Origin of the sequence: Bacillus silvicola, from assembly GCF_050524305.1 — a bacterium.
GTDB classification, from domain to species: domain Bacteria; phylum Bacillota; class Bacilli; order Bacillales; family Bacillaceae_G; genus Bacillus_A; species Bacillus_A cereus_AT.
On record NZ_JBNGVC010000001.1, the window covers coordinates 403701 to 461371 of the forward strand.

A 57671-nucleotide genomic window follows, 5' to 3' on the forward strand; every position below is an offset into this window, starting at 1 on the left:
CCCCCGCACGTAATCATATTAACGTTTTGCTTATCTACAAAATTATTATTTTGTATAGCAGGGCAAACGAACGGTCCATATGCAGCAGGTGTTAAGTCAATTACTATTTTTCCAAGTTCTCCTAATACTTTTGCATGATAACTATGTGCTTTAGCTGAAGTTGCATCAAATACAATATCAGCTAAACTTGGATTATCAATAATTGCTTGTATTCCATTATCAAAAACCTCGTATCCCGCTTCTTTTGCTCGCTTTAAACCATCCGATTCCGAATCTATTCCGATCATGGCATTCAGCTCTATGACTTCACTTTTTCTTAATTTATACATTAAATCCGTGCCAATATTACCTGATCCAATAATAGCTACCTTTACTTTCTCCACATCTATCCCTCCTTTTTCAATCCTTTAATCTATATGAAGGTAACAGAAACCGATCCGAGTGAACCGAAATCAGCTTGAATACTATCTTTACTATTTACTGAGACTGCACCAGATAACGCACCTGGTAAAATTAACTCCCCTGCTTTTAATCCAATATTAAACTCATGAAGTTTATTAGCTAGCCAAGCAACAGCTTGCGCAGGATGCCCTAATGCAGCCGCACCAGCACCCGTTGCAATTAAACTCTTATTTTTATAAAGTGTCATTCCGGTTGTACGTAAATCTACTTTATCAACACTAGAGAATGTATCACCAATTACAACTTTTGCCGACGATCCATTATCCGCCACTGTATCAGCAAGCCGAATTTTCCAATCAGCAATTCGACTATCAATAATTTCAAGTGTAGGCACTACATATTTCGTCGCCATTAGTACGTCAACATATGTAATATTAGGCCCATTTAAGTCTTCTGCTAAAACAAACCCTATTTCTGCCTCTATTTTGGGAGATACAAAGGAACTTATTGAAATTTCACTACCATTTTCTATCTTCATATCATCTAGTAAATGTCCATAATCTGGTTCATTTACCCCAAGCATCTGCTGCATCGCAACACTCGTAAGTCCAACTTTCTTTCCAATTACACAACGCCCATTCTCCAACTTTCTTTCTACTACTTCAAGCTGAATATTATAAGCATCCTCAACAGATAAATTAGCATATCTCTCAGTAAAAGGAGGTATCCCTACTCGTGAATTTTCAGCTTGTAATAGTTCATCAGCTAATTCTTTAATTAACAATTGCTTTCACCTCATTTTTTAAATTTATATATCCCCAATCAATGACATGATAACTAGCCCCCACCTAACTATTTTATTTCCATAAATGTCAGATGGGAGCTTTGAACTTTAAGTTAAAACATCACCTTTATAATTTCATCGTAACCGTCTTAGCTTCCGTATAAAATTCGAAACTATGACGTCCACCTTCTCTACCAATCCCACTCGCCTTCGAACCGCCAAATGGAGTACGTAAATCTCGAACATACCAACAATTAATCCAAAGTAAGCCTGAATCGATTTGTGAAACCACTCGTTGCGCTCGTCTAAGATTATTTGTCCAAACAACTCCAGCTAGTCCATAAATGGAATCATTCGCAATGCGAATTGCATCCTCTTCCGTTTTAAATGGAATAACAACTAGAACTGGGCCAAATATCTCTTCTTGCGCTACACGCATACTATTATCGACATCATATAGAATAGTAGGTTCATAAAAGTTTCCTTCTACTAGACTCTCCACTCTTTTTCCACCATAGGCTAATTTTGCCCCTTCTGAAATTCCTATTTCTACATAACGATCAACTGTTTCTAAATGAGATTTTGATACAAGCGCTCCCATATCTGTATCTTCAGAAAGAGGATCTCCCACTTTTATTCTTTTTACAGCCGCTACAAATTTCTCTAAAAACTGTTCATATACACTTTCTTGCACAAGTAATCTTGAACCAGCTAAACAAATTTCTCCTTGGTTCCGATAAATAGCTTCAATCGATCCTTGTACCGCTTCATCTAAATCTGCATCTTCAAATACGATATTTGCTGATTTACCCCCTAATTCTAACGAAACAGGTATTAAGTTTTCTGATGCATTACGCATAATTGTTTTTCCTGTATTACTTTCTCCAACAAATGAAATTCTTCTTACAGCTGGATGTGTTGTCATTTTTGTCCCGACAGTATTCCCTGGACCTGTAATAATATTAAGTACACCTGGAGGTAGTCCTGCATCATTTGCAATTTCACCGAGCATAACTGCACTTAATGGAGTATAGGAGGCTGGTTTGACAACAACAGTATTACCAGAAGCAAGTGCAGCTGATGCTTTCCACGTCATTTGCATAAATGGCAAATTCCAAGGAATGATTAAACTGGTCACTCCCGCGGGAGCATACTTTGCATATGACATAAAGTTATGTTTGTCATAATGCTCATGCACCATATATTTAGCCATTTCAGCAAAGAAGCGAAAATTATGAGCCGAACGTGGTATATCGAATCCTTTACTTTCTTTAATCGGTTTCCCAACATCAAGAGTTTCTATATACGCTAGTTCATCCACTCTTTCCATAATCAAATCTGACATTTTACATAAAATATTCGACCGCTCTTCCACAGGAATTTTACTCCAAATGCCGCTTTTAAATGTACGTTCTGCCACATCAATTGCTCTTTTTGTATCCTCTTCATTTGCCTTTGCAATAGAAGCAAGCTTTCTATTCGTCGCTGGATTGAACGTATCAAATGTTTCGCCAGATATGGAATCCACATATTGTCCATCAATAAACAATTTCGCATCTTTTACTTTCATTTTGTCAGCTAATAATTCTTTGTTCACCTTCCTTACCTCCTATTCCTCAATTTCTAAAACCATCTCAATTTCAATTGTTGTGTTATTAGGTAATTGAGCCATACCGACTGCAGATCGGGCGTGTTTTCCCTTTTCCCCAAAAATATCTACTAATACATCAGATGCCCCGTTCATTACTTTTGGCTGATTAATAAAATCTTCCGTACTATTTACAAAACCAAGCAGCTTTACAACTTGTTTCACCTTATTTAAATCACCTAGTTCGTTTCTCACAACACTCAATAAATTCAACATTGATTGTCTTGCTGCTTTATATCCTTCATCAATTGAAATATCCTTTCCTAATTTCCCATGATACTCATCTACCCCTTGTCCAGCAGTAAACAATAAGTTACCTACTTTTACACAACTCACATAATTTCCAACTGCTGGGCGGATAGCTGGTAGTGTGATTCCTAACTCACTTAATTTGCTCTCAGGTGTTTGTAATCTCTGCATATGCTACACCTCGTTTCTTTATATCAATATTTAAAAATCCCGCAGCATTCCCCCCAAGCATCGCTGCTTTTTGTTCCTCCGATAAACCGACTGTTTCATCAATCACTTTTCCCGGATCAACTTCTCGCAATAAAAATGGATAATCTGAACCCATGAAAATCTTTTCATGTCCAAATCTTTCAATCATATATTTCAAATTAATAGGATCATAATTTAAAGAATCAAAATAAAATTTCTTTGCATAATAACTAGGAGGGTATGTAGTCAGCCGTAAATGTGGCCATACTTTCCATCCTTGATCTAATCTTGGCAAAATATATGGGAAAGACCCTCCCCCATGTGCAAAACAAACCTTTAACCGTGGAAATTTCTCCATTATCCCACTACATATTAGTGTAGCTGCCGCAAGTGCTGTTTCACTTGGCATCCCAACTGTATACATAAAATTATGATGTGGCATTCTATCGCGCCCTAATGTTTCCCATGGATGAATAAAAATCGGAACTTGCCATTTTTCAGCCATTCGAAAGAATTCAATAAACGATGGATCATCTAAATTTTTACCATTTACGTTTGTGCCAATTTCAATACCATGTAAATTTAATTCCGTTATACAACGCTCCATTTCACGAATTGCAGTTTCTCCATCTTGCATCGGAACTGTTCCTAACCCTACAAAACGATCTGGATGTGCTGAAACTGTTTCTGCAATAAAATCATTTTGAATACGTGCCATACTTTCGGCTTCCTCTGGTTTTGCCCAATACGAAAATGTAACAGGGATTGGCGATAAAACTTGAATATCTACACCTTCACGGTCCATATCTTCAATTCTTTTCTTAGGGCACCAGACTTGGTCTGTAACGTCACGAAAGTTTTTACCTCCAACCATAATACTTGCACCACATGTACAAGTCCGATTTAATATCGGCCAACGACCGCCACCAAACTTCTCTTCAAAATCCGGAAAAGTTTCAGGAATAATATGTGTATGAAAATCTATTCGCACTTCCATTCCTCCACTTCTTCTGGCATAATGTGACCGCAGTTCTTACACGCTCGAATTTCCTTATTTGAATTAAAACTATGAATTGCTTCTTTTACTTGTTTTTCGATATCATTTAATTGAACACGTACACGATGCATTTCATGATTACACTCGTCACAGAACCAAACGAAATCCTCAAGTTCTCCTTGGCTACGTTTTCTTTCAATTACTAGCCCAAATGTATTAGCAACACGATGTGGTGAATGTGGTACCATTGCTGGCAGCATAAATACATCCCCTTCTTTTACTGTGACGACTTCCCGCTTACCTTCCTCTGTAATACACTCCACATAACATTCACCTTTAATTTGATAGAAAAATTCATCTGAAGGATCTACGTGGAAATCACGTCTTCTATTTGGACCACCTAATATCATGGCGATAAATTCCGAATCTTGCCAAATAACTTTATTATTTACTGGCGGCTTCAATAACTCCTTATTCTCATCAATCCATTTTAGTAAATTAAAAGATTGCAATGTTTTAGACATATTATTTCCTCCTCTTTATTCCTTCTATTTATATCGTTTTAAAAGACTAACCGAGTAAAGAGCTAGACTTTTGCAACTCTCCATGACATACATAATTTCTAATTCTTGTTGAAGATATTCGCTCACCTTCTCTTCAATGGCTGTTAATATTTGCGCCCCTTGAAAATAAAAACGTGGTGGTGGATCAAATGTATACACAACATTTGTTATCTTTAATTCCTTTGCCTTCTCAACAGCATTTTTAATAACAGTTTGATGGCCTTTATGTACACCATCAAAAGCACCAATTGTAACAATTGATTTCGTTAATTCAGGTATACACTGCTCATGTATATAAATGATTCTCATCTCTCTTCTTCTAGAGTTAGATTTCTAAATAACCAAATTCCTTTGAAATCAAATTTGCTGTATTCATCACACTTTGAATTATGATTTCACGTTTACTTCCCTGCATATATGATATGGGACCAACAATATTAAGCGCCGCAATAGTTCTGCCAGTATAAGATCGAATTGGAGCAGCAATTCCATATAGTCCATGTTCATTTTCATTATCACTAATTGAATATCCTTGTTTACGAATCTTCTGTAACTCCACTTGAAATTGTTTCACGCAAGTAATTGTATTAGGGGCTCGTCGTAAAAGTTCTTTTTCTGACGTACATTCTAATGAAGATGAATGAAACGAAAGCAACACTTTCCCTGTACTTGTACAATATGCAGGCTCTCTTGATCCAACATGTGTTGAAATTTGAACTGATTCCCTTGATGAAACTTTCAAAATAAATACGACATCACCACGATCATACATACCAATATGCACAGTCCCATTAAAATTTCTAACCAGCTCTTCTACAAGTGGAATTGCTCCGCTATAAATCTCTTGCTGAAACATAACCTGGTTTCCCCACTCTAACAATTTCCAGCCTAATCTATATTTTCTTTGCTCATCTTGAATGAGCATTCCTTCTGCACACAACGTACGAACAAGGTGATGAACCGTACTTGCATTCATATTTAGTTTTTCCGCTATTTCAGAATTACCTAGTACAGGCTCATCACTCGTAAAACAATTTAGAATTTTACAAATTTTACCGATAGAAGCGATCAAATCATTTACCTCCCCTATTCCAGTTACAGTTCTCTAGTTTTAGATGTTGTTAAAAATATAAGAAGATTTACATCCTAACAGTAAAATTCTTGTTATCATCTGTTGCTCCTTCCTTTTCCAAATAAAAATGTAAGCGCAAACATTTTTATTTAACTTAAAGCACCTTCAGATGAACTTGATTGCAAAGCATTGTTTACTAGGGAAAACGTTTGTTGTTTTTTGTACGCATTATAAAACATTCCCATTTTACGCACCGGATCTCCAGAATAATAACGCTCATATTGTAATAACCGTTGTCCAAAAGCTTCTCCACATATATCCCATGCTAATTTAAATAAACGAACTCGTTCCTCAGAAGATACTCCTTCACGCCCGATATAGTATTTTTCCATATCGTCTTGAATTTCTGGATTCATAAAATCTGCACCTGTGGGTGACATTAATAATCCACCAGCACCAATAGTTTGAATAATCTCAATTGCACGTGGATACATTTTAGGTAATAAACTGCGTATCGTATCAAGTGGCAACCTTGCAGGAATAACTTCTCCATATGGATTCGTTTCATATTCATACTCAGCTACTTGTAAGAGCGCACGTATCGTTTCTACATCTTGCATAAGCTCTGCTAACTGGTTTTGTACATTCAAAAATCCATCTACTCCTATCGAATCTGCTAATTTCATAGCTACTTCAGCAGCGAAAGAAAGCTTTACTAATCCTCTTACTCCAGATTGATGCGCTGGTTGATGACCAATTCCCGTTTTAGGATACAATTGATTCCCAGCTTCTATATTTTGATAAATAAATACTTTATCCCATGGGATAAACACATTATGAAATACTAGTAATGCATCCATTTCCTCAAACCTTGATGCAAGAGGATGATCAAATAAAGAACGTTTTCCATCTTGCATTGGCTCACGACAAAGAACTCTTAGTCCTGGTGCATCAATTGGTACTGCAAAAGAGATTGCATGACGTTCATCACCTGGCTTAAAACTTGGATAGGAATATATAATTACCTCGTCTGTAATTGGAGCAAGTGTCGCTAACATTTTAGCACCACTAACATACATCCCTTCTGCTGTTTCACTTACTACACCTAAATGCATCGTTTCATCTTCTTGTTGATGAGAAGCCTTACTACGATCATTTTGCGGATTAATAATCGCATGTGTTAAAAATAAATCATTATCCCGTATATGTTTATAATAATTCTTTATATTCGTTCCCCATTCTGGATTGAACTTCTCAAAAAACCAAGAATTACTTGCCATTGAAGTCACTGTTACATTTAAAAAATCTGGTGTTCTTCCCATTAAACCGAAGGTAGCTTTTGCCCATACTTCAAATAATTCACGACGTGCTTTTAAATCCTCATAATTTTTTGGCACTAAAAAGGCATTTGAGACCCTTTCGCCTGTCTCTTCGCATATATGAGTAATCTTATCTTGATATTCTGGATTGTGCTGCATATCATATAAGTTAGCAATTTGTAAAATAGGTTCGCGAAAAACATCTTCATTTACTACATCCGTTATTTTTCTTCCACCAATCCAAATTTCAGGATTTCTTTTTCGCAATCCTTCAATATACTGTTCCCCTGTTCTAATTGCCATTCTTTCCCCTCCAATTTCCCATAATAATATACTAAAAAGTTTAGAAACTCTATTAGATGACTGAATTTTCAATTATTATATCAATTTTAATAGGTACAATCCCTCTCTTATTTCACATTATGAAATCCTAATAATTTTTTAAGTAACACAAAAAAGGAACAGTTTCCCGTTCCTCACCCATTCACTTTCTCCGCATTGTTCCAATAATACTTACTAAACGCTTCCGTTAACACATCAATGGTATTATATAGTTCATCTAACGTATTATCCACACCACCAACTTCAATTAATATTGCGTTTTTAGATAAATCTTGGTTATAAATCCCATTTCCATCTTTTTTATACTTCGGAAAAATCCCTCTACTTAATCCGTAATAGTTTTCATCTAAATAGCTATTGATCGCCCTTGCGATTTTTTCATTTTCAGCACGCCCTTCGTTTTCCATCCCAATAATAAAATATAATCTTGCATACGATTTCCCGTTAATGACTTTTGTTGTTACTTTCTTTCGCTGATCATCACGATGTATATCAATCGGAAACGCAATTTTATTATTTTGTGCTAATGCTTCTTTTACATATTCATGAGATGCTGTATACGACTGATACCATTTCCATTTTTTACTTGCTAGTAAATCACCCATATTCGTTTTATCATGAATTACTGGAATTCCTTGTCCTTCAAGTTGCTCCTTAAAACGGTTCCCTAATAAGGACACATTTACATCTGGACTCGATGGATCGGTAGCCCCTGGTAATAACGGAAAGAAGGATTCCCAGCTATGTGTATGGTAAATATATACCGCGCTTTCTCCCTTTTTTGTCCCGTTCTTTTTTTGCACTGGATTCTTCTTTTCCGCTTCTGTAACTTTGTCTTTTGCTACTTCTCGTTCTTTCGTTACTTCTTCAATTGGTACACTAGATTCATTAGGAATATTCGTATAGTTCGTCCCTTCACCAGCTACGATAATGTTAGAATAATATTTTGACATACCGGGTACTTCTTTACCAACAAACGTTCTTAAATCTTTAATTTTTAAATCCGTCGCGATAGAGAATAGTAAACTTCCAACTGAGTCCCGTTTATATTTTTTAAAATAATCATATCCATAGTAATGATTCTCACTTTCTATCATTTGAACAAAACCTTGCATCGATACTTTTCCAAACCACTGATTCGCATAATAAGATTTCATTGTATGTAAAAGTGACGTCACAATCGACGCAATAATAATTACTACTAGTGCATATAAAAAGAGTAATGAAATTAGTTTCTTTCCATGTATACGAGTTGCATACTTTTTCACTGTATCACCTTCTTTATACATGAATATGTACAAGCTTTATGTAATATACGCACAAAAAAAGAGAAATGGCATCCCATTTCTCTTTCTCATTCTTATTGTTCTTTACCTGTATCATTTGAAGGTAGTTTCTTCGCTTGTTTTTCTTTAAAGATTTCTCCGATTGCCCCAAGTGTACCAAGTGTTTCAATTGCATTAGATGGAATAAAGACTTTATTTGCTGGCCCTTTCGCAACCTCAATCAATGATTCAAATGATTTATAAGCAAGTACGCGCTCATCTAAATCTGCTGCACGAAGTAACTCAATTCGATTTTGTTCTGCTTTTGCAATTTCATCAATCGCTCTTGCTTCCCCTTGCGCTTCTAATTCTTTTGCTTCTTTTATACCTTCAGCTTCACGAATACGTGCTTCTTTATCCCCTTCAGCCATCAAGATTTTACTTTGTTTTTCACCTTCAGCACGAAGAACCTTATCTTGTTTTGCAGCTTCCGCTTCTAAAATGATCGCACGTTTATTACGTTCTGCTTTCATTTGTTTTTCCATCGATGCTTGCACATCTTTTGGCGGGTTAATATCTACTACTTCAACACGTTCAATACGAACGCCCCATTTTTCTGTTGCTTCGTCAAGCGCTAAGCGAATTTCTGTTGAAATTTTCTCACGACCTGATAATGTTTCATCAAGTTCCATTTTACCAATAATTTGACGCATAGTTGCAGAAGTAATATTGCGAACACCATATTCATAATTAGAAATACCGTATGTCGCAAGTTCTGGTTCAACAATTTGATAGAAAATAATTGTATCAATTTCTACTTGTACATTATCTTTCGTTATTACCTTTTGCGGTGGTACATTCGTTTGTTGAATACGTAGATCATGATATACACGAACGCGATCTACAATCGGGATTAAAATATTTAATCCTGGGTGCATAATGCGCTGAAATTTACCAAACCTTTCAATAACCCCAACTTTTTGCTGTGGGATAATTTTAATCGTCAATGCAACAAATACAACGACAATCAATGCGAAAATAATCGTTAACGTTAATGCTACTACCATATTTATTCACTCTCCTTTTTTACTTGTAAAATAGTACTATGCCTCTTTATAACAACGACTTTTTCTCCAGCATCAATAGGAGTATCCGAAATAGCTGTCCAAGTATCTCCATCCACTTTCACAATACCGTTCACTTCACTTGTAATCGCTTGCATAACAATTCCCTTTTTACCAACAAGTTTATCTACTGTATCAGTAAAACCTTTTGCTTCTCGAAAGTTTTTTGAAATTCTTTTCGTAAAGAAGGTCAATGTTAAACTGACAATCGCACCAGCAACAACTTGTAAAAATAGTGCATCAGGAGCAAACAAAGCAATAAGACCTCCGACAACAGCCCCAATCCCAAGCCAAAGCATGTAAAACGTAATCGACAACATTTCTGCGATAAATAAAATACCTGCTATTATGAACCAAATCACCCATCCGGCCATATGCAACCCTCACTTTCTTTCTCATTTTCTATATGTATATGAAGAAAAGAATGGTTTATCCGCCCTTTCTCATAGAGGGGCGTTTGCTACAAGCTATTATATATATTCGCTGTTACAACAAGCATTAATAAAATACTATATTAATATATTCTTCATTATACATGAAAATCCCTTTCAAAAAATGACAAAAAATTTAATTCTTCCAAAATTATATTTTTAAAATTATAATTATTCTAACTGAAAAACCATTATTTTTTGGAAGGTGGTATTCTTATTGCCGAAACGCTCACTAGCTTTCTATTTAGGCTCCAAAATGTGTATTACCCTTGCTGACATTGTATACATAATGATTATTACAACTCACATCTATATCACAACTAAATCAGCTACAATTACCGCTCTTTTTCCATTATTACAAGTAATCACAAATCTTATCGCGAACACATCTGCACCACTTATAATGAATCGTTTTCCATCTTATGCATTGCTATATACTCTGCAATGGCTGAAAACAGCTCTTTTGCTATTATTAATGATTTTATTCCCGGTCTTATCCACAAACATTTTAGCTCTATTAACTTTCATTTTTTTCATTTCATTATGTAGTGGGTGGAGTGCTCCATTACTATACAGCATCCTTCCACGCCTAACACCAAAAGAAAAATTGGTAAAAGTAAATAGTATCTTTTCATTTTCAACACAAATTGCACAAGCGACGGCTTATTCATTTACAAGTATTATAGTTCTTCTCATTGGCGCTACTTCTACACTCATGATTAATAACATTCTGATGATTTTTGGATGTGTTGCATTACACTTTTCATTACGTTCCATACATACTGAACGAGTAACAGAGCCTTCCTCTTCAAAAAGCGCCGCTTTATTAGAAGGCTGGAAACTATTATTTCATCACCCTTCTTTGCGCACAGTTACACTAATGGACATAATTGAAACTTTCGCAGGAACAATATGGATTGGTGCTATTACGATGGCATATGTAACGACTATTCTACATAAAGGTGAAGAATGGTGGGGATATATTAATACAAGTTACTATGTCGGTACATTAATTGGTGGTCTAATAGCGTGGAGAATGAGTTCATACATTCAAAATAATTTAATACGCTCCATGGCATTAGGCTCTCTTATGTTTAGCATCCTTACGTTTCTATATGGTGTTACAAGCAACGCATTTATCGCTCTATTTCTTTGCATTTTAATGGGACCATGTTATCAAATTAGAGATATTTCTCAAACAACAGTTCTTCAATCAAGTGTCTCTCCTTCATTATTATCAAAGATGTATACAGCCCATGGTGCACTTATCTCGACAACTTCCGGCCTTTCTATGCTTAGCGTTGGAATTATTACTGACATTTTCGGTGTTCGTACTATTTATATCATCGCTTCTTTTCTTATTTTATGTTCTGCTTGTTTGTCTTTTAGCTTATTAAAATATCATAAGACGGAGCAGAAAGATATTTCACTTTAATCAATAAAACAAAGAGGACAGGAATTCCTGTCCTCTTTGTTTTATTCTATTCATGACAATTGAGGAATTTCCCTATGTTTTGTCGCTTGTTCAAAAGCATATGCTAGTTTAATTAATATTCCTTCACTAAAAGCAGTACTTGCAATCGTAATTCCAAAAGGCCTTCCGCTTTTCATATATCCAGCCGGTATTGCTATAGACGGATAACCTGCTTTCGCACATATAGTAGATCCTATATAAGAAGGGAACAGTATCGCATCCAGATTATATTTTTCCAATGCAAAATCAATACCTTGTTCTTGCGAAAAGTATATATCTTCTAATCTTGCCTTTAAATATTCAGGATTTCTTAACGTATTAGGAAAATCTTTTTTTCTTTCTAACTTAGTTTGTCCATATTTCAAAGCTCTTTCTGCTATGTTTTTATTAAACTCCATTAGCTCCGAAATAGAATGTACTGGAATAGTAGAAGGTAGTTTAGAAAAATAGTTATCCAGGCTATGCTTCAGCTCATAAAGTGGAACTCCCCAACTCCATTCTCTGTGAAAAGAAGGAATATCAATATTTTCTACTACTGTCGCTCCCTCACTACGTAATACTTGGATCGTTTCCTTAAACAATTTTTCATCGTACTCACCAGATTCGTAATATTCTTTTGGTGCATTGCTAAACACACCAATCTTCGCCCCCTTTAAACCGTTAGCATCGAGGTAAGTTGTATAATCTTGATATGCCATTCCTTCACTTTTATGAGTAGCTACATCCTTCTCATCCACCCCAGTTAGACTCCCTAGCAAAATAGCAGCATCTGTTACTGTTCTAGCAAATGGCCCAGCTGTATCTTGTGAATAAGTGAAAGGAATAATTCCACTACGACTAATTAACCCAACAGTCGGCTTAATACCTACAACTGAGTTTTGAACAGCTGGGCTCAAAATAGAAGCATCTGTCTCTGTTCCAACGGATAATACAGTAAAGTTAGCAGCAACTGCTATAGCAGACCCTGTACTTGATCCTCCAACAAACATATCATCCTTGCCTGTTCCATATGGATTGATTGTTTGACCACCTCTCGCACTATATCCAGCCCACATTTCAAAAGACATTCCATTTGCTAACTCTGTCATATTTGCTTTTCCTATTATCACTGCTCCTGCTTCTCGCAGTTTTTTTACGAGAAATGCATCTTCACTACTTATATTTTGTTCTAAGGCAATTGTACCTGCACTTGTATGCATTGAGTCATTCGTTTCAATATTATCCTTAAGTAAAACCGGTATACCATGTAATAGACCCCTTACACCTTTTGTCTTTCTTTCATGATCTAATGCTTCTGCAATAAAGATGGCATCTGGATTAATTTCTAAAATTGAATTAATTTCCGGGCCGTCTTGGTCATACTTTGCGATTCTATAAAGATAATACATGACTAGTTCTTTTGAAGTTAACTGCCCAGCTTCCATTTCCTTTTGAATATCATGAATTGTTAATTCTTTTTGCAATAATGTATTAAACTGGATTTCCATATTCATTCTCCTTTTATTGATGACGCGTATCTATTATCTTTTCATTTTCTCCGCTCCTCACATAAATAACTACAATCCCTTTAAAGGACTTCAACTTACCAGTTAAAAAACCTTTAATTTCCAGAGAAATAAAAAGAGTCTGAAACGAACACATTGTCGCCCCAGACTCTTTTTATTATTTTACGTATACCTCTTCTAGCAAATGTAAAAACTCTCCTTGTTTACCTGCTAATTCAGGGCATTTGTTAATATCAACCCACTCATAACAAAATACTAAACCTTTGTCTTCCTCACCAGCACTCACTATATGCTCCCACGTATCTTTCACATCTGTTAATAATGAAATATGGAAAAAATGACGTTTTTGATATTCCTTTTTTTCTTTCACAAAAATAATGTAATCGGAAAGAAAGCCCTCGATACAAAAATGGCGTAGTCCTGACTCTTCTTGTACTTCACGTAAAATTGCTGCCTCTAACGTTTCCCCTTCATCTACTGTCCCACCTGGCACTTGGATACCAGCCTCTCGTATATCACGATGTTTAAAAACGAGTAGTTGCATAACCCCTTCTTTTTCTCTCGTAATATATGCATGTACCTTTTTCTTATATAACATCGCCATCTTAGCCCTCTCCCCTCAATTCATTACTGTGTTACTTCTTCAAGCGTCATTTGGTTTTCATATAAATATGTAGCTTGCGGATTCCCAACATACCGTACATGCCACGGTTCATAACGATAACCAGTAATCCCTTCTTTCGCTTTCGTATATCGAATAACAAAACCAAACTTATGGGCATTTTCAGAAAGCCACTTTCCTTCTTTCGTCTCCCCAAAAGCAGTTTCTAACTGAAACTTAGCTGATTGAGATGTAATATCCATAGCTAATCCTGTTTGATGTTCACTCGTACCAGGGACTGCACTAGACATCGCTGTCTTTGCTTCTCCATCTTGCCTTTTATACATCGTATTTAATGCTTTTTGTCGATCAAAAGATCTAAATCCAGAGACTGCAAAAAGGAAAATCCGCTCATTATTAGCTTGCTGAAACATTTCTTCAAGTGCCAACGCTGCCTCTTTCCTCATCTTTTTCTTCTCTTGATCACCTTCACTAGAGTAACGTACTTTCGGGATAACTAAATCTGGCGGTCTATACCCATCTGGTAATCGCCTATTTTTATTCACAAGTACAAGCATCGAATTTGGATTACTAATGACCGCGATATCTCCATCCATATTAGCAATCGTTTCTGTTGCTTTTGGGAATATATTATTTACATTTACTTCCCGCGCCTCTTGATCCTTGTACATCTTATAATTTATTCCTGCTACTCCAACAATCAGTATCATCGCTACGATACCAAGTAGTGCCCATCTTTTTTTCATATAACGACCTCTTATTTTAATAATTTGGCCATTTCATACTCATCGACACCTTTTCCATCGATGATAAGAGCAGATTTTTTGACACCTTCTTGTTCAAATCCAATTTTGCTATATAGTGCCTGAGCTCTTGTATTGTGGGCCATTACCGTTAATTCTAAACGCCATACATCATGTAATCTTGCCCACTTTTCTACTTCTATAAACAAACTCGTTCCAATACCTCGGCCACTATACTCTTGCAAAATACCAATTACAATGCCTGCCACATGTCTCTTTCTCTGAACATCATTACCATTGGCTAAAATAAATCCAACTACTCTATCATCTTCAACTGCTACAAATATTGTTGCATATTCATTTTCTATAAAACGGTGGACCATCTTTTCTTGTTGCTCTACTGTAGTTTTTCGTTCTCCTGGTTCGTATAACATAAATTTCGTTTCTTCATCTAATTGCTTACTTAATTGCAAAAAAGACGCTGCATCTTCTACTCTAATCTCACGTATCACCTTGATCCCCTACCCATTCTGTTAGTTAAAAATTTTCCTTGTAAAAATATTTTCTCCACTATTCCGAAAATTCCTTTCTAAATTTCTTACTATAAATAGACAAATTTCGATATCACTATAATAATAGGGAATTTTGTCTATAATGTGACATTTCTTTCTACCTATAGATTATGAACAAACAAATAAACGTAATCTTGCTTACGTTTATCCCGCATTAACAGGTATCCTGATTGGTAAGGGCTACTAATCAGTAGGATGAGCACTCACCAATTAAATTTTCACTTTATCCATTTACTTTTTCAGCTTGCCAAAAATATTCTCCAAATGCTTTAGCAAGAGCATCTATCGATCTATTTAATTCTTCCTCTGTATTGTCTACGCCACCAACTTCAATTAATATGGCTTGTCCTGATAAGTCTTGATTATAGACTCCATTTCCTGTTTGGAATCCTTTTTGAATTACACCACGGCTCACTCCTGGATATTTCTTATTAATCGTCTCATGTAAAGCCGTTGCTAATTGTAAGTTTTTTTCATAGTTTTTGTTACCTTTCCCTATTACAAAAGCAAGCTTTGCATATGATTTATCTCCAATTGTTTTTGTCGTGACATTTTTCCGTGCACTATCACGGTGCAAATCGAAAAAATATTGGAGTTCTTTATTACTAGTCATCGCTTCTTGTACAATTTCTCGTGACAGTTTATAAGAACTATTACTGTTTAATCCTTTACTTATTAACTTTTGGCCGACATCAGTCTTATCGTTATTAGCACCTATACCTTCACTTTCCAGTTGTTCCCGAAAACGATCTCCAACTATTGAAATATTCGTTACAGAACTCGTTGCTTTATTCGGATCTGGGTCATTCGTTAAGTTCAGTAACGGCAAATAAGATTCCCAACTATGTGTATGATAAATGAATGCAACTTGTCTTTTCCCCGTTGTTTGAGCTGGCTGTTTCTTCTCTTTATTCGGATCAGGCTTAGGAACTTGTCCAGCTTCTCCAGTCCGTTCCTTCACTACTTCTTCAAGAGGAACACTCGATTCTATCGGTAAGTTGGAGTAATTTGTTCCTTCACCTGCTATAACGATTTCCGTATCATATTTCCCAAATCCCGGAAGTTCTTTCCCAACAAAACTACGTACATCATCAAAACGAATATTCGTAGCCATCGAAAAGAGGAATGAAGAAATAGAAAAGTCTTGATTCAAATTCCGGTACTCCTGTGTAAAATAATGATTCTCTTTCCCAATAACGTACATGTAACCATTCATTGATAACTCATTCAACCAATTATATAAATACGTTGACTTCGTCTCTTTCATGGAAGTTACCATTACACTAATAAGAAAAAAAGTCGCTAATACCGTAGTAATAACAAATAAAATTAATTTGCGTACACTTGTTAATTTCACGTAAAAAAAGCCTCGATTCATACTATCACCCTCTCTATTTCAAGTTATGTACAAGCTCTAGAGAATAGACCGTTTAAATTTCGGCTATATTGTTAATGAGGTGAAATGAATTGAAGCTATTAATAGGTGCATTACCAATCGCTCTATCAATTACTTTTTATTTACTTGCTTTACATCCTAAAATTCGTATTGTGCTCCATATTTCTGCGTACCTAGCATTGTATGTACTTGGGACTATAATTTCTATTACTATATATGATGTTTTAATACAAAATCTAGTTTTCATGACAAGCATTCATGGAATTTTACTAAATCCATTTTTTCTACTCTCAGGAGCATATATAGGTGTATACACGTTGTACTTAATTTTGTCTCAACTTATTATGAAACTAATGAATTCCCAAAATGGAGTGTAACTAAATGCATCCACCATTCATCTGTCATAAATGTAAAAAAAGAATAACAAGAAAGAAAGATCTTATTACCTCTATACGGTATTTCCGCTTTTATTTATTTCACAACACTTGTTTCAAAAATCAGCAATTATTTGTCTCGCGTTTTATTCCTATAAATACACTCTTTGGTTTCTTTCTTATTACATACGGGCTTATCGCTGGCAGCATTCTAATGTTCACAGAGCCCTCTATCATTTGGCTTATTTTTTTGCTTCCTATTTTATATCGGTTTTTTTCATATTATTATGTTGAACGTTTTTTCTCTAAATAACGGGTAGACTGACCTCTAGGAATACTTAAACATTCCCAATCATTTTCTTTTAACATTTTACCAATGTAAATGATTTGTCCAATATGTAAAGCATAATGAGAAATTTGCCTTTCGATCGCTTGCATGACAGTGTGCTCTTCTCCGCGAATGTATACTTTCTGCAAAATCTGCTCTGGCGTTACATTATCCAAAGCTTCAAAAACATATTCCCACCCTTCTTGCCACGCAGCAAGAGCTTCTTGTTTTGAATTGTAGCCACCTTCAAATTCACCATCTCGATTACGGTCTGTTTTTTCGCCATCAGATATTAAAAATTCCGTCCATCTTGAACGCATATTACCATGTAAATGCTTAATAATAATTGCAATACTATTTGTCTCCTCATGAAGAGACCACATTATCTGTTCATAAGTTAATTGAGAAAGTACTCGTTCTCCTTGATTTTGTGTTGCTTTAAAATTCGAAATTGCACATTTTAAATATTCTTGTCCGATATCCAAATTAACACCCACTTTCACACTAACTAATTTTCGTTCCATTCGGTAGTTCCATATTAGGCTGAAGTAAAATAACATCGCCAGCCTCAGGAACCCCCCCCAATACAAGCACTTCCGATTTAAATCCTGCCACACGCTTTGGTGGGAAATTCACAACAGCAACCACTTGTTGACCGATTAAATCTTCTGGGCTATATCTTTTCGTAATTTGAGCACTGGACTGCTTAACCCCTAGCTCTCCAAAATCAATTTCTAACTTAATTGCAGGAACCCTTGCTTCTTTAAATTCCTCCGCCTTCCTTACAGTCCCAATACGCAAATCCAAATTTAAAAAATCTTCAAAACTAGCCATTTTATCAAACCTCCCAATTACTACTTAGACAAAATATAAAAATCCCCTTCAAAAAAGAAAGGTGCCTAGGCACCTTTCTTTTGTAACTCACTTGATTCATTTGATTTATAGAAGAAGAAACCGAGAACCCCGCCAATACATGCTGGGATTAACCATCCTATTCCTTCTTTATATAATGGTAGCATTTGTAGTACATTTGAAATTGCGTCAATTTTGATATTCGCACTTTCTAAACCATTAAATAAGCTAATTGACAAGGCGCCTAATATTGCTCCAATATAAATTGTATTACGCTTTCCAATCCATTTATGGAAATACGAAAGTACAATTAATACAATTGCAACTGGATAAATGATCATTAACACTGGTAAAGTTACTGCGATTAATTGTGTTAATCCTAGGTTAGATACAATTAAACTAAACACACATACCATCGTTACAATCGTTCTATGCGAAAGTTTTGGGAATAAGTTTGTAAAGAAGCCCGCACAGGCAGATGTTAATCCAACAGAAGTTGTTAAACAAGCGAGTATAATAACAAGACCTAATAAAATTTTACCACTTGTTCCATATAACTCATTTACAACATTCGTTAAAATAAGACCACCGTTCTCCGATACACCAAGTGATGTACTTGTTGAACCAAGATAAGCAAGTGATAAATAGATTAACGTTAAACCAAGTACAGCAATAATACCTGATACAACTGTTGTTTTTGCAATTTGACTACTCTCTTTGATTCCCTTAGAACGGATAACTTGTACAACGACAATTCCAAATACAAGCGCACTAATTGCATCCATCGTTAAATATCCTTGAATAAATCCACCAAAGAAAGCATTTTCTTTGTATGCCGCTAGCGGCGCAGCTGGTTCTCCAATCGGATCAATAATTGCCTTTCCGACAATAACAGCAACAATCAATACTAACAATGGTGTAAGAAATTTCCCGAACCAATCCACTAATTTAGATGGATTTAATGATAAATACCACGTTATTCCGAAGAAAACTATAGTAAAAAGAAATAGCATGTACCATTCTGAAACCATTGCTTCTGATAAAAATGGCTTCATACCCATTTCAAATGAAACGGCTCCAGTACGCGGAATCGCGAAAAATGGTCCAATCGCTAAATAACTAATTAATGGGAAAACAAACGCAAATATAGGGTGAACTCTAGAAGATAGCGCTTTCAAGTCCCCCTCTACAAACGCGACAGCTGTGACAGCTAATAGGGGTAAACCGACTCCCGTTACAAGGAATCCAATTGTAGCAATCCAAACATTTTCTCCTGCTTGTTGACCTAAAACTGGTGGGAAAATTAAATTTCCCGCTCCTAAAAATAATGCAAATAACATTAAACCAATTGCTAGCGTATCACCTGGCCTTAATCGTCCCTTCATTTCTTTAAATTGCATAGCACTTTTTCATTGTTTTTCTCTATTCTCACAATATGCTATGCATCCTCCTCTCTGTTCATGATCATAAAAGATGCCCCTTACAAAGCAATGTCTTTCTCCATAATTTCTCCATTCCCCTTTTAATTACTCTAAATAATAAATTTTGATTTTTTCGAATATTTAAGTCATTAGAGTGTTATAACGCGGAGTTTAGTTGTCAGACCTCTTTTGCTTTTATCACACATATAGTAACATATTTAGTTGAAAAATAAAAACATATTTTTAAATAGAATTTTTCGAAAATCAAAATTATCCACATATACTCCCTTTATTTATTCTATTACACAAATATTTTTAAAAATTTAAGATTCATATATTTTATTATATTTAGATATCTTTACACGAAAGAAAGTAAAGCCATCAAAAATAAGATGGCTTTACTTGTTAGTCTATCGTTTCAACTTCACGTGGATTATTCATCTCTTCAACATACACAACTCTAAATCCATGATCTTCTAAATCCTTTAGCAATGTTTCTAATTCACTATCTTCAAACTCTTCTCCTAATGTAAACATAATTCTGCGTACTAATAAAGCATCATTATCAAAAGTCATTAAACTTTGAATACCAGTGTATTTCTTTAGCACTGTCGATAATTTTTGAATGGCCCCATTATAATCTTGTGTTCCAATCATGACAGAATATTTACTAGAATGGACTCCCCATGCATCTTCCAATAGTTCAAAAACTTTTTTATGAGTTAAAATACCAAGGAAGATCCCTTTTTCGTTAACTACTGATAAATAAGGTAGCTTTTTAATTGTAAAAAATACTTTAAAGAAGGAAGAGTCTTCTCTCACGTACCCATCTTTATCGTTCAATAATTGTAATACATTATCTTCAAGTGAACCTTTATATTCTAAAATATCTACTTTGTATACATTCCCTAAAAATTTCTCTTTTTTTTCATCTAAAACTGGTACACAACGATACCCTGTTTTATTTAAGTGCTCTAGCGCTTCCCCTACTGTAATTGAGCCGGAGCAAAATAAAACTTCCCTTTTCGGCACATAATTCCCTTTAATCCTCATAAATAGCCTCCTTATGTTAAAATACTTTCTGTGCCATAACTATATTATATTTTCAGAAAAAAATAAATGATTTATTTTATTTTTCTGAAAATTATTCATTTTCTTGTCATAATTTATTCATGAATCATTCACTTGTATGATCTTCAGTATCAAACATTCTCTCTGAATTACTGCAAGAAAAATATATTGTAACTTACTCCGAAAAAAGCTAAAATAAGAATAAGAATTTTCTGAATATTCTAAGAGCAGGTGATTGTATGTCCTTATTGCGCTCACATATATGTAAATTTATCATTGGTGTTCTTGTTATTCTTGTTATAAGTCCTATTCCAGCATTATTTCTTACACATAGTAACTCTTACTTAACTAGTTTTATAAGCATTTTTCATAACTTCGCACAACTTTCTTCCATTTCAATTCCAAGAATTGATTGGATGCATGAACCTATCCTTTTCTCGGCAAATCAGATTATTCATGCACAAAATATGATACATACTTCAAGCCATTCTTCACCACTATTCCCCTACATATGGGAAATATATTTTTTATCGATTGTTCGTTTCACATTCACTCTTGCGATCGGTTTCTTTTTAAGTTTAGGAATCGGACATCTATTTTTAAAAGCACCCAATCCAGTAAGAAAGTGTACTTCTTTATTGCGCTGGATACCGTATTCTATTAGCACTGTAATATTACAATGTTCAGTCTTATTACTACTTCTCTACATCGCGAAATTCATAAAGTTTCCTTTCTACTCATCTTTTATCATCGTGTGTAGCACTTCTATGATTATTGTTATGCAAGCAATTAAAAAATGGCTTCCTTTCTTAAATAACACAAATGAATATGAAATAAAAAATTCAGCTTTCCTTGTTGATACGTTATTTATGGCGCTTACTTCCAATCATAAATCTATTTTAAGTTCCATTATTCTTTCATTCGTTTTTATGGAATGTGTTTTTCATGTAAATGGACTATTACAATTTATCGTTCAATTTGGGGGAAATACACCTATAGTTGTTACAATTGGTTTATTACTACTTTATATTCCGTATAGCGTCTTGTCTTTTCTCCAAACTTTATGGACAACAAACTACTCTAAACAGAAAACATATACTTTAACTAGAAGTATTTCGAAACCATAACATAGAATAACCGTCTACTTAAATTAAATGTAGACGGTTATTCCTATTATATAGAGGACAAAATAACAGCAAATTTAAAAAACACTTTAAAAACCTACCAATATTTACCCATTTCCTTTGACTAATCTTTTCATTTGGATTTATTATAAAAGTATAACATAATTGCAGGAGGTGACATCTTTATTCCAAACTTTGGAGTAGAGAACACACTTGGACATATTAAATATTTTTCTCATCTTTATACTTATCCTTATTTCTGGCTTTTTCGTTGCATCAGAATTCGCTGTTGTAAAAGTACGAAAAAGCCGCATTGATCAGCTTGCAAATGAAGGTAATAAGCAGGCATTGGCTGCAAGAAGCGTCGTATCTAACTTAGACGTTTATTTATCTGCTTGTCAGCTCGGCATTACTATCACTTCTTTAGGACTTGGTTGGCTTGGTGAACCGACTGTGGAACATTTACTACGCCCACTATTTGAAAAGATCAACATTACTGGAGCAATAGCTAACACGTTATCCTTTATTATTGCATTTAGTGTTATTACTTTTTTCCATGTTGTATTAGGAGAATTAGTTCCTAAGTCTTTCGCAATTCAAAAAGCAGAAGCAATCACATTAAAATTTGCAAAACCGCTTATTTTGTTTGATAAAATTATGTATCCATTCATTTGGGTGCTTAATAGTTCAGCTGTGTTTTTCACAAAATTATTCGGTTTAGAACCTGCAAAAGAAAATGAACTTGCTCATTCCGAAGAAGAACTACGACTCATTTTAGGCGAAAGCTATAAAAGCGGCGAAATTAATCAAACCGAATATAAATATGTAAATAATATTTTTGAATTTGACGATCGTGTTGCTAAAGAAATTATGGTACCTAGAACTGAAATGGTTTGCTTATCTACTGAAAATACGTTAGAAGAAAATATGGATATCGTCGCAACTGAAAAATATACACGCTATCCTATTATTGAAAAAGATAAAGATGATATTATCGGTATGATAAATACGAAAGAGATTTTTCATAATCAAACAAAAGGCATTTACAAGCCGCTTGATGCGTATATACATCCTGTTTTAACTGTATTTGAAACAGTTCCCATTCGTAAAACGTTAATCCACCTTCAAAAGAACCGCGTACAAATGGCAATTGTTATGGATGAATACGGTGGGACAGCTGGACTTTTAACGATGGAGGATATTCTTGAAGAAATTATCGGAGAAATTCAAGATGAATTTGATACAGACGAATCACCAATGATTGAAAAACGTACTCCAAAACTTACTGTTTTAGATGGAAAAGTACTCATTTCTGAAGTAAATGATATGTTTGGTCTGCATATTGATGATAGTGATTTAGATACAATTGGTGGTTGGCTTCTCTCCCAAGCTATTGACTTAAATATTGATGCTGGCTATTCAGTTGAATATGATGGTTTTCAATTTAAGGCATTGGAACTAGACGGACATCAAATTAAAAAAATTGCTGTACATAAATTAGATTCTATTAAGGAGATATAAAGTGACTGTATTATTAACAATTAGTATCATCGCTTGTTTCATTGTTTCATTTCTTGCCTTTATTTACCCCATTATTCCTGGCATTCTTGCAGTATGGGCTGGCTATTTCATTTATCATTTTGGTATAAATGGCGGAGAGTTAACGACATCTTTTTGGATCATTCAAGTCATTTTTACGCTTTTCATTTTCGGTGCTGATTTTATTGCAAATGGATATTTCTTAAAAAAATACGGGAGTTCTAAGTGGGGTGAACGTGTCGGCATGATTTCTATCATTGTCGGCTCGTTCTTCTTCCCGCCATTTGGTCTTATTATCATACCGTTTTTATCTGTATTTATAACAGAATTAATGCATAAAAAAGCGCCAAAAGACGCCTTTTTAGTTGGAATTGCTACTGTTGTTGGTTTTTTAAGTAGTACCGTTGCAAAAGCCATTCTCCAGATCATTATGATTATCATCTTCGTATGTTATATCATCTTTTAACCATTCCGACTTTGGAATGGTTTTTTTAATATGAAATACCTACTCGACTATTTTCGTATATATTTTCTTTACTCAAATTCCATGTAAAATGTGCTGTATCACCAACTGTGATTTTCGCTCCACCTTCTGGCAATATATCTTTTTCGGTTCGATATACCCCTGTCACATCACCGTCTATTAAATGCGTCGGACAAACAATGGTCCAACATAAATTACTATTATTAATTGCCTTATATGCAGCTAGATGATCCTCTGCTGCTGTTGCCGTTTTCCTTTTTGATTCCGATGACTGGAAACGAAATAAATTTAGATTTGTTCTTGCTTGTAAAATACCAGCTGTTCCTATTGTAACGATCTTCTTAACGCCTTCTTCTTCCATATGCTTTATGATTTGTGGCATACTCTTTGCTAATGTCCCATTTTGATCCGTTCCAAGTGCACTAATTACTATATCGCTTCCTTCTATCGCTTTCTTTATATCATTTTCGTTCAATACATTACCTTCTATCACTCGTAACCTTTCATGATTTATTTCGATTCTATTTAAATCACGCGCTAACGCAGTCACTTCAGCTGAATCCTTTAGTGCTAATTTTATTATGTTTGAACCTACTCGCCCTGTTGCTCCCAATATACATACTTTCATTTGTTTTCCCCCTCTTTCATTCTTTCTCTATTTTTCAATAATCTCAATCAATTTACAACAAAAAAAGCTTCCTCATATATAAGAGGAAGCTCTATTATTACTTTATTTCTTTTCTTTTGAATCAGTAGACTTATCTGTGCTGCTTGTTTCTTTATCTTTCTTTTCATCTTGCTGCGAAGTTGTGTCATCCTCTTTCTTTTTATCCTCACCTTTACTACAACCTACCATTAATAAAGAACTTGCAAGTGCCATAGCAGTTAATGACTTAACCCATTTGTTCATTTGCGTTTCCTCCCTTTGATAGAATATGTACAACCCTATATTACTCTTTATTTTTAAAGGAAAGATTTAAAAACAGTAAAGATACAGTAAATTTATGTAAATTTACTGCTAACAAACCCACTCTTTAATCTTCACCCTCTAATTGGACATAAAAAAACTAAGGCGCCTTTCATACCGCCTTAGCTTTTCACGCGAATTTTTCATTTTCATATACATGTTTAATCTTATATTCCTTTTTCACAACATATTGCCAAACATTATATGCATAACGGTTCATTTTCACAAAACAATTTTCCAGAAAAGAACGAAACTCCGGGTTCGCAACTTCTACTGCCACTTGAGCAAATTTCAATGCTAATCGTTTCAAATGTGTAATATAACAAATAGCAATCCCAATATCCCCTGTATATTCATTATCTGTTTCCCTATCCATTTCAGTAAATTCCGGCCACATCTGTTTACAAGTTATATGTTGTACATTTTCTCCTTCTTGAAAATTCACTTGTTCATTATATGCTTGTAACATATACGGCAAATGATGCTGTAATATATCCTTTAATTCTTCATCTCGAACCATGCCCGTATATTCTCCAACTTTATATATAAGCGTGTAACTATATGTCATCAATTCTTTCATACAATCCATTAAAAAGCCTCCCTTCCTATTTTCATCCCTATACTATAAATATGATGCTATGACATTCGCTATTCTTGCTAGAAACCAATCCCAGCTACTAATTTTTTCAAAGTCTGCTTCAGAAAACCGTTTAGATTTATGAAAGTCCTCCTCTAGTCGGCTCCATACTTCTGCTACTACTTTCTTATCATAAATAAAGCAGTTAGATTCAGTATTTAAATAAAAACTTCTATTATCAAAGTTTGCTGTACCAACGTCAACAATTTCATCATCTATAATTGTTACTTTCCCGTGAAAAAATCCATTTCGATATTGATAGATTTCTGCCCCTGCCATAAGCATTTCTTTTAAATGTGGATAAGCTGCTTGTTTCAGCATTACAGCGTCACTCTTAAACGGGACGAGAATTTTCACACGAACACCTCGATTTAATACATCTTTTAACCCCTGCATCATTTCTTTACTCGGTACAAAATATGGTGTGGCGATTATTAAGGAATGTTTTGCCTTCTTTAATAGTCCCCCATATTCCTGCCATAAACCTTTTCCATTCGAAAATATGTATTGATATTTTACATTTCCTTGTACAGGTAAACTATGATGTATAGGGAACTTTTCTCCCGTATCTTCCTGCCAATCTTCCGCAAATTTCCGTTCCATATCAGCAGCTCCATCCCCTTCGATGCGTACATGATAATCACGCCACGGACCAAATTTAGGATCCTGTCCAAGATACTCCTTGCCGATATTAAAACCACCGATGTACGATACTTTCCCATCTATAGTAACAATGCGTCTGTGATTACGTTGATGCAAAGAAAAAAATAAATTTTTAAATTTAGGTTTTTTACTAAATGTAAACTTCACGCTTTTTTCTTTTAGTTGACTAATTATCTTTTTCTTAAGCTTATATCCACCTATCCGGTCTACTGACAATTTCACATCTACACCACTAGATGCTTTTTTCTCTAATAACCGTAAGAACTCTCGACTTACTTCATCTTTACCTACAATATAAAAATGAATATATATGTACTTTTCCGCGCGATTTATATCATCAAATAAATTCCTATATAACTCATCACCGTTCGTATATAGTTGAACATCCCCTAATCGAATTTTTTCTAATTCATAACCGCTAACCATTTTTTTCCCCATTTCCACATCGATGTTCATCCATATGAATACACCTATCAAGCAAAGTATTATAATAAAAAAGTGCTTCATGGATAAGTTCCTTTCTCCACATACTGTTATTCCTATATCTTTCCTTTTTTAAAACATTATCATACAAAAAATATGTCACTCCATGATATACGTCCATATCAAACAAGAGCTCATTTGCATATTGTATGTTGTATCTTAAAATAAAAGGAGGAAATAACAATGGGCTTCGCACATGGTAATGGGTTTGCGCTACTAGTTGTATTATTTATCCTCTTAATTATCGTCGGTGCTGCTTGCTTCTGCTAAGCAGTTATTGTAATACGATATGGGGATGAAAAAACTATAAAAGCGGACACCTATTTTTAGGTGCCCGCTTTTCATTTTAAAACTTTTTTCGCCTATTGCTGAAATATTAAACGAAAAGAAAAAGTATTTATCATCAAAAAGTTAGCAGTTTAGCTACCTTCTTACTCTCTGCCTTACGAATATGGCGTTGCTCTGCACGTAACACAGCAATTCGATGTAATTCTTTCTCCTCTTCTGTCTCAGGGATAACGCGCGGTACAGGAACTGGATTATTCTCCTTACTAAGCGCAACAAAAGTAACGAATGAGGTTGCCGCTACACGTTTTTCCCCTGAAATTAAATCTTCCGCTACTACTTTCACAAATATCTCCATAGAAGTTCTTCCCGTCCAAATTACGAAAGATTCATAACTAACACAATCTGAAGAACGAACTGGATGTAAGAAATCTACCCAATCCATAGACGCTGTGACACATTCCATTCTCGAGTGTCTCGTTGCTGAAATTGAAGCAACCATATCCATCTCCGCCAATATCTTTCCACCAAATAGCGTGTTATGATCATTTAAATCTGTTGGAAATACTCGACTCGTTTTAAACACTCTTGATTCATTAGCTGTTTTACCCTTTACTTCAGTCATTGTTATCACCCCTTTAATTAAATACCCCTAATATTCCAATATATACTACATTTCATGAACTACACGTTTAATATTAACAATTTTTAGAACTTTTAGTCCACAAAAAAGAACCGATTTTATCAATCGGCTCCTCTAAATACATATTGTTCTTTCGGCTGTTCAACTTTATTCCATTTCGTTACTTCTAACACTGGAATATTCGCATGAAACGGCTGATAAAATTCAGTTGAAATTTCTCCTTCCACCTGAATCCAATCATCATTTTTCCACTCTACACCTTCTGGTTTTTTGACTAACATACCATATACACCCGAATCCGCTACGCAATGTATAATGCCGAAACGGAATAAGAAATATTGTTCCTTTTTAGAAGAATCATCGCGGAAAACAAAGCCTTTAAATGATAAAGTTTTACCAGTAAATTCACCAGGATAATTGTAAATTGTCTCCATACCCTTTAGGAAATCTTCATCTTTTAATGCAATATTGTCTTTCGTAACAAACTCTTTCTTCCCTTTTTCCATTACACCACGATATCCTTCTTTTCCGTAATAAATACTCGTATCTGGTCTTAAGAATTGTCTTGTCATAAACGGATCTTTACTTTCCGCTTGTGCAACAGGAAAATGGAATCCCTTCGCTTTAACAATGTCCGAATCTAAAGTTGCAATCGGGAAAAATAATCCTGAAATAATTGGGAAACAGAACAATGTGTACGAAAATGCTTTTTTCCACCATTTATTTTCATCTTTTGAATGATCATGCCCACAATGGCTATGATCACAACTACAATCTTGTTTCTCTTTTTCCTTTTGATGCTCTTTCTGGAAAACGATAATAATTTGTACAATCGTTAAGAAACCTAAAATAATAGCTGCAGTTTTTGATAAATAGGCGTACTTCATATTTATATACTTCGTAATGTTACCGGAAATATGGAGCTGTCCAATTAATATTGTAAAGCCTAATAATATATATGCTCGAAACATAACCTACCACCCCATCGCATAAATGAGTAGTGAGCTTGCATATACAACAAGTGTAACTGTAACCGTCACGACAATTACAAATTTTGTTTTAAATGTTGCAAGCATCATAAACATATTTTTAATATCCACCATCGGTCCATATACAAGGAACGCGACAAGTGACGCTGTTGAAAATGTACTTTGGAACGAAGAAGCAATAAATGCATCTGCCTCTGAACAAAGTGATAAAATAAAAGCAAGTCCCATCATTACAGCTGATGAAGAAAACGGACCTTGTCCAATAGCAAGCAATGTTGAAGTTTGTACAAACGTTTGAACTGCAGCAGCAATTAATGCTCCTAACACTAAGTATTTTCCCATTGAGAAAAATTCCTCAACAGCATGTGTACATACATCCCACATTTTTTTACGTAATGGACGCTTATGATTCACTTCTGGGAAGTGATCATCTCTTAATTGATGTTCTTTAAACATAAATGATAATATAATTCCAACGATAATTGCTACGATAATCGCTACAATAGAACGATACCATACCATGTGCATACTACTTCCAAAAGCAACATATGTTGCAAATAGTACAACCGGATTAATAATCGGTCCAGTTAACATAAATGCAATCCCTGCGTATGGCGGAACCCCTTTTCCGATTAGTCGCCTTACAATCGGAACAATTCCACATTCACACCCTGGAAACATCATACCTAAAAAAGTAGCTAATAAAACAGACAGAAATCGGTTCTTCGGCATCCATTTTGCCACCATATCTTCTGTCACAAACATTTGAATGAATCCTGAAATAAATACACCAATTAGCACAAAAGGAAGTGCTTCGATTAATATTGAGATAAAGATTGTATTCATTTGCAGGAATGCTTTCGGTAATTGAAACAATTCCATGATGTATTTCCTCCAACTTTTCATTAACAATATGTAATTTTAACCCCATTTTATTAATTGGACAAGACTTATACGGAATTCCCTCCTTTCATATACATTACATTTTATAACTTATATTCTATTCAAAACTTTGGATTTCATAGCAAAAAAGCTGCTCTAGCACAGTTTTATAACTATGCTAAAGCAGCTTTCTTATCGTTAAAAGTAACGTTTCTTCCAGAAAACAAAAGCTAATGTGAAAGATAGTGTTACACATATTATGAGTACAATTACAAAACCATGGGCTTCACCTTCAAATGGAACCTTTACGTTCATTCCAAAGAAACTAGAAACCATTGTTGGTAAAGATAAAATAATTGTAATAGACGTTAACAGTTTCATAACACTATTTAAATTATTTGATATAACGGAACTAAATGTATTCATCATTCCACTTAAAATGTGACTATATATTTCCGCCATTTCAATTGCCTGTTTATTTTCAATTAATACATCTTCTAATAAATCTTGATCGTCTTCATACATTTTTAAAAATGTACTGTTTCGCATTAATTTTTGAATTACAATTTTATTAGCCTTTAATGATGTTGTAAAGTAGACTAAACTTTTTTCAAGACCGAGCAATGTGAAAATTTCTTTGTTTTTCATTGATTTATTTAATTGGTGCTCTAAATCGATTGTTTTTCGATTTATTTGCTTTAAGTATCTTAAATAATAAGTAGAAATTGTATATAAGAGCTGCAGTGCAAAGCGTGTCTTTTTAAACGTATAAAATTCTTTAATACGTTGATTAATAAAACGTTCAAAAATTGGATTCTCTTCTAAGCAAATTGTAACGAAACAATCTGGCATTACAATCATACCTATTGGAATCGTGTCATAAATCGAATTCCCCTCTTCATCATGCCTAACTGTCGGAATATCGACGATGATTAAGGTATTATTGTCTTCCTTTTCAATACGAGAGCGTTCTTCATCATCCAAAGGGTCTTTAATGAAATCTAAATCTACATTTAAAGTTTGTACTAGATACTGAATTTCTTCTTCTGTTGGATGAAGTACATTAATCCAGCAACCCTTTTGCATTTCCTCAATCTCTTGTAGTTTTCCGTTTCGGTCTGTTAAATAAATATTTAACATACTATCACCCCGATTCTTTTTACATGTAGGAATCTACCTCACTTAAACAACAGTTTTTGAACCGCTATTTTCAGCATATGGAACAAACGATTAAATTTCAATAGAAAAATTATTTTGAAAACGTTTTTTTAAGAAAAATCTTGTAAACATAGAAAAAGACAGAGTGTTCTCTGCCTTTAAAAAAGCTTATGTTGCCTTTATAACATATTTAGAAAGCATCCACAAGTTAAAGCCGACTGAAATCGTATAGCCAGCGTATGTTGAAATGATAAAACTCACATAATCAAAATACGGTAGCAATACAATATTTAAAACTATCTTTACGATTATTCCGATTACTAATCCTAGCACTGTTTTCTGCTGTTGATTGATTCCTTGTAGCATTGCAGCCGTTACTGTAAAGAGTGAAAATAGTATACAAGCAGGAGCATAGTACTGTAAAATGATTCTCCCCATCTCCGGATCATTTCCGGCACCAAATAAAAGAGTATATACTGGCTTAGCTAATACCATCATCCCAATTGCTGCTGGTACCGTAATCCCTACTACTAATACATTCGTCCTCGTAAAATGTTTGTACAGCAATTTTGTATTTCCTGCTGTATAAGCTTTCGTCATCTCCGGTACAAGAGACATACTAAAAGCGGTCGCAACGGAAACTGGAATGAGTACAACCATCTGAACAAGACCAATTATCGCATTAATCTTTTCTGCTTCTCCTTGCATATATCCTATTTGTATAAGTAGTTTATTAATTGTAAATGTATCAATTGTCTGATACAACGGAATTGCTAAACCAACCACAACAAACGGTATTGAATATGTAAAGAGCTCCCTATATAACGCGAAAAAAGATTTCGTTGTTTGTTGTATACTTACCATCTCTTTTTTCTTTAAGTGCCTTCTCCTTTTTACATAATAGGCACTTAAAACCGTTAATCCACCTATAGCTCCCATAAATGCACCAAACGTTGAAATACCGACCGCTAGTGAAATAGACTCTTTTAAAACATATAAAACGACAAAACTTCCTATTAAAATGGTTAAGACCCGAAAAAATTGCTCAACAACTACACTTAGTGCAGAAGGCCCCATCGATTGAAACCCTTGAAAGAAGCCCCTTAATAAACTCATTACTGGTACAAGTATTAGCGCAGAACTTACAATTTGAATGTTATTAGTGACTGCCGTTATACTATTCCCGCTTTGATCATTTCCATCGATTACAAGTTTAGCTAAATGTGGAGCTAATATATATAGTGTAAAACATGAAATAACTCCCATTATAAACATAAAGACAATACCACTCTTTAATACTCTTTTAACCGTATGATAATCATTCAATTGATCATATTTTGATACCATTTTTGAAACGGCAAGTGGCAATCCCATCGTTGCAATACTAAGCATAATTGTATAAGGACGGTATGCATACGTATATAATACGTACCCACTCGTACCTACCATTGCTGTAAATGGTATAACATATATGAACCCTAACATTTTAGATATCATCGTTGCCATCGTTAAAAATATCGTTCCACGTAAAAACGGTGATCCTTTCATCACATTCCCCCGCTACGCTTTATTATTACACATTATGGACAACTCCTTTTTTTTAGAACTGAAACAATAAAAAAAGCCAATGAAAAATCATTGACTTTAATGAGTTGTTTTTCTCTTTTTCAAAAGCTTTAAACCGAAGTAAAGAGCAATAAAGAAAACCGCACCTATAATTATGTAATGTGTGTAATCAGATGCATATTCTTTAATATGTCTCCAATTTCCACCAAGCTTTTCTCCTAAGTATATAAAAAGAATTGACCATGGAATAATCGCTACTACTGTATACAGTGTAAAGAGCTTTAACGGCATCTTAGCTAATCCTGCTGGAATAGAGATAGCATGGCGTACAACTGGAATAAAGCGTGCAGAGAATATTACACCTGCCCCGTATCGTTTAAACCAATTTTCTGCAATATCTAGATGATGCTTATTAATAAGTAAATATTTCCCGTATTTTTCAACAACCGGACGCCCTCCGTAGTATCCAAGCCAGTATAAAAAGATTTGCGCTAAAGTACCACCAATTGTTCCAGCGATAACAGCTCCGACAAAACTAATTTTTCCTTCTGCAACTAAAAATCCTGCATATGAAAGAACAATTTCACTTGGGATAATTTCAATCATTAAACCTAGCGCTACTCCAAAGTATCCTAGACTTGCAAAGAATTGCAATAACTGATCTATTATGTTTGCTAACATTTTCTTTTCTATCTCCTTTTTTCTTCACATACCATTCCATTATCACATAAATATTGGCATCTGCCAATATAATCATGTGAACCTCTTCACCTAACTTATAGACATTAAGGATAACTACACAATGTTCTTTTTTGTTAAAAGAATATGTACAACCTTTCATCAATATACCCTAAAAGGATATTTGATTCATTTAATTAATCAAGTATCCTCTCCTTATTTCGATCTTTCATAAACGCAAACATTTCTTTAATCTGCCACTCGGTATTTCTAGCGATTGATAAATCAGGTATTTCATGTTCACTAAAAAAATCTATATCTTCTGTTTCAATACTTAGCTTCTTTTCTCCGCCAACAATCTCGCAACCTATAAAAATCTTATATATATGGGTTGCTGATGCGGATGGTTGATGTTTTTCTTTATCGAATATTGCTAATAGCCTAAAATAATCTACTTTATAACCTGTCTCTTCTAATACTTCTTTCGCCGCGACTTCTGTTGGCGTATAACCAATGTCAGCCCATCCACCTGGCAATGCCCATTTCCTATCACTTTTTTCTTTCACAAATAATAGTTTTTCATTTTGAAAAACGACTGCTCTTATATCAACTTTAGGTGTTTGATAGCCTGTCTCACTTGCAAATAACTTCTCTACAACTTCCCAATCTGTCTTTGTGTAATGTGACATCATCGAAATGGAAATATCCCGTAATTGTTGGAAACGCTCTATATCATACACATCCTTAGAATACGTTAAACCCGCTTGAGCTATAGATTGTAATTGTTTTACCCAATCAATCCACTTGACCGTCATGTTTCCACATCTCCATTCTTTATTAAATAAATATTACGTCAATTCAATTGATACATCTTTATTATACAAAAAAAGAGATTGATAGTGTTCCAATCTCTTTCAAAATTAATCCAATTCATGTAAGTGGTCTTGTATATACTTTCTTCTTTTATTTATATATTCATCAATCATATCAGCTTCTTGATCAAATATTTCTAATTTTTCTTTCATATATGGATCTTGTAGTAAATATGGACGAATCGATTCACACAAACCTTCTACTTTCGGCATCATAAACGAAACGGTAAATTGTTCTTCTAATATTTCTTCTAAAATACTTCGGTATTGTTTTCTAAATACAGGTATATCTAACAATCTTGCGCTTAACGTGTTATAACCTTGAATACGAATATATTCATGATTAAGTGGTCTCCCTTGTACATCTCGCCCCCAAGTCGCATCATAATCCCACGGTATCACTTCGAATAAATTTGTTTCATCGTTATGATATAGTGCATAGTTATGAACGAAACCATCAAAGTTTTGTGTGAAAATAACTCCAGCTAACCATCGTAAATATTTATCAACATGCAAAAACTTCCCAATTTCTTTTTCATAAGCTTCCCTCGACAAAGTATTCGCTTGAAATACAAATTCACTCAGCTGTTCTTCACTATTTTCATTCGAATATTTGAATTCATAACCCGCAAAGAGCTCTGTCTTAACATCTTTATCTCTCTCACTCATTAAAGAAAAATTCGCATCATCATCTATCGCATAATAAATAGAACCACTCGGTAATCCTCTATTTTTCAAAAAGTTTTCATCAACTGATTCTAACTGTAAATATACACCTTGAATTTGACCATTAATTTTTATAAATACATGTTGTGACTTTGGTGAAAGTACACCAATATCATGAAAAAAATCTAAAGATAATTTATTTCGTATGAGAGACGGATCCATAAACTCAGAATTCAAATGAAACTCTTTCGCGCCTTGAAATTTTTTCGGTTTATAAAACATAACATGATAAGATTTTTTCTCAAATTCACGAATATGAGCACCACGGTAGACAATATCAATGTCATACTTCTTTTTTCCATATGTTAACTTTGCTGGCACTGGACTATCTGACCAAATGTCTTTTTTCAATTCCACTAAGTACATTGGATGAACAAAAAAATCATATGAAGGCAGCATGTTTTCTCATCCCTTCTCAGTTCTCTTCATTCAATGTATGCACCACGCCTTGTCCATACATCCGCTATCATCCATTTATATAAAATTACACTCTTGTCCTGTTCAGAAAGAAGCCGAATCTCATATCATGTTAAGGAAAAAGAATACCTTTTCAATTTAACACTCGATAAGGAGGATTTCTATGAAACGTGATATTAGAAAAGCTGTTGAAGAAATCAAAAGTGCAGGGATGGAGGATTTCTTACACCAAGATCCAAGTACTTTTGAGTGCGATGATGATAAATTCTCTCATCATCGATGTACAACAGGACGGAAATGTACAACAGGGAATAAATGTCCAAGAACAAGATGTACTCGCGTAAAACATTGTACTTTCGTTACAAAATGTACTCATGTAAAAAAATGGACATTTGTTACAAAATGTACTCGTGTACGCGTTCAAAAATGGACGTTCGTTACGAAAGTGACACGTAGAAAAGAATGCGTTTTAGTTACAAAACGTACTCGCAGAAAACATTGTACTTTCGTTACAAAATGCATACGCTTTGAAAAGAAATGTTTCTGGACAAAACGATGTTTCTGTAAAAAATGCGAATTCTTCCCTCACGGACACGGTCGCTCTTGCGATGATTGTGATCATGGTAAAGACTGTCACGATGACGGGCACAAGTGGAATGATTGCAAAGATTGCAGACACAAGTTTTCTTCTTGCAAGAATAAAAAATTCGATCACTTCTGGTATAAAAAACGTAATTGCTAGTTTTTTATGTCCACCAAAAAAGGTCGCTTTGCGACCTTTTTTACGTTTACTGAAAATGACTTATATCTGCAAATTGTTTTACTTCACCACAATCGTCATCAAACTCAATCACACTAAGACTAGCGCTGTGCATAAATGGATCATCCCATACATTTGCAATTTCAATACCCGCAAAATGTCCTACAAGTAATTTTGCTGCTGCCGCATGAGAAACAATCAATATATTCTCTCCTTTATGTTTTTCTAAAAGAAGCTGCATCCCCTCAATTACTCTTTTATGAACGGCCTCAAAATTTTCTCCTGATGTTGACTGAAAAAGATGTGGCTCATACCAAAACAATTGTATTTCTTCTGGGTATTGCCTCTCTATATCATCGATTGTTTGTCCTTCCCATATACCCATGTTAATTTCATAAAAATGCTCATCCGCTATTATCGGTATATCACGTTCGCCCTTTATTAACTTTGCAGTATGAAGTGTTCTTTCACTCGGACTACTATAGATCGCATGAATAGATAAATCTTTCATTCGGTCACCTAATTGTTTCGCTTGTAGCATACCATTTTCAGTTAAAGCAGAATTTTTCCGCCCTTGCATTCGCTTTGCTACATTCCATTCCGTTTCACCGTGCCTTGTTACATATACAGTTGTTTTCATTACACATTCCCCCTTACCATTTTGGCCGCAATTCCCAAGGTTCTACGCATCCTACAATCCATTCATCACATTTACTTTCAATTCCTTTTATTACCCCATCCGATATTTCTTCATGGGTAAGCCATCTTCCATATGTATCTTCTAATATAAAACCTAATATTATTCTATGATAGCTACATCGCGTACCTCCTATTTTTTTTGCAGGCATACGCGACGCTTTACTACCTAAAATATGAAAAACGCTGTATGTTTCAGACGATGAGTCTACTTCTCTACAAATAAATGATAACGCATCCTTCGCACTTGAGTGTATCCATGCGACAACTAATGTTATTGGGCCATTCCTCTCAATTGTACTTTTAATAGCTAGCTTTACATCGCCATCATTATGATAATCTAACGGAAGGCATGTGATACTTTCTGGTGTAGCACTCTCTCGCTTAACATTTTCTAATTTCACTTCATCTCGTCCAATAACAGACACACGAAATCCTTGATCACAAAGCCACACAGAAACTTTCTTTAACATTCCTGTCCCACCAATTACTAGTGCATGCAACTTCTTCCCCCCTTAGTAAAATGTCATATGAGGTTTCTCTTCCCTATAATAATTAAGTCGGTCTTGCAATGTCCCTGAATGAAATTCAAACTTGTGGCCATCAGGATCAACAAAATATATAGACTCACAATCCCTTACATCCCGTTCTCTTCCTTTTAAAATATGAACATCGTTTTCTTCTAATCGCTGCAGTAGGCATTCAAAGTCTTTCTGTTCAACAGAAAACGCCATATGCGTATAAGATTGATGAATCTCATTTCTCGGAATATGTGTTTCTTCATTAAGCGCTATCCATACTCCACATATATTAAAATATACAAGTTTTCTCCCCTTGACTAATAATTCTCCTTCCAATACTTTCTCGTAAAATGTAATAGATTTTTCTAAATTGGACACTGAAAAACAAAGATGATTGATTCCCTTTAACAACTCTAATTCCTCCTATACAAATAAAAGATGAGCGAAAATTCACTCATCTTTTATTATACTATTTCTTTGTAATATATGCCCATTTATAACTAAAGTCCCCACCAAATGTATGGTTAGCGATACCTTTTACATATGTCTTCTCTAAATAAGCCGTACTTTGCTGATAAGCAGGTGAGATTGCAGCATCTTGACCAATTAAGATTTTTTCAGCTTCCGCAAGTGCTTTCCAGCGTGCTGCATCATCTTTTAATAATTCTCCTTTTGATTTTGCTACTAAATCATCATACTTCGGATTAGAATAATCCATTTCATTAAATGAGCTTCCAGTTACAAACATATCAATATAAGTCATTGGATCTGGATAATCTGGACTCCATGCAGATAATGAGAATTCATATTCAAATTTCTTTTCTAATTCTAGCTTCTGCTTATATGGTTGTTGTTTCAAATTCACCTTTAGACCCGGTAAATTTTTCTCTAACTCTTCTTTAATAAAGTCGCCCACTTTTTTACGGCTACCGTTATCATCATTCAGAAATTCTACTGTAATTGTATCTTGGCCAAGTTCTTTCTTCGCTTCTTCCCATAATTTTTTTGCTTTTTCTGCATTATCTTTACTGTCACGGAAATTTTTATTTACAGAACGGAAATCTTTCCCATCTGGTCCTGTCGTAAATTTTTCAGGTACTAAGAAATATGCTGGTAATGATCCGTCATTTAAAATAACATTCGCAATTCCTTTTTTATCATATGCCAAATCAATTGCTTCACGTACTTTTTGATTTTTAAATGTTGCATTTTTTTGGTTGAAGCGCAAGAAATACATACGTGGATCTAACTTCGTTTTAAATTCATCTGGCTTATTCTTTTTATATTTATCAACAAATTCAGAACTTAAAATAACTCGATCTGCTTGATCACTATCATATAAATTTACTCCCGTGCTCGTTTCCTTCACAATACTTACATTAATTTCTTCTAACTTTACAGTATCTTTATCCCAATAATTAGGGTTTTTCTTTAACTGATAACTTTGTTCATGTTTCCATTGACTCATAGTAAATGGTCCATTGTATAATAATTTATCTGCTTCTAATGCATATTTATCCCCTTGTTCTTTCACATATTTTTCATTTAAAGGGAAAAATGTCGGGAATGAAGTCAGCTCAAGGAAATACGGTGCTGGTTGTTCTAATTCTACTACTAACGTTTTATCATCCTTCGCTTTCACTCCTAATTGATCTAGCGGTAATTCTCCTTTATTTACTTTCTGTGCATTTTTCACATCGAATAAAATAAATGCATACTCAGCAGCCGTTGCTTTATCTAATGCGCGTTGCCATGCATATACAAAGTCTTGCGCTCGAACTGGATCGCCATTAGACCACTTTGCATCTCGTAATTCAAATGTATACGTCGTTTTATCCTCACTAATCTTCACATCTTTTGCCATACCTGGCGTTGGCTTATTATCCTTATCTAAACGATATAGCCCTTCCATTGCATTTACAAAGGCCCGGAATGATACAGAGTCCGTTGATTTTGATGTATCCATTGAAGGAATTTCTGCTGTTTCTAGTAAGTTTAATACTTGCTTATCTGCTATTCCCTTACCTGCTTCTTTCTTTGTTGTAGATGCCTTCTCCCCATTTCCGCAACCTGCAACCAATACACTAGTTGATAATGCAACTGCAGCAATCGTTGTTACCTTTCTCTTCATTCTTCCTTCCCCCAATCTATATGTATAAATGAAAGCCAGTATAGTATAATACATATTATTATACAAAAGATTCAGATTATTTCAAATATTATTTTTTCACACACAAAAAAAGAAGCAGATAGAAAGTTCTTTCCATCCGCTTCTTTTTCTATCACTTTTACTTGCAACCCATCCTCTATTTCAAACGGATTTTGAACCTTGAATATTTCTTCCATCATCTTCAAAAACTCTTCTTCATTTTTAGATTCGCCATTAATCGTAAGGGAGTATGGTTCAATTTCACTCAATTTATAATCAACAATAAATTGAATTGTAACTTTTTGTCTTGGCATTCCTGGACTGTATCCTTGAAATTCTACTAATTCCATACCTTCCGATCCACGATAATATATCCACCCTGAATTTTGAAAATAGCTTTCAAACGATTCACCAATCGAAAAGAATGGATATTCATAAAGCGAACTTGTACGTACTTTTTGTATAATATCTCGATCAGTCGGAAAAAAGAAATGGCTTAAAAGAAGGCTAGCAACTGCTAAAATAGTTACGATTGTTGCGCCCATTTTACTCGTTCCACCACTATCACGGATGAGATAATTTTCAACCGATTCATCTTTAATTCCCCGTGCTTTTATTCGATATATACGCCTTTCTGCAAATTGATAATATAATCCATTCGCAAAAATCCCCATCCCAAATAGAATAAAAACGAGTAATAAAAACGTAAGAGGCACCATATTAATGATTGGCAATGCTACGTTGAACCCCATATAATAAGAAAACGCATCACATGCCACTAATAACAGTATAAATAAAGCAGCAGGTAAATAATACTTACGATATCCAAGCCAACCTACATTGAAAATAGCAGCCAAACCATTCCAGCTCCACCTAGCAATTCGCTTGTTTTCAAGCTCCCATTTTCTTTTGTAATACGGATATTGTCTCCCTACATATACTTCTAATTCTTTGTCTATTAACGAGCTACTTTCCCCTTGTTCATTATGCAAATCTCGTTGACAATTTGCACAATTTAACTGATCATTAGTACAAGGTCGCCCACAATTTATACATTTCAAAACGATCCCTCTTTCCATCCACACTTCATTTTAAAATACCTTCATGTTTCAATAACCACTCTTTCCTCCATAAACCACCCGCATACCCAACAAGCTTTCCACTCTTTCCTATTACACGGTGACATGGAACGATAATTGAAATTGGATTCCGGCTATTTGCTCCTCCTATCGCTCGTACAGCTTTCGTATTGCCGACCTTCTCCGCAATATCTAAATATGAAGCACTTACGCCGTATGGAATAGTATAGAGCGCATCCCATACATTTTTTTGAAATAATGTTCCCTCAGCAGACAACGGAACCGTGAACTCTTTTCTTTTCCCCTTAAAATATTCCTTTAGCTCTTTTATACACTGATCTATCATTTCATTTGTACGTTCTTCTTGTCGTTCATCAACAAATATAACAGACGTAATTCCTTTATCATTCGCTGTAATTTCCAGCAAACCTAATTCACTTTCATAATAAGCCTGATACATATGTCATCCTCCAATTCATTTCATATTAGTCATTGTAACACGAATAGACAAAATTTTTCGTATAAGCGTTTTGTTAGGGAAACAAAAAAGAGAATGATACAATGTAAGAAAATTCAATCAAGGAGGTTATTTGATGCATTCCCAACTTTTTTCACCCTATACAATTAAGGACGTTACACTAAAAAACCGTATCGTTATGTCGCCTATGTGCATGTATTCATCAGAAAACGCGGATGGCCAAGTAACTAATTTTCATCTTGTCCATTATGGAACCAGGGCCGCTGGTCAAGTAGGTCTAGTTATGATTGAAGCAACAGCTGTGTTACCTGAAGGACGAATTTCTAACAAAGACCTAGGCATTTGGGATGACATTCTAATTGAAGGCTTACATAAAACGACAACTTTTATACATGATAACGGTGCAAAAGCAGCCATTCAACTCGCTCATGCCGGAAGAAAGGCTGAATTAGAAACAGACGCTTTCGCTCCCTCAGCAATTCCATTTAGCGACGGAATGAAAATACCAGCAGAAATGAATAAACAGCAAATTAAAGAAACTGTTTCTGCTTTTCAAAAAGCAGCTTTCCGCTCTAAACAAGCAGGATTTGACATTATTGAATTACACGGCGCTCACGGTTATCTTATTAATGAATTTCTTTCTCCGCTTTCCAATAAGCGGACTGATGAATACGGGGGCTCAGCTGAAAATCGCTATCGTTTCTTACGCGAAATCATTGACTCTGTAAATGAAGTTTGGGACGGACCGTTATTTGTTCGTATTTCGGCAAATGATTATCATCCTGACGGGTTAACGGTTCAAGATTATGTACAGTATACAGGATGGATGAAAGAACAGGGGGTAGATTTAATCGATTGTAGTTCTGGTGCTGTTGTACCAGCACATATTGATGTGTATCCTGGGTATCAAGTACAATATGCTAAACATATTAAGGAACATGTTAACATTGCAACAGGCGCAGTAGGATTAATTACAACTGGATCACAAGCAGAGCAAATTTTAAAAACTAACGAGGCAGATTTAATTTTTATCGGACGTGAGTTACTTCGCAATCCATACTTCCCAAGAATAGCCGCCAATGAACTAGGCTTTGAATTACAAGAACCATATCAATACGGGCGAGCACCTGGAAACATTAAAACTAATAAATAAAACCGAGAAGTCATTCTTCTCGGTTTTATTTATTCTATCGTTGTAATTTCATTTGAATTATAAATATGAATACCCGATTCCTCACGTAGCGCCGTTATATACATTCCTTTCGCCACACCTTTAGCTGAAATTGGTTTGTACTTTTTAAAAGCTCCTTTAAATATAAACGGAAGAATACGCGTTAATTTCTCAGCCATTCTTTCTCCAAAACGATATTCTTGTCGATTTCCTACTAATAATGAAGGCCTAAAAATGTGTATGCCACCAATAACTAGCTTTTTCAGCTCCTCTTCCATTTTCCCCTTCACTTGCGAGTAAAAGAAGAATGATTTAGGATTCGCTCCCATTGATGAAATAACAAGAAAATTTTGCACGCCTTGTTTTTCAGCTAAGCAGGCAGCTCGCAATGTATATTCATAATCTACTTTTTTAAAATTCGCCTTCGACTTCGCTTTTTTAATCGTTGTTCCTAAACAACTAAATACATCATCTACTGCAAAAAACTCTTTATATTCCTCTAATACCGAAAAATCCACCTGTTTCTGCTGTAATTTCTCATGTTGTAATTGTAATGGTTCCCTTACAAAAATAGTAACCGAATCGTAGTAATCTGAGTCAAGTAATAGACGCGTTATTTCTTGTCCAACTAATCCACTTGCACCAAGTACTAACGCTGTTCGTTCATTCATATATATACATACCTCTTTATTTACTTTTCTCTCCTTTTGCTGAAAGTCGCTAATAGGAGTTTCCGTTTTATCATTTTATCATAAGTAAAGTACTATGCGTAAGCATAGTGCTTTACTTACTTCTTTTTCTTTTCTTTTTCTTCAACTGGCAATTTCGTAATTGTTGTAGCATCCCCTAAATTACTTATTAGTTTTCTTAAAAAAATTAAAACAAAAGATAACGGCAAAACAACCGCAAGTATTAAAAAGATAGCCTCCATAATGTAACCCAAGCGCTCATCCCCTTTTTTCTGCTCCCTCCCAATATATGAAAGTAACATTGTCACATATGCACCAATCATAAAAATTAATACCTTTCTTTTTGACAGATTTATAACAAAATCAAATCGTAATGATTATTATTTATTGCAACTTTCATAAAGATGTATTATACTAGGTTCGCAAGCTAAAACGTAATTATTCCGTTTTGTATTAAAATGATATTTTTCTTCTATAATTGGGGAAGATATATCCGTAAAAAAAGAAAAGAGGAGAACTTCATGCCTAAAAGATTGACTATATTTTCATTCTTACTTATTTTCACTTTAATTTTTACTGGCTGCTCAAATAAAAAAGAAGATACTGCCAAGAAAGATGGAAAACTAACTGTTTATACAACCATTTTCCCACTTGCTGATTTCGCAAAAAAAATCGGTGGTGATTATGTAAATGTAGAAGCAATTTACCCACCTGGTGCGGATTCTCATACATTTGAACCAAGTCAAAAACAGACTGTACAAATCGCAAAAGCCGATTTATTCGTTTATAACGGTGCAGAATTAGAACCATTTGCCGAAAAAATGGAAAAATCATTAAAAAAAGAAAATGTAAAAGTTGTAAATGCATCTAAAGATATCGAACTTCGTGCTTCATCTGAAGAAGAGCATCACGATCATGGAGACGGTCATAAAGAAGATGAACATCACCATGATAAAGACCCACACGTTTGGATAGATCCTACTCTGGCGATGAAACAAGCAGAAAAAATTAAAAATGCACTTGTAGAATTACAACCTGAACATAAAAAAGAGTTCGAAAAAAACTTCGCAGCACTACAAACAAAATTTACTGATCTAGACGATCAATTTAAGGCTGTTGTTGCAAATGCAAAAACGAAAGAAATATTAGTTTCACACGCAGCTTATGGCTACTGGGAACAACGATACGGTTTAAAACAAATCCCAATCGCTGGAATTTCAGCATCTGATGAACCGTCTCAAAAACAGCTGGCTGACATTACAAAAACAGTAAAAGAGCACGGTCTAAAATATATTTTATTTGAAACATTCTCCACTCCAAAAGTAGCATCAGTGATTCAACAAGAAACTGGCACAAAAATTTTACGGTTAAATCACCTTGCTACTATTTCTGAAGATGATGCTAAGAACAATAAAGATTACTTTACTTTAATGGAAGAAAACGTGAATACTTTAAAAGAAGCAACAAACTAATCAACTATATTTTCTAGGCAGCTGAATATGTCATTCAGCTGCCTTTTTATGTATTTACCCTTGACTTGACCGAAATAACAAGTAAAATTATCCATGTTAGCTTTTAAGCTATAATAATTTAGAAGGTGAGTTGGAACTATGAATCTTCACATTTGTGAAGTAACAGCAAATAATTGGCGTTCAGTTGCTGCTTTAGACGTAGCAAAAGACCAGCAGCAATTTATTGAAAGCAATGCGTTTTCTTTAGCAGAATCATTATATGAAGAAAACGGAACGTCAGTAGGCTTATATGACAAAGAAACACTCGTTGGATACGCAATGTATGGTTGGTATTCCCAAAAGCATGAAAGCGTATGGTTAGATCGTTTTATGATTGATCAGCATTTTCAAGGAAAAGGATATGCAAAACGTTTCCTTCGTTTATTAATCCAATATTTACAACAAAAATTTGAATGTAAAATAATTTATTTAAGTTTACATCCAGACAACAAGCACGCAATGGGACTATATGAGTCATTTGGCTTCCGTTTAAACGGGGATATTGATGAAGAAGGTCCAGTTGTAGGTGTTGTAATGGAGTTACTAATAGATGAAAATACAAGCCTGTGAAAACAGGCTTTTTATTATTTATTTATTTATTTATTAATGTCACATTTTCTATATTTAATTTTTTCTCCCTATGTGCTTCGCTTTTGCAATCTAGTATTATCTCCGTAAAATGCTCATCCGATTGAATTAGATGAATCATTTGATTGTTTAAACGTATTACTAATTCTTCTTCCTCATTTGTAACATCTGAAAATAAACAACTAATAATGTCTCTATCTTCATTTGTTATTTCTCCATATAATTTCACCGTATCTATTCCTGTAATTCCCTGTTCCAAACTATTTGGATACATATATTTCTCCATATATTCTCTGCTCTTTTGATCGTCCATTTGTTGTAGAAAGAATTGAAACGGCATCCCCTTCATCGGCTGTATGTATGCATTTTTCCACGGCATAGTTTTCTTAAATAAATTAAAAAACCACTTATATTGTAATGATTCTGGTTTTGTAATTTCAAATCCAGCTTCTATCATTTTTTCATACACTTTATCTATATTTTCAACATCAATTGCCAATCCGATGAGTCCTCTATGGCCAGCATAATATTTCTGAACCCACTCTTGTACCCAACCACCCCCATCTTTTGTTTTTACTCTTACTAATTCTAAATATTCTTTTCCAATCCATATGTTAGATACTTTAAACCCTTTCGTTCCCTTTCCCCATTTTGGAACATATGGAAGCCCGATAGAATGTACATTTTTAATCGTTTCCTTATTTTCTTGCATCTCTTTATTTACATTTATAACAAGATGATCGATTTTCATATTCTTCCCACCACATTTTTAGTTTTTTAATAGTTTCTCTAACCTATGAATAAATCGAAGTTGCATCTCACATTGTTCATACATATTTTCGAAAATTAGTTTCACATACGCTGGCGCGTTATCTTTTAGTCTTTCTCCTTTCCTCATCTCTTCATAAGTAGATCGTATTTCACTTTTCTGCTCTTCTAAAGCTTCTAAAATCTCCTCTCTCATACTCTCTTCTTCTGACAGAAATGTTAACGCTGTATATAGATGTTTCGGAAACATAACTGAAGTTTTTTGAAACGACTCTTTTAATAACCTTTTAAATTCTTGACTTCCCTTTTCTGTAATACAATATATCGTTTTCGACCGTTTTCCGGTCATTTCAATTGCTTTAACTTGAATGAAATTTTCATTTTCCATTTTTTTTAATGCGTGATAAATAGAAGCTGGGAAAACTTCCGCCCATTTATTACTTTGCACCATATTTAGCGCCTGCTGTATTTCATAACCAGATAGCGACTCTCTTTTAGTAAGCAATCCAAGAATCATTAAACGCACCTTTTCTCCCCCTACCCTAACAAAATACTAAACGTTTAGTATTTTCAGATTATTTTAATACAAATTCCAATTTTAGTAAACAAAAAAAAGCCTGCAATATACGCAGACTTATTTCACACACTCTTGGAAATGTTCTTGGAACCATTCTTTATTAATATTTTTTCCGATAAACACTACTTCACTTACTCGCTCTTCGCCCTCTTGCCACTCTCTATCGTACGAAGCGGCAAACAGTGTATGCACACCTTGGAAAACGATACGTTTATCTACTCCATCAATAGATAAAATTCCTTTGTAACGATATAAATACTCCCCTAGCTCTTGAACGACAGCTGACATCCACTCATTCAGTTTTTGTAAATCTAACGGACGCTCTTCACGAAGTACAAAAGATTTTACACCTTCTAAATGGTTATGTTCTTTATGAGGGTAAATTTGTAACGTATCTTTCGTTTTAAACGTTTGAATTTGTAGTAACGATGGTATATCTACCTCACAGTTAGTCGTCTCGATTAATTTTGCAGTTGGATTAATTCCTTGCAGTTCATGCAAGAGACTTTCCTTTTCACTCTCGTCTATTATATCTAATTTATTTACTAAAACGACATCAGCAAATGCAATTTGTTCTTTTGCTTCTAGTCCCTTTTCAAAATGTTTATGTATATGATAACTATCTACTACTGTTACAACGCCGTTAATTTGGTATGCAGATTGAATAACTGGATCTAAAAAGAACGTTTGAATAATCGGACCTGGGTTCGCAAGACCGGTCGTTTCAATTACTAAACCATCAAAATCCATTTCCCCCTCTGCTTTTACATCCAGTAATTGTTTTAAAGCAACGAGTAAATCTTCACGTACAGTACAACATAAACAACCGTTTGTCATTTCCATAATTTCTTCTTCAACATTCATAATCAATTGATTATCAATACCAATTTGCCCGATTTCATTTACAATTACCGCTAATTTCTTACCGTGATTTTCTGATAAAATACGATTTAATAAAGTCGTTTTCCCTGATCCAAGAAAACCAGTTAATATTGTTACTGGAATCATCCCTTACATCTCCTTATAGCTCTATGTTCCTTCATTATAGCATATAGAGAAAATCGTTTTTGTAGCAAAACATATTTATTGTATGTACAACCGGGTAACTATATAATAGTATGTAGCAAGAAAGCCTTTTCAAAATATTATTCATTCATCAAGGGGGTACATATAATGGAACGAGTTCAAATGGCCGAAACGCTAGAATTTTCTCGTATTATTCAAGGTTTTTGGCGTTTAGCAGAATGGAATATGACAAAGCAAGAGTTACTTTCTTTCATTGAAGCTTGTATGGATATGGGAATTACTACTTTCGATCACGCTGATATTTATGGCGGTTATACGTGTGAAGGATTGTTTGGAGAAGCATTACAACTCAAGCCTTCCTTACGCGAAAACATGCAAATTATCACAAAATGTGGAATCGCTCCCCCATCACCAAAATTTCCAGAGCGATATGTTGCTCACTACAATACGAGTGCCGAACATATTATAAAAAGCGCGGAGGATTCATTACAAAACTTACATACAGATTATATTGATGTATTGCTCATCCATCGCCCTGATCCATTTATGGATCCAAATGAAGTAGCAGAAGCGTTCTCACGCTTAAAGCAAGAAGGCAAAGTTCGTCACTTCGGTGTCTCTAACTTTATCCCTTCACAGTTTAATATGTTAAGTTCGTATCTAGATTTCCCGCTCATTACAAATCAAATTGAAGTATCTGCGATGCAGCTTGAGCATTTTGAAAAAGGTACGATTGATTTATGCCAAGAAAAACGAATCAATCCAATGATTTGGTCACCTCTTGCTGGTGGTGAAATCTTTACTGGTCAATCAGAACGTGCCATACGTGTACGTGAAACTTTACAAAAAGTTGCTACTGAACTAGGTGTTACTAGCATCGATACTGTTATGTATGCATGGTTACTTGCTCATCCAGCTAACATGATGCCAATCGTTGGCTCTGGTAAATTAGATCGTGTAAAAACAGCCGCTCTTGCTACAAAAGTTAACTTAGACCGCCAACAATGGTTTACAATTTTCGAAAGCTCTAATGGACATCCTGTACCATAATACACAAAAAGAAGAGCTGTTTCTTTACAGCTCTTCTTTTTCATATGTATTTCTCGTCATTGCAAATACACACATATCCCTTAATCCATTTCCATCCACCGCTACACTCGCACTTTCTAAAGTCCCCTCTAATTTAAAGCCTAATTTCTCAGGTATCGCCCTACTCTTCTTATTTAGAGAATCGCATCGAATTTCTACACGGTTTGCTTTCAGTTCAGTGAAAGCATAATCTGTTATACCTTTTGCAGCCTCTACCATATAGCCCTTTCCACTAAACCTTGAATCAATCCAATACCCGATTTCAAATTGAGGTATATCCCAATTAATACGATGTAATCCGGCAGATGCAATAAATTCACCTGTTTCTCTCGAAAACACTAGCAATCTCAAATCTTCTCTCTGTAAAAATTGAATATGTGATTTTCTTATACTCTCTTCTATTTCTTCCTCTGTTTGCTCTTTCTGTGCAAAAACCATCCAAGGTTTTAATTCTTGTATTGAAGCTTGAATTGCGTCATATACAACTTTACCATCACCTGGTTTTGGCATTCGAATAAAAAGCCTGTCAGTATAAAATTCAGAAGGAAAATCGAATAATAACGGATTCACTGTAAACACTCCCTATAATTCTTTTATATATAATAATATCCATCTCAAGTTATATAGTAAAGAAATTTCCGAATTTTAATTTTTTTATTCATTCACTTCCATCGCTACACGAACTCCTGATTCAATCGCACCTTGAATCCATCCGTGATATAACGTTGTGTGATCTCCAGCGAAGAATATTCTCCCCTCTGGCTTTACAATAGCTGGTTGTAACTCAGATTCCTGGCCAGCTTGAAATAGTGCAAATCCTCCTAGTGCATATGGATCCAATGTCCAACTTTTTGATATTCCAGAAATGAACTCATCATATACTTGACCACCTAATATTGTCGCTAAGTTTTGTAATGCGTAATAAATACGATCACCCTTTGATAACCCATCCCATAGCAACGCATCATAAGACCATGTATAGCTTCCTAACATCATAGCAGGTCCTTTCTCTCCAATTCCATGACTTGGATAATAGGCGTAACGAATCGGCAAATCCGTTATAATTCTGCCGCCTAATTGCCCTTGTTCCTCCCAAAAACGACTTTTAAACTGAATCCCTATTTTTGTGGCCGGCATATAATGTAATTCACGAATTGCTTTCCATTTCGCATGAGATATAGAATCAAATGGATCTACTTCCACAAAACGCATTGTCGAAAATGGAATCGTCACAATAACTAAATCCCCTGTAATACTACTATATTCAAAAGTTTCCTCATTTCGATAATAGGCTGTTACGCCATTAGCTTGTTGATGAAGCTTCATTAATTTTTGATTATATATAATATTTTCTTCTAATTGTGGTAAAAAAGACTTTGGTAATCTATCGTTTCCACCTACTATTTCGCAAAATCCACTTTCTTCTTGCATAATGTATAAAAAACGTAACGTCTCAGCAAAAGATCTTTCCAAAAAACCTTCTAAGTCTAATAGAACACCGATCATCTCAATTGTTACCGGGGAAAAATACGTATTATATTGATAAGGATGATACTTTAAAAATTGCCCTGTAGAGTACCTCCCAAAATCCTTTACTACAATATCCCAATTCTTCTCTGGGTTCTTTTTTATAAAATTTATAATGGGCTGTACCGCTAACAATAATAGTTCCTCAGACGTTTTCCCGACTTCATTCATCTCGACAGGATATCTTAAAATACTCGGGTCTTTTTCGTATTGTTTCAATGTCGTTTTTCGGCCATTGGCATAAATAATATCTGTGTCATTTCTATTAATAAAAGGGCTAACCTGTAGTCCAAATTTTTTTATATATGCCATTGTTAGCTTATGTGAATACGGGATTCTCATCGCCCCGACATCTAAGTATAATCCGGTATCTTCCATTCTAACCGTCTCTATACGACCACCTACACGATTATTTGCTTCAAAAATCTTCACTTCATGTCCTGCGGCCTTCAGTAAAGATGCCGAAACCAACCCAGCCATACCAGCCCCTACTACAATAATTTGTTTCGGACTTTTCGCCTTCTTCAATCCCTTATCTATAACTTTTAACGTTTCATCCATCTCACTGTTATACATTATATCTTTCTGCACAATTCCACCCCTTACTTCATAAAGTGAAGCTATAATCATTGGGTTTGTTCATACCCACTGATTATTAGTTGAACCAATCGGGCTTTTATGGGCATTAGTGGTTTAGTGCATTTTATTCATAAATCCCCTTAAACATAACGCCATAGCAATTGGAATATTCACTAAAAGTACATAAGGTATAACTCTCACATCTCTTCATGCTTCGTATAATATAGCAACTGCAACGAAGGAGTGGTTGAAAATGAAACAGACTTATGATTACCACGCTACAAAAAAACATCTAGAATTAAAGAAACAACACCTCTGCAAAAAACTTAGTAATATGAAATTATCTGAAAAAGAACGTGAACAAATAAAACTTGAGATTGATAACTACGAATATATATTAAACTTAGTCGAAATGAATCATTATGAACGAGGATTTTCTCGTTAAAAGTGGCTATATTATCATCCTCTTTTTTGTGTGAGCATTTCACTACGCATTTTTCGTAAGTAAATATATAATAGAATGTACATTAAGATTGAGAGGTATATTCTATGATCAAATTAAGTGTATTAGACCAATCACCTATTTCTGATGGCAGCACAGCAGCTGAAGCTTTTTCACATACAGTAACACTTGCACAAGAAGTTGAAAAACTAAGATTTACACGTTTTTGGGTATCCGAGCACCATAATTCTGTAAGCCTAGCAGGCTCAAGTCCAGAAATACTCATTTCACATATTGCAGCAAAAACGAATCGTATTAGAGTTGGTTCGGGTGGTGTTATGTTGCCACACTATAGTCCATATAAGGTTGCCGAGAATTTCCGCGTTTTAGAGGCACTTTATCCAAACCGTATTGACCTTGGTGTTGGTAGAGCGCCTGGTGGTATGCCAATAGCAACTCGCGCACTTCAAGAAGGTAAAATGGTCTCACTTGATCAATATCCAGAACAAATTGCAGATGTTGCTATGTACTTACATGATCAAGTACCAGAAAACCATCATTATGCAAATTTAAAGGCTACTCCAGTTATCACAACATCTCCTGAAATGTGGATGCTTGGTTCTAGCGGGGAAAGTGCAATGATTGCCGCAAAGCAAGGCGCTTCTTTTGCATTTGCACAGTTCATTAACGGATACGGTGGCCCTGAAGTAATGAAGGCTTATCAAGAGCAATTCCAACCTTCCTATTTAGGTGATAAACCAAAATCAATCGTCTCTATTTTTGTTATTTGCGGAGAAACAAACGAAGAAGCGGAGAATATAGCATCAAGCCTTGATTTATCGATTTTACTATTAGAACAAGGAAAACGGACTACTGGAACCCCTTCTATCGAAACTGCTCAAAATTATTCGTATAGTGCTTATGACCTATTTCGTATTAAAGAAAATCGTCAACGTATGATCGTCGGCGATCCGTCTTCTGTAAAAGAAAAAATATTAAACTTAAGCAAAGCATACAATGCTGAAGAATTTATGATTGTCACAATCACTCATCAATTTGAAGATAAATTAAACTCTTATCGCCTATTGGCAGACGCTTTTAATTTATAATAACGAAAAGGAGATGCATCACATATGATGCATCTCCCTTTCTTACTACCAATCAATTGTTTTTGCTTCCTATATATTCAATAGCTTCTTTTAATAACTCCTCAAAATTCTCAGGATAATCATGATTTAAGTTAGGCACAACTTTATACTTATGTTCTATATTTTTACCCTTTAATAACTGTACAAGTTGCTGCGTACCTTCAAAACAATCTTCATCTTGATCCCCGCATATTATATATCCTTTTATGCTTTTATCATGTAATATTCCAAACATGTCTTCCCATTCTTCAATTTCCGGGAGCCACGGTGCCACAAAAATAAAACCGTTCACTTTTATTTCACCTTGCGAAATGGAGTGTAACGCTACTCTTGCCCCAGCAGAAAATCCACCAATGATAATGTTTTCAAATGTATTACTCAACATAATCTTATTGTAATGTCCTTTTAACTCTTCTCTTCCTCTTTCGACATTATCCCAAACATATCCATCTGAAAATTGAGTTTGAGACGATTGAGGCAACATTAACATATAATCTTGTTCCAAAGCTGAATGCCAATAAGGTTCTACTATTTTTATATTTTCTTGATCCCCATGCATTGTTATTAATAGATTTTCATTTTGTTTGCTGTATTTATATTTCACGTCTGCTTGTTCCGATTTCTTTGCTAATTCTTCTCTTTCTTTACATAATTGAACCATTCTATGAAACTCTTCAAATTTATGTAATGGTTTTAAATCATCATCGGAAATTAAATACTCACTTCCGTACCAAAACTCATTTTCTATAATTGCTTTCTTCATTAAATGCAACGCTTCTTCTTCAAGTCCTGCTGCACTTGCTAGCGCATATTTAAAGTTATATATTTGTGCTTCATTACCCACTACACCTTTAGCATGCTCCATTATATAAGTGTACGCTTCAAAACTTCCTTTTTTTGCATAACAATCTAGCGTTTCATTTAATAATTGAATATAAGTCATACTATTTTTCATATAGAAATCCCCCGTAACCTTTTATAATAATTTTTTCTCCAATCATCCTATCATTCTAGGGTCACGGTATAAGTAGTAAAATTCTACAATTCAACTTAACAATACCTGATTCTCAGAATGATATTTAATAATTAATGTATGTATACGCATAATACACCACTCCTTCCTATCCACTAGTTATAGTATAAAATTAAATAGACTGAAAAATCAATGTTTTAAAAAAACAAAAAAAAGACAACAATATATTATTGTTGTTCTCATAACATCTATCCGGTATTCTTTTTTTTCTTATCTGGTTTACTTGAAACTAAATAATGCTTTTCTGAAATATATAAATCTCTTTTTAATATACGATTTAAATATGGTCCTAGCTTCATTCCACATATGAGGCGATCTTCGCTACCTTCAACAATTGGGAACATTTCTTTTTCTGTTACATATTGATCAACGGCCTTTTGTACGACATCAATTTCTTTAACTAGGTTTAAATTTTCTTCTGTATGCTCAAATACCTCAAGCGTTTCCTTCGTAATAAGAAAAAAGTTGGTTGGAAATGCAGGTAAATAGGGCTTTAATAAATCATAATTTACTGTGTAATCATCATTTACTAATACTGTATAAACGATATTAGCATTCGTTTCTAGAAACTTAGCCATCGCTTGTTCTAATTCGTCTTTCGTAATTTCCCGCTCTTCTTTTCCAGTTCTGAAAAAGCGAAACATCCCATCGCCTCCTTTTTACTATATTATAGCATAAAAGGAAACTGAAAAATCATAAAAAACTCTATTGAAAGAATTTTTCAATAGAGTTTTTCTTTAATCCATTTATGTTTATTTTAAGAATGCACTTAACATCCACACATGTTGTTCTAATGTCGTATGAATTGCTAATAGCATATCAGCAGATGTTTCATCACCAGCTTCATCCGCTACTTCCATACCTTCTTTCAATTCTTGAATGAGTGCAGAAAAATCATTTACTAAAGTTTGTACCATTTCTTCTGCAGGCTCTTCGCTTGTCCCTTCACTCACAGTAGAAGTTGCTAGATATTCTTTCATTGTCGCTAACGGTTTTCCTTCTAGCGCTAAAATACGTTCTGCTAGCTCATCAATGTAAGTCCCTGCTTCATTATAAAACTCTTCAAATTTCTCATGTAATGTAAAGAAGTGTGGTCCTGTCACATACCAGTGATAATTATGCAGTTTCACATATAACACATTCCAGTTTGCTACCTGCTTGTTTAATACTTCAACAACATTTGTTTTCGTACTCATACAATCCACTCCTCTTAGCATTTTTATAATTATTATCTTTTAATAACCCAATTACATTTTACCATACATTTCCTGTTTTTTTGAATGAACAGCTTATATGTAACAAAGTTTTAACAACCTTAATATTTCCCTAATATCATATAATTCATGTATTCTTTCAACTACTTCATATGTCTAATTGTCCAAGCTCACACATATGCATAATAGTAAGTCAAGCTCATCATAGAAGAAAGAGGGATAACATGGACAATCAACAATGGCAAGTAGCAAAGAAAGTCGCTGCTACTTATATCGGAACTGTCGTTGGAGCTGGATTTGCTACTGGGCGAGAAATTGTTGAATTTTTTACAGTGAACGGATTTTACGGAACCATCGGCATATGTATAAGTGGATTTTTTTTTATTTGGCTCGGCACAAAGATGATGTTACTTTCATCACAAATAGGGGCATTTTCAGCTCAAGAATTTAACAAATATTTATTTGGGGATGTATTTGGAAATGTCGTAAACACATTACTATTACTCGTATTATTTGGTGTAACAAGCGTTATGTTATCAGGGGCCGGTGCAGTATTTGAAGAACAACTCCGCCTCCCGAGACAACTTGGTATTTTCATCACAGTCATCGCCTGTCTCATTATTGGGAGCCGGGGATTACAAGGTGTTTTTGAAGTAAATACACTTGTCGTACCTATAATGATGATCTTTATTATTGGACTCGCTATCACAACCTTTATTCATGGTACAACTCCTCTTATTAACACCGTTCCTACAGAAAGTTGGAATATGAAATGGATTACTAGCCCGATTACATATGTTGCATTAAATCTTTCACTCGCCCAAAGTGTTCTCGTCCCATTAGCCAGTGAAGTAAAAGACCGAAAAGCTATTTTATGGGGTGGTATTTTAGGAGGCGCAGGGCTTTGCTTCATTTTATTATGTAGCCATTTAGCAATATTATCAGTTGAACAATTTTATCAATACAACATCCCAATGGCTGAAGTTGTAAGAAGATTTAATGCCACTTTCCACTTTTTCTTTGTTCTTATCATTTTTGGTGAAGTGTTCACAACATTAGTTGGGAATATATTCGGAATGACAAAACAAATGCAATCCATTACAGGATGGAAAAGTCATAACATTATTTACTTCATATTACTAATTAGTTATTGCTTTAGTTACATCGGATATAGCCAATTGCTTCATATTCTATATCCGATTATCGGTTGGGTAAGCATCATTTTACTACCGATTATTGCTTTTAAACAACTTCAAAAAACATGAAAAAGCATCCGTTTATACGGATGCTTTTTCATGTTCATTCACACTCTTCACATACTTCCCAATACGGCCCCATTTCTACTGCAAGATATGGCTTTAATTGCAAACGAATCATTCGACTTGGCATACGTTCTAATACGAATTGAATGCCTTCTTCCTCTTCATCTAACTCAACTTTTGAAATAGCAATTCTTTGCATTGTAGTAATGGGGCTTCCATCTTTATATAAAGTGATTTTCACCTCATCATATTCATTAAAATACAATTCAACATTCATTTGCTTTTTTAACATTTCATCAACAATTTCATAATTATCATTTTGTTCCTGGATTATATATTTCCAGCCGCCTCTATCCAATTCTATCGGAGCAGCTTGGAATAATGTCATCAAATCCTCGTATAGCATAAGATAACCCCTCTCTTACTAAAAAACGATGAGTATTTTATATACCCTTTATCTCTATCACTATCCATGTTTATTGTACCATATTTCACGAATCTTACCGCATTCATTTGCTTTATAAACACATACAAAACATATAGTATTTTTGATTCATTTTCTACTCACTAGTACGTCCCTTTACTGATAACTTATCACTTTCCTTATTTCCTTCACACTACTTATAAATCTAAAAATTTCACACAAAAGAAGAGTGATTTATATCACTCTCCTCAAAAGACTTTTCCTGTGGCTACTAATGCTAATACTATAATTAAACTGACAAATAATAGTGAGACAATTAAACTAAAAATCGGTAATATTTTCTTTTCATTCTTCTTAGATAATAATCTCAAACTAAGAATGATATTTAATGGGACAAATATAAAATAAAAATATTTAATGATTTGTAATGAACTATTTGAAAGTGTTTTAAATATAAACACTTCAATTACAAAAGCAGCAAAGAATAAAATACTTAACCAAAACGAGACATAACTAAGCCAAGAATGTCTTTTCGTTCCCCAATACACTCCCATAATAATCTCCTTTATATGTAATCTATACAATATTCATTATACACACACTTAACAAATCCCTCTATTTTTCGACAAATATTAAATAAAATAAAGCTTTAATTATTGAATCCCCCCGTTCCCCATAAGTTCTCTACTCTTACAAAAAGGGCTATTAACTAAAAGGACTGCCTCTAATAGCAGTAATACTATTTTGAAGCAGCCCTTTCTATTTACACTTTAAATCTTTCAATTAATACCTGTAACTCTTCAGCCATTTGAGATAGTGTACCAGCCGCAGAACTAATTTCTTCCATGGAAGCTAACTGCTCCTCAGCTGACGCTGCAACACTTTGTGTACTCGTCGCGTTATTTTGTGCTGTCATTGCAATTTGGCCAACTGAAATAGATACTTCATTTGCACCTTTTGACATTCCATTAGCCGTTTCAACCATCGTTTTAATTTGATCAGCAATTTCATTTGTAGATTGTAAAATCTCAGTGAAATTTTGTTTTGTTTCATTTGCAATAACAAGTCCAGATTGAACTTCTTCATTTACATTATTCATAGATTTTACTGTCTTACTCATATCATCTTGTATTTCACAAATTAATTTACTAATTTCACTTGATGATACACTAGATTGTTCTGCTAATTTTCGTACTTCATCAGCAACAATTGCAAAGCCTCTTCCATGCTCACCAGCTCTTGCAGCCTCAATTGCTGCATTTAAAGCTAGAAGATTTGTCTGATCTGCAATATTTTGAATGACTTCTAAAATATCACCAATTTGCTTTGATTTGTTATTCAATAACTGAATAACAACATCTGATTGTGAAACAGATTCCGCAATAGACTGCATTTGATTCACTGTTTTTCCTACTAACTTTCCACCATCTTCTGCTTTTTCACGAGTATGAGTGGAAGCAGTATTAATAGATGATGAACTATTTGCTACATGCTGAATCCCTTCTGTTACATCAAACAGTAACATAGCACCAGTTTCTACGCTTGCTGTTTGCGTCGTTGCACCACTTGATATTTCATCCATTGCTGATGTAATTTGTTCAGTCGCTTCACTCGCTTGTCTCACACTTGCTGTTAACTCTTCAGATGCAGCTGCAACATGCCCTGCTGAAGTATTAATTCTTCCGATTAATGTACGTAGTGAATGAGTCATCTCATTAAAACCTTTCGCAAGTTGTCCAATTTCATCATTTGAGTGTATTTGAATCGTTTGAGTTAAGTCCCCTTCGCTTATTTCTTTAGAAGTGACAACTAATTGTTTTAAAGGTTTGGTAATAGAAAGTGTCACGAAATAAATAAGCACTCCACCTACAACTAATGAAATAAACATTACAATTAACATATTATAAAATACAGGTTGAGCAGCCTCAACTACTTCATTTGAGTACATCGTCCCAGCAATTTTCCAACCTGTTTTTAAGTTTGTGGCAAATACCATTTTCTTGTCACTACCACTATAAGTGTATGAAAAAGTGCCATGGTTATCTTCGTATATTTTCGTTGCCCAAGAATCATCTGCCTTGTCA

The 57671-nt window shown here is 34.5% G+C and carries 66 protein-coding genes and 1 pseudogene (2 of these 67 cut by a window edge); 15 read left to right on the plus strand and 52 right to left on the minus strand.

Features of this window, described 5'->3' with window-relative positions; genetic code table 11:
• From ACP6L7_RS02090 to ACP6L7_RS02145, 12 genes and pseudogenes are all read right to left on the minus strand, one after another.
• A protein-coding gene (locus ACP6L7_RS02090) for an acetaldehyde dehydrogenase (acetylating) (RefSeq protein WP_098361929.1) crosses the window boundary here: on the minus strand, positions 1–383 show its 5' portion. The gene continues 517 nt to the left of window position 1, outside the view; the window shows 383 of its 900 coding nt (coding positions 1–383); the start codon lies at positions 381–383; its stop codon lies beyond the left edge, outside the window.
• 29 nt (positions 384–412) lie between these two features.
• Positions 413–1186, minus strand: a complete 774-nt coding sequence (locus ACP6L7_RS02095; RefSeq protein ID WP_097829703.1) for a 2-keto-4-pentenoate hydratase — start codon at positions 1184–1186, stop codon at positions 413–415.
• Between the two features lie 127 nt (positions 1187–1313).
• Entirely contained in the window at positions 1314–2783 is a 1470-nt protein-coding gene (locus ACP6L7_RS02100; protein WP_097829704.1) for an aldehyde dehydrogenase, read from the minus strand.
• A 12-nt stretch (positions 2784–2795) separates the two neighbouring features.
• Positions 2796–3254 carry a RidA family protein gene (locus ACP6L7_RS02105; RefSeq protein ID WP_097829705.1) on the minus strand — a complete coding sequence of 153 codons (459 nt, stop codon included), beginning with the start codon at positions 3252–3254 and terminating at the stop codon, positions 2796–2798.
• The gene (locus tag ACP6L7_RS02110) at positions 3232–4269 is read right to left on the minus strand and encodes an amidohydrolase family protein (RefSeq protein ID WP_097829706.1); all 1038 of its coding nucleotides are present in this window, start codon (positions 4267–4269) and stop codon (positions 3232–3234) included. Before ACP6L7_RS02110 ends, ACP6L7_RS02105 begins: the two co-directional genes overlap by 23 nt.
• Complete coding sequence (gene nbaC / locus ACP6L7_RS02115) at positions 4254–4793, minus strand: 3-hydroxyanthranilate 3,4-dioxygenase (RefSeq protein ID WP_088058417.1); 540 nt, start codon at positions 4791–4793, stop codon at positions 4254–4256. The genes ACP6L7_RS02110 and nbaC overlap by 16 nt, the downstream gene beginning before the upstream one ends.
• A 119-nt stretch (positions 4794–4912) precedes the next feature.
• Positions 4913–5141, minus strand: a pseudogene (locus ACP6L7_RS02120) (adenylyltransferase/cytidyltransferase family protein); the annotation flags it as partial.
• 16 nt (positions 5142–5157) lie between these two features.
• Positions 5158–5904 (minus strand): IclR family transcriptional regulator, encoded by a 747-nt coding sequence (locus ACP6L7_RS02125; protein WP_097829707.1) that lies wholly within the window; start codon positions 5902–5904, stop codon positions 5158–5160.
• Positions 5905–6053: 149 nt separating this feature from the next.
• The gene (locus tag ACP6L7_RS02130) at positions 6054–7526 is read right to left on the minus strand and encodes a 4-hydroxyphenylacetate 3-hydroxylase family protein (protein ID WP_430528880.1); all 1473 of its coding nucleotides are present in this window, start codon (positions 7524–7526) and stop codon (positions 6054–6056) included.
• Between the two features lie 173 nt (positions 7527–7699).
• Positions 7700–8854 (minus strand): stage II sporulation protein P, encoded by a 1155-nt coding sequence (gene spoIIP / locus ACP6L7_RS02135; RefSeq protein WP_141533541.1) that lies wholly within the window; start codon positions 8852–8854, stop codon positions 7700–7702.
• A gap of 71 nt (positions 8855–8925) precedes the next feature.
• Positions 8926–9897 (minus strand): SPFH domain-containing protein, encoded by a 972-nt coding sequence (locus ACP6L7_RS02140; protein WP_071769919.1) that lies wholly within the window; start codon positions 9895–9897, stop codon positions 8926–8928.
• A 2-nt stretch (positions 9898–9899) separates the two neighbouring features.
• A complete protein-coding gene (locus tag ACP6L7_RS02145) occupies positions 9900–10328 on the minus strand; it encodes an NfeD family protein (RefSeq protein WP_000929496.1) in 429 nt (142 codons plus the stop codon).
• A 274-nt stretch (positions 10329–10602) separates the two neighbouring features.
• Here ACP6L7_RS02145 and ACP6L7_RS02150 point away from each other — a divergent pair, with 274 nt between their 5' ends.
• Complete coding sequence (locus ACP6L7_RS02150) at positions 10603–11820, plus strand: MFS transporter (protein ID WP_430528881.1); 1218 nt, start codon at positions 10603–10605, stop codon at positions 11818–11820.
• Between the two features lie 50 nt (positions 11821–11870).
• Here ACP6L7_RS02150 and ACP6L7_RS02155 read toward each other — a convergent pair whose 3' ends face one another.
• The 5 genes from ACP6L7_RS02155 to spoIIP (ACP6L7_RS02175) form a co-directional block, all read right to left on the minus strand.
• On the minus strand, positions 11871–13346 hold the full coding sequence (locus tag ACP6L7_RS02155) for an amidase family protein (RefSeq protein WP_097829710.1): 1476 nt from the start codon (positions 13344–13346) through the stop codon (positions 11871–11873).
• 175 nt (positions 13347–13521) lie between these two features.
• Positions 13522–13968, minus strand: a complete 447-nt coding sequence (locus ACP6L7_RS02160) for an NUDIX hydrolase (protein WP_097829711.1) — start codon at positions 13966–13968, stop codon at positions 13522–13524.
• A gap of 23 nt (positions 13969–13991) precedes the next feature.
• Positions 13992–14732, minus strand: coding sequence for a M15 family metallopeptidase (locus ACP6L7_RS02165; protein ID WP_097829712.1), 741 nt, complete (start codon positions 14730–14732; stop codon positions 13992–13994).
• Positions 14733–14743: 11 nt separating this feature from the next.
• Positions 14744–15241: a GNAT family N-acetyltransferase gene (locus ACP6L7_RS02170; RefSeq protein ID WP_097829713.1), complete on the minus strand. Its 498-nt coding sequence runs from the start codon at positions 15239–15241 to the stop codon at positions 14744–14746.
• 283 nt (positions 15242–15524) lie between these two features.
• Positions 15525–16679 carry a stage II sporulation protein SpoIIP gene (spoIIP, locus tag ACP6L7_RS02175; protein WP_097829714.1) on the minus strand — a complete coding sequence of 385 codons (1155 nt, stop codon included), beginning with the start codon at positions 16677–16679 and terminating at the stop codon, positions 15525–15527.
• Between the two features lie 89 nt (positions 16680–16768).
• Between spoIIP (ACP6L7_RS02175) and ACP6L7_RS02180 the strand changes: the two genes are divergently transcribed.
• The gene (locus ACP6L7_RS02180; RefSeq protein WP_097829715.1) at positions 16769–17074 is read left to right on the plus strand and encodes a hypothetical protein; all 306 of its coding nucleotides are present in this window, start codon (positions 16769–16771) and stop codon (positions 17072–17074) included.
• Between the two features lie 4 nt (positions 17075–17078).
• A complete protein-coding gene (locus ACP6L7_RS02185; protein WP_097829716.1) occupies positions 17079–17384 on the plus strand; it encodes a permease in 306 nt (101 codons plus the stop codon).
• Here the strand turns inward: ACP6L7_RS02185 and ACP6L7_RS02190 are convergent.
• From ACP6L7_RS02190 to cbpA, 4 genes are all read right to left on the minus strand, one after another.
• A complete protein-coding gene (locus tag ACP6L7_RS02190) occupies positions 17357–17923 on the minus strand; it encodes a DUF1572 domain-containing protein (RefSeq protein ID WP_141533543.1) in 567 nt (188 codons plus the stop codon). The two genes, ACP6L7_RS02185 and ACP6L7_RS02190, sit on opposite strands and share 28 nt — an antisense overlap.
• A complete protein-coding gene (csaA, locus tag ACP6L7_RS02195; RefSeq protein WP_097829717.1) occupies positions 17904–18233 on the minus strand; it encodes a chaperone CsaA in 330 nt (109 codons plus the stop codon). The genes ACP6L7_RS02190 and csaA overlap by 20 nt, the downstream gene beginning before the upstream one ends.
• Positions 18234–18298: 65 nt before the next feature.
• Positions 18299–19636 carry a branched-chain amino acid transport system II carrier protein BrnQ4 gene (gene brnQ4, locus ACP6L7_RS02200; protein ID WP_097829805.1) on the minus strand — a complete coding sequence of 446 codons (1338 nt, stop codon included), beginning with the start codon at positions 19634–19636 and terminating at the stop codon, positions 18299–18301.
• Between the two features lie 441 nt (positions 19637–20077).
• Positions 20078–20725 (minus strand): cyclic di-AMP binding protein CbpA, encoded by a 648-nt coding sequence (cbpA, locus tag ACP6L7_RS02205; protein WP_098361930.1) that lies wholly within the window; start codon positions 20723–20725, stop codon positions 20078–20080.
• Positions 20726–20982: 257 nt separating this feature from the next.
• On the opposite strand from cbpA, the gene ACP6L7_RS02210 reads away from it, so the two are divergent.
• From ACP6L7_RS02210 to ACP6L7_RS02220, 3 genes are all read left to right on the plus strand, one after another.
• Positions 20983–21870 (plus strand): hypothetical protein, encoded by an 888-nt coding sequence (locus tag ACP6L7_RS02210; RefSeq protein ID WP_097829719.1) that lies wholly within the window; start codon positions 20983–20985, stop codon positions 21868–21870.
• Positions 21871–22080: 210 nt separating this feature from the next.
• Positions 22081–23388 (plus strand): hemolysin family protein, encoded by a 1308-nt coding sequence (locus tag ACP6L7_RS02215; protein ID WP_097829720.1) that lies wholly within the window; start codon positions 22081–22083, stop codon positions 23386–23388.
• 1 nt (position 23389) lies between these two features.
• Entirely contained in the window at positions 23390–23872 is a 483-nt protein-coding gene (locus ACP6L7_RS02220) for a DUF456 domain-containing protein (protein WP_097829721.1), read from the plus strand.
• 25 nt (positions 23873–23897) lie between these two features.
• Here the strand turns inward: ACP6L7_RS02220 and ACP6L7_RS02225 are convergent, their stop codons facing one another.
• From ACP6L7_RS02225 to cls, 4 genes are all read right to left on the minus strand, one after another.
• Positions 23898–24518 (minus strand): NAD(P)-dependent oxidoreductase, encoded by a 621-nt coding sequence (locus ACP6L7_RS02225; RefSeq protein ID WP_097829722.1) that lies wholly within the window; start codon positions 24516–24518, stop codon positions 23898–23900.
• Between the two features lie 102 nt (positions 24519–24620).
• Complete coding sequence (locus tag ACP6L7_RS02230) at positions 24621–24800, minus strand: hypothetical protein (protein WP_097829723.1); 180 nt, start codon at positions 24798–24800, stop codon at positions 24621–24623.
• Between the two features lie 187 nt (positions 24801–24987).
• Entirely contained in the window at positions 24988–25446 is a 459-nt protein-coding gene (locus ACP6L7_RS02235; RefSeq protein WP_097829724.1) for a spore coat protein, read from the minus strand.
• 33 nt (positions 25447–25479) lie between these two features.
• A complete protein-coding gene (cls, locus tag ACP6L7_RS02240) occupies positions 25480–26664 on the minus strand; it encodes a cardiolipin synthase (protein ID WP_141533544.1) in 1185 nt (394 codons plus the stop codon).
• Positions 26665–26823: 159 nt separating this feature from the next.
• On the opposite strand from cls, the gene ACP6L7_RS02245 reads away from it, so the two are divergent.
• Positions 26824–26910: a YjcZ family sporulation protein gene (locus ACP6L7_RS02245; protein WP_000505094.1), complete on the plus strand. Its 87-nt coding sequence runs from the start codon at positions 26824–26826 to the stop codon at positions 26908–26910.
• Positions 26911–27043: 133 nt separating this feature from the next.
• Here the strand turns inward: ACP6L7_RS02245 and ACP6L7_RS02250 are convergent, their stop codons facing one another.
• From ACP6L7_RS02250 to cotH, 8 genes are all read right to left on the minus strand, one after another.
• Positions 27044–27550 (minus strand): acyl-CoA thioesterase, encoded by a 507-nt coding sequence (locus ACP6L7_RS02250; protein ID WP_128854926.1) that lies wholly within the window; start codon positions 27548–27550, stop codon positions 27044–27046.
• 119 nt (positions 27551–27669) lie between these two features.
• Positions 27670–28539: a TIGR03943 family putative permease subunit gene (locus ACP6L7_RS02255; protein WP_097829727.1), complete on the minus strand. Its 870-nt coding sequence runs from the start codon at positions 28537–28539 to the stop codon at positions 27670–27672.
• A 3-nt stretch (positions 28540–28542) separates the two neighbouring features.
• On the minus strand, positions 28543–29439 hold the full coding sequence (locus ACP6L7_RS02260; protein WP_002118586.1) for a permease: 897 nt from the start codon (positions 29437–29439) through the stop codon (positions 28543–28545).
• A 198-nt stretch (positions 29440–29637) separates the two neighbouring features.
• Positions 29638–30579 (minus strand): magnesium transporter CorA family protein, encoded by a 942-nt coding sequence (locus ACP6L7_RS02265; RefSeq protein WP_000932386.1) that lies wholly within the window; start codon positions 30577–30579, stop codon positions 29638–29640.
• A gap of 186 nt (positions 30580–30765) precedes the next feature.
• A complete protein-coding gene (locus ACP6L7_RS02270; RefSeq protein WP_097829728.1) occupies positions 30766–32145 on the minus strand; it encodes a putative polysaccharide biosynthesis protein in 1380 nt (459 codons plus the stop codon).
• A 96-nt stretch (positions 32146–32241) separates the two neighbouring features.
• The gene (gene uptA / locus ACP6L7_RS02275) at positions 32242–32844 is read right to left on the minus strand and encodes an undecaprenyl phosphate transporter UptA (RefSeq protein WP_000880692.1); all 603 of its coding nucleotides are present in this window, start codon (positions 32842–32844) and stop codon (positions 32242–32244) included.
• Positions 32845–33038: 194 nt separating this feature from the next.
• Positions 33039–33656: an NUDIX hydrolase gene (locus ACP6L7_RS02280; RefSeq protein ID WP_097829729.1), complete on the minus strand. Its 618-nt coding sequence runs from the start codon at positions 33654–33656 to the stop codon at positions 33039–33041.
• A gap of 105 nt (positions 33657–33761) precedes the next feature.
• Positions 33762–34838 carry a spore coat protein CotH gene (gene cotH, locus ACP6L7_RS02285; protein WP_097829730.1) on the minus strand — a complete coding sequence of 359 codons (1077 nt, stop codon included), beginning with the start codon at positions 34836–34838 and terminating at the stop codon, positions 33762–33764.
• A 181-nt stretch (positions 34839–35019) separates the two neighbouring features.
• On the opposite strand from cotH, the gene exsB reads away from it, so the two are divergent.
• Entirely contained in the window at positions 35020–35598 is a 579-nt protein-coding gene (gene exsB, locus ACP6L7_RS02290; protein WP_097829731.1) for an exosporium protein ExsB, read from the plus strand.
• 46 nt (positions 35599–35644) lie between these two features.
• Here exsB and ACP6L7_RS02295 read toward each other — a convergent pair whose 3' ends face one another.
• From ACP6L7_RS02295 to ACP6L7_RS02320, 6 genes are all read right to left on the minus strand, one after another.
• Positions 35645–36256: a phosphoserine phosphatase 1 gene (locus ACP6L7_RS02295; protein WP_097829732.1), complete on the minus strand. Its 612-nt coding sequence runs from the start codon at positions 36254–36256 to the stop codon at positions 35645–35647.
• Positions 36257–36269: 13 nt separating this feature from the next.
• A complete protein-coding gene (locus ACP6L7_RS02300) occupies positions 36270–36815 on the minus strand; it encodes a short-chain dehydrogenase (protein ID WP_430528882.1) in 546 nt (181 codons plus the stop codon).
• Positions 36816–36827: 12 nt separating this feature from the next.
• Positions 36828–37244: a FosBx1 family fosfomycin resistance bacillithiol transferase gene (fosB, locus tag ACP6L7_RS02305; RefSeq protein WP_097829734.1), complete on the minus strand. Its 417-nt coding sequence runs from the start codon at positions 37242–37244 to the stop codon at positions 36828–36830.
• Between the two features lie 58 nt (positions 37245–37302).
• The gene (locus ACP6L7_RS02310) at positions 37303–38964 is read right to left on the minus strand and encodes a peptide ABC transporter substrate-binding protein (RefSeq protein WP_097829735.1); all 1662 of its coding nucleotides are present in this window, start codon (positions 38962–38964) and stop codon (positions 37303–37305) included.
• A gap of 71 nt (positions 38965–39035) precedes the next feature.
• On the minus strand, positions 39036–40043 hold the full coding sequence (locus ACP6L7_RS02315; RefSeq protein ID WP_141533545.1) for a DUF2628 domain-containing protein: 1008 nt from the start codon (positions 40041–40043) through the stop codon (positions 39036–39038).
• Between the two features lie 25 nt (positions 40044–40068).
• A complete protein-coding gene (locus tag ACP6L7_RS02320) occupies positions 40069–40521 on the minus strand; it encodes a methylated-DNA--[protein]-cysteine S-methyltransferase (protein WP_097829737.1) in 453 nt (150 codons plus the stop codon).
• 133 nt (positions 40522–40654) lie between these two features.
• Between ACP6L7_RS02320 and namA the strand changes: the two genes are divergently transcribed.
• A complete protein-coding gene (gene namA / locus ACP6L7_RS02325; RefSeq protein WP_097829738.1) occupies positions 40655–41692 on the plus strand; it encodes an NADPH dehydrogenase NamA in 1038 nt (345 codons plus the stop codon).
• Positions 41693–41721: 29 nt separating this feature from the next.
• Here namA and ACP6L7_RS02330 read toward each other — a convergent pair whose 3' ends face one another.
• Both ACP6L7_RS02330 and ACP6L7_RS02335 read right to left on the minus strand, forming a co-directional pair.
• The gene (locus tag ACP6L7_RS02330) at positions 41722–42381 is read right to left on the minus strand and encodes an oxidoreductase (protein ID WP_097829739.1); all 660 of its coding nucleotides are present in this window, start codon (positions 42379–42381) and stop codon (positions 41722–41724) included.
• A 116-nt stretch (positions 42382–42497) separates the two neighbouring features.
• The gene (locus tag ACP6L7_RS02335) at positions 42498–42722 is read right to left on the minus strand and encodes a hypothetical protein (protein ID WP_097829740.1); all 225 of its coding nucleotides are present in this window, start codon (positions 42720–42722) and stop codon (positions 42498–42500) included.
• Between the two features lie 198 nt (positions 42723–42920).
• Here ACP6L7_RS02335 and ACP6L7_RS02340 point away from each other — a divergent pair, with 198 nt between their 5' ends.
• Complete coding sequence (locus ACP6L7_RS02340) at positions 42921–43871, plus strand: metal ABC transporter substrate-binding protein (protein WP_097829741.1); 951 nt, start codon at positions 42921–42923, stop codon at positions 43869–43871.
• A 138-nt stretch (positions 43872–44009) separates the two neighbouring features.
• Positions 44010–44480, plus strand: coding sequence for a GNAT family N-acetyltransferase (locus ACP6L7_RS02345; RefSeq protein WP_097829742.1), 471 nt, complete (start codon positions 44010–44012; stop codon positions 44478–44480).
• 22 nt (positions 44481–44502) lie between these two features.
• On the opposite strand, the gene ACP6L7_RS02350 is transcribed toward ACP6L7_RS02345, so the two are convergent.
• The 3 genes from ACP6L7_RS02350 to ACP6L7_RS02360 all read right to left on the minus strand — a co-directional run bounded on the left by ACP6L7_RS02350 (position 44503) and on the right by ACP6L7_RS02360 (position 46851).
• On the minus strand, positions 44503–45249 hold the full coding sequence (locus ACP6L7_RS02350; protein WP_097829743.1) for a VOC family protein: 747 nt from the start codon (positions 45247–45249) through the stop codon (positions 44503–44505).
• Between the two features lie 18 nt (positions 45250–45267).
• A complete protein-coding gene (locus ACP6L7_RS02355; protein WP_097829744.1) occupies positions 45268–45792 on the minus strand; it encodes a PadR family transcriptional regulator in 525 nt (174 codons plus the stop codon).
• A gap of 108 nt (positions 45793–45900) precedes the next feature.
• Entirely contained in the window at positions 45901–46851 is a 951-nt protein-coding gene (locus tag ACP6L7_RS02360; protein ID WP_097829745.1) for a CobW family GTP-binding protein, read from the minus strand.
• 165 nt (positions 46852–47016) lie between these two features.
• On the opposite strand from ACP6L7_RS02360, the gene ACP6L7_RS02365 reads away from it, so the two are divergent.
• Positions 47017–47919, plus strand: coding sequence for an aldo/keto reductase (locus ACP6L7_RS02365; RefSeq protein WP_097829746.1), 903 nt, complete (start codon positions 47017–47019; stop codon positions 47917–47919).
• Between the two features lie 24 nt (positions 47920–47943).
• Here the strand turns inward: ACP6L7_RS02365 and ACP6L7_RS02370 are convergent, their stop codons facing one another.
• Together ACP6L7_RS02370 and ACP6L7_RS02375 are read right to left on the minus strand one after the other, a co-directional pair.
• Positions 47944–48528, minus strand: coding sequence for a GNAT family N-acetyltransferase (locus ACP6L7_RS02370; protein ID WP_097829747.1), 585 nt, complete (start codon positions 48526–48528; stop codon positions 47944–47946).
• A gap of 84 nt (positions 48529–48612) precedes the next feature.
• Entirely contained in the window at positions 48613–50076 is a 1464-nt protein-coding gene (locus ACP6L7_RS02375) for a flavin monoamine oxidase family protein (protein WP_141533546.1), read from the minus strand.
• 241 nt (positions 50077–50317) lie between these two features.
• Here ACP6L7_RS02375 and ACP6L7_RS02380 point away from each other — a divergent pair, with 241 nt between their 5' ends.
• Positions 50318–50509 (plus strand): DUF3896 family protein, encoded by a 192-nt coding sequence (locus ACP6L7_RS02380; RefSeq protein WP_071769946.1) that lies wholly within the window; start codon positions 50318–50320, stop codon positions 50507–50509.
• Between the two features lie 104 nt (positions 50510–50613).
• Positions 50614–51615: an LLM class flavin-dependent oxidoreductase gene (locus ACP6L7_RS02385; protein WP_097829748.1), complete on the plus strand. Its 1002-nt coding sequence runs from the start codon at positions 50614–50616 to the stop codon at positions 51613–51615.
• A gap of 52 nt (positions 51616–51667) precedes the next feature.
• Here the strand turns inward: ACP6L7_RS02385 and ACP6L7_RS02390 are convergent, their stop codons facing one another.
• From ACP6L7_RS02390 to ACP6L7_RS02400, 3 genes are all read right to left on the minus strand, one after another.
• Positions 51668–52609, minus strand: coding sequence for an alpha/beta hydrolase (locus ACP6L7_RS02390; RefSeq protein WP_097829749.1), 942 nt, complete (start codon positions 52607–52609; stop codon positions 51668–51670).
• 266 nt (positions 52610–52875) lie between these two features.
• On the minus strand, positions 52876–53331 hold the full coding sequence (locus tag ACP6L7_RS02395) for a DUF3939 domain-containing protein (RefSeq protein WP_097829750.1): 456 nt from the start codon (positions 53329–53331) through the stop codon (positions 52876–52878).
• Positions 53332–53439: 108 nt separating this feature from the next.
• The gene (locus ACP6L7_RS02400) at positions 53440–53883 is read right to left on the minus strand and encodes a Dps family protein (protein ID WP_097829751.1); all 444 of its coding nucleotides are present in this window, start codon (positions 53881–53883) and stop codon (positions 53440–53442) included.
• A gap of 242 nt (positions 53884–54125) precedes the next feature.
• On the opposite strand from ACP6L7_RS02400, the gene ACP6L7_RS02405 reads away from it, so the two are divergent.
• Positions 54126–55166, plus strand: coding sequence for a YkvI family membrane protein (locus tag ACP6L7_RS02405; protein WP_002075563.1), 1041 nt, complete (start codon positions 54126–54128; stop codon positions 55164–55166).
• 34 nt (positions 55167–55200) lie between these two features.
• Here the strand turns inward: ACP6L7_RS02405 and ACP6L7_RS02410 are convergent, their stop codons facing one another.
• The 3 genes from ACP6L7_RS02410 to ACP6L7_RS02420 all read right to left on the minus strand — a co-directional run.
• Positions 55201–55569: a DUF3979 family protein gene (locus tag ACP6L7_RS02410; protein WP_016129214.1), complete on the minus strand. Its 369-nt coding sequence runs from the start codon at positions 55567–55569 to the stop codon at positions 55201–55203.
• A gap of 266 nt (positions 55570–55835) precedes the next feature.
• On the minus strand, positions 55836–56141 hold the full coding sequence (locus tag ACP6L7_RS02415; protein ID WP_097829752.1) for a hypothetical protein: 306 nt from the start codon (positions 56139–56141) through the stop codon (positions 55836–55838).
• Positions 56142–56350: 209 nt separating this feature from the next.
• Positions 56351–57671 carry the 3' portion of a HAMP domain-containing methyl-accepting chemotaxis protein gene (locus ACP6L7_RS02420; protein ID WP_097829753.1) on the minus strand. It continues 662 nt past the right edge of the window, so the window shows 1321 of its 1983 coding nt (coding positions 663–1983); the start codon falls outside the window, past its right edge — the gene reads right to left on this strand; its stop codon occupies positions 56351–56353.

Bases quoted from the DNA above. Each gene is read 5' to 3' on its own strand.
- cls (WP_141533544.1), bottom strand. From the start codon at position 26,664: ATGAAGCACTTTTTTATTATAATACTTTGCTTGATAGGTGTATTCATA.
- ACP6L7_RS02145 (WP_000929496.1), bottom strand. From the start codon at position 10,328: ATGGCCGGATGGGTGATTTGGTTCATAATAGCAGGTATTTTATTTATC.
- ACP6L7_RS02165 (WP_097829712.1), bottom strand. From the start codon at position 14,732: ATGAAAAAAAGATGGGCACTACTTGGTATCGTAGCGATGATACTGATT.
- ACP6L7_RS02320 (WP_097829737.1), bottom strand. From the start codon at position 40,521: ATGTATCAGGCTTATTATGAAAGTGAATTAGGTTTGCTGGAAATTACA.
- ACP6L7_RS02250 (WP_128854926.1), bottom strand. From the start codon at position 27,550: ATGACTGAAGTAAAGGGTAAAACAGCTAATGAATCAAGAGTGTTTAAA.
- spoIIP (WP_141533541.1), bottom strand. From the start codon at position 8,854: ATGTATAAAGAAGGTGATACAGTGAAAAAGTATGCAACTCGTATACAT.
- ACP6L7_RS02160 (WP_097829711.1), bottom strand. From the start codon at position 13,968: ATGGCGATGTTATATAAGAAAAAGGTACATGCATATATTACGAGAGAA.
- ACP6L7_RS02140 (WP_071769919.1), bottom strand. From the start codon at position 9,897: ATGGTAGTAGCATTAACGTTAACGATTATTTTCGCATTGATTGTCGTT.
- csaA (WP_097829717.1), bottom strand. From the start codon at position 18,233: ATGGCTAGTTTTGAAGATTTTTTAAATTTGGATTTGCGTATTGGGACT.
- ACP6L7_RS02260 (WP_002118586.1), bottom strand. From the start codon at position 29,439: ATGGAATTGTTTCAATTACCGAAAGCATTCCTGCAAATGAATACAATC.
- ACP6L7_RS02270 (WP_097829728.1), bottom strand. From the start codon at position 32,145: ATGAAAGGATCACCGTTTTTACGTGGAACGATATTTTTAACGATGGCA.
- ACP6L7_RS02225 (WP_097829722.1), bottom strand. From the start codon at position 24,518: ATGAAAGTATGTATATTGGGAGCAACAGGGCGAGTAGGTTCAAACATA.
- ACP6L7_RS02190 (WP_141533543.1), bottom strand. From the start codon at position 17,923: ATGGAACGAAAATTAGTTAGTGTGAAAGTGGGTGTTAATTTGGATATC.
- ACP6L7_RS02235 (WP_097829724.1), bottom strand. From the start codon at position 25,446: ATGGATTGTATGAAAGAATTGATGACATATAGTTACACGCTTATATAT.
- ACP6L7_RS02310 (WP_097829735.1), bottom strand. From the start codon at position 38,964: ATGAAGAGAAAGGTAACAACGATTGCTGCAGTTGCATTATCAACTAGT.
- ACP6L7_RS02110 (WP_097829706.1), bottom strand. From the start codon at position 4,269: ATGGAAGTGCGAATAGATTTTCATACACATATTATTCCTGAAACTTTT.
- ACP6L7_RS02365 (WP_097829746.1), top strand. From the start codon at position 47,017: ATGGAACGAGTTCAAATGGCCGAAACGCTAGAATTTTCTCGTATTATT.
- ACP6L7_RS02155 (WP_097829710.1), bottom strand. From the start codon at position 13,346: ATGGAAATCCAGTTTAATACATTATTGCAAAAAGAATTAACAATTCAT.
- ACP6L7_RS02345 (WP_097829742.1), top strand. From the start codon at position 44,010: ATGAATCTTCACATTTGTGAAGTAACAGCAAATAATTGGCGTTCAGTT.
- ACP6L7_RS02360 (WP_097829745.1), bottom strand. From the start codon at position 46,851: ATGATTCCAGTAACAATATTAACTGGTTTTCTTGGATCAGGGAAAACG.
- ACP6L7_RS02415 (WP_097829752.1), bottom strand. From the start codon at position 56,141: ATGGGAGTGTATTGGGGAACGAAAAGACATTCTTGGCTTAGTTATGTC.
- ACP6L7_RS02280 (WP_097829729.1), bottom strand. From the start codon at position 33,656: ATGACGGTCAAGTGGATTGATTGGGTAAAACAATTACAATCTATAGCT.
- ACP6L7_RS02390 (WP_097829749.1), bottom strand. From the start codon at position 52,609: ATGAAAAATAGTATGACTTATATTCAATTATTAAATGAAACGCTAGAT.
- ACP6L7_RS02380 (WP_071769946.1), top strand. From the start codon at position 50,318: ATGAAACAGACTTATGATTACCACGCTACAAAAAAACATCTAGAATTA.
- ACP6L7_RS02405 (WP_002075563.1), top strand. From the start codon at position 54,126: ATGGACAATCAACAATGGCAAGTAGCAAAGAAAGTCGCTGCTACTTAT.
- ACP6L7_RS02265 (WP_000932386.1), bottom strand. From the start codon at position 30,579: ATGTTAAATATTTATTTAACAGACCGAAACGGAAAACTACAAGAGATT.
- ACP6L7_RS02210 (WP_097829719.1), top strand. From the start codon at position 20,983: ATGTCCTTATTGCGCTCACATATATGTAAATTTATCATTGGTGTTCTT.
- ACP6L7_RS02410 (WP_016129214.1), bottom strand. From the start codon at position 55,569: ATGCTATACGAGGATTTGATGACATTATTCCAAGCTGCTCCGATAGAA.
- ACP6L7_RS02230 (WP_097829723.1), bottom strand. From the start codon at position 24,800: ATGAACAAATGGGTTAAGTCATTAACTGCTATGGCACTTGCAAGTTCT.
- brnQ4 (WP_097829805.1), bottom strand. From the start codon at position 19,636: ATGAAGGGACGATTAAGGCCAGGTGATACGCTAGCAATTGGTTTAATG.
- ACP6L7_RS02330 (WP_097829739.1), bottom strand. From the start codon at position 42,381: ATGAATGAACGAACAGCGTTAGTACTTGGTGCAAGTGGATTAGTTGGA.
- ACP6L7_RS02395 (WP_097829750.1), bottom strand. From the start codon at position 53,331: ATGTTTCGCTTTTTCAGAACTGGAAAAGAAGAGCGGGAAATTACGAAA.
- ACP6L7_RS02295 (WP_097829732.1), bottom strand. From the start codon at position 36,256: ATGAAAACAACTGTATATGTAACAAGGCACGGTGAAACGGAATGGAAT.
- ACP6L7_RS02350 (WP_097829743.1), bottom strand. From the start codon at position 45,249: ATGAAAATCGATCATCTTGTTATAAATGTAAATAAAGAGATGCAAGAA.
- exsB (WP_097829731.1), top strand. From the start codon at position 35,020: ATGAAACGTGATATTAGAAAAGCTGTTGAAGAAATCAAAAGTGCAGGG.
- nbaC (WP_088058417.1), bottom strand. From the start codon at position 4,793: ATGTCTAAAACATTGCAATCTTTTAATTTACTAAAATGGATTGATGAG.
- ACP6L7_RS02255 (WP_097829727.1), bottom strand. From the start codon at position 28,539: ATGTTTCGAGCATATATATTATTAGGCTTTACAATATTAATTGGACAG.
- uptA (WP_000880692.1), bottom strand. From the start codon at position 32,844: ATGTTAGCAAACATAATAGATCAGTTATTGCAATTCTTTGCAAGTCTA.
- namA (WP_097829738.1), top strand. From the start codon at position 40,655: ATGCATTCCCAACTTTTTTCACCCTATACAATTAAGGACGTTACACTA.
- cbpA (WP_098361930.1), bottom strand. From the start codon at position 20,725: ATGAGGATTAAAGGGAATTATGTGCCGAAAAGGGAAGTTTTATTTTGC.
- cotH (WP_097829730.1), bottom strand. From the start codon at position 34,838: ATGCTGCCTTCATATGATTTTTTTGTTCATCCAATGTACTTAGTGGAA.
- ACP6L7_RS02400 (WP_097829751.1), bottom strand. From the start codon at position 53,883: ATGAGTACGAAAACAAATGTTGTTGAAGTATTAAACAAGCAGGTAGCA.
- spoIIP (WP_097829714.1), bottom strand. From the start codon at position 16,679: ATGAATCGAGGCTTTTTTTACGTGAAATTAACAAGTGTACGCAAATTA.
- ACP6L7_RS02105 (WP_097829705.1), bottom strand. From the start codon at position 3,254: ATGCAGAGATTACAAACACCTGAGAGCAAATTAAGTGAGTTAGGAATC.
- ACP6L7_RS02245 (WP_000505094.1), top strand. From the start codon at position 26,824: ATGGGCTTCGCACATGGTAATGGGTTTGCGCTACTAGTTGTATTATTT.
- ACP6L7_RS02340 (WP_097829741.1), top strand. From the start codon at position 42,921: ATGCCTAAAAGATTGACTATATTTTCATTCTTACTTATTTTCACTTTA.
- ACP6L7_RS02185 (WP_097829716.1), top strand. From the start codon at position 17,079: ATGCATCCACCATTCATCTGTCATAAATGTAAAAAAAGAATAACAAGA.
- ACP6L7_RS02335 (WP_097829740.1), bottom strand. From the start codon at position 42,722: ATGATTGGTGCATATGTGACAATGTTACTTTCATATATTGGGAGGGAG.
- ACP6L7_RS02130 (WP_430528880.1), bottom strand. From the start codon at position 7,526: ATGGCAATTAGAACAGGGGAACAGTATATTGAAGGATTGCGAAAAAGA.
- ACP6L7_RS02385 (WP_097829748.1), top strand. From the start codon at position 50,614: ATGATCAAATTAAGTGTATTAGACCAATCACCTATTTCTGATGGCAGC.